We start from the raw sequence: 57,671 nt of genomic DNA, 5'->3' as shown, positions 1-57,671 counted from the left end.
GGACGACCGGCCGACGGCGGGATCGGTGGCGTGACCCGGCTGCAACTGCCGGACAAGGTCCCGGCGGACGCACCCGAGGATCGTTCGCCCACCCAACGATTCCTGAAGTACGCCGACCTGCGGCTCGGCCGTGGCGTGGTCACTCCGGAGCACTTGTTCTACGTGACTCCGAGCGTGAGCCCGTGCCCGGCCACCGAGCCCGAGGAAGTCCCGCCGGGGATCCCGCCGGACCCGGTGCTGCCGACCCCGTTCCTGCCCGCGGGCGCCGCGGACGGTCGCGGCGTGAAGGTCGTCGTACTGGACGTCGGGTGGTCCGACGCGCCGGCGGCGTACTGGCTGAACGGGGTGACGGGCGATCCGGAGAACGCGTTCGACGGGTCCGGGCGGATCCGGCCGTACGCGGGCCACGGGACGTTCATCGCCGGGGTGCTGCGGGCGATCGCGCGGAACGTGGAGGTCGTGGTGAAGAGCTACTTCACGACGGCCGGGGCGATGTGGGAGTTCGACCTCGCGCAGGCGCTCGACGAAGTACTCGACCTGGCGCCGGACATCATCAGCCTGTCGGCCGGGACGCGGACCCGCTTCGACCTGCCGGCGCTCGGCCTGGACGTCTTCATCCGGACCCGGCTGACCCGCGTCAACGGCCTCACGCTGGTCGCCGCCGCGGGCAACGAAGCGAGCCGCGACTACTTCTGGCCGGCCGCGTTCCCGGAGACCGTCGGCGTCGGCGCGCTCGGCGGCAACGGCCGTGACCGCGCGTCGTTCAGCAACTTCGGCGGCTGGGTCGACGTCTACGCACCGGGCGAGAACCTGGTGAACGCGTTCCTCACCGGCGACTACGAATGCACCGAACCGCCGAACACCGGCCAGCTGCGCTCGTTCGCCGGCATGGCCCGCTGGAGCGGTACGTCGTTCGCGACGCCGCTCGTGGCCGGCCTGATCGCCGGCCGGATGTCGGTCACCGGCGAGAACGCGAAGCAGGCCGCCGACGCACTGCTCGCCTTCGCCCTGTCCCAACCAGAACCTGGCACCGGCCCGGTCCTGCGGGCCGGCGACGCGCTCGCATCACTCGGGCAGCCGTAGCCGCACGTTGGCGCGGTGCGGACTCCCGGCCTCATCGGCCAAGCATCCGCACCGCGTCACCCCCCTCTACGCGCCTCCGTGCCGCTCTCCTCCCCGCAACGGCCCGAAGGCTTCCCCCCATTTCTGCGGAGTCGCCCCCGGCGGGCGTTGATACACCCCGTCACGAGGAAACTTTTCAACGCGCCGGGCCCTGCGGATGCTCACAGAGGAACGGCGCCCGGCTCCCGCCGGAGTGATAGCTGTACTGCTTGCCGTCGACCTCGAGGACCGTCCGGTTCCCCGGCACCAAGGCCTGGGTGTAGCGCATGCCGGGCTCGGGGCAGCCGAGGCTGCCGTCCGGCCAGGTGACCTCCTCGGAGCTGACCAACCTCACCTGCGCGGCGTCCACGCCGAGCCGCTGGGCGAGGTCGGCCTTGGCCTGGTCGGCGGGTCCACCTGGCGGCACGCTGCTCGCGGAACTGCCTGTGGGGGTATCGGTCATCGACGGGGTCCCTCCCGGTCCGGGGTCATTGCCGCAAGCAACCAGTAGTCCGGCCACCAGCAGCACGACGCTCACTGTGCGCATCACCATCACCTCCCACAGTAGACGCCGGGGCGTGTGTATTCGTTGCAGATGGATCGCACGAATGTTGTTCAGGTGTTGTTTCCCAGCCGTCAGTCCACGACCGATTTGATCTGGACAACTCGGGAACCGCTTTTTCCAAGGAGTCAACACCATGTCAGTCGATCGTCGTTCCGTCCTCCGCGGCGCCGCCGTCGGCGCCGCCGGAGTCGGGTTCAGCACCGTCGGCGCCGTTCCGACACTCGCCGAGGCCGCGCCCGCGTCGCACGCCGACCGCTCGCCGTTCCCGCAGCACCGGCCCTTCCCGCCGCTGCTCGACGACCCCAAGGGCCTGCTCGCGCTCCCGGCCGGGTTCAAGTACCGGATCGTCACCCAGGCCGGCCAGACCAAGCTCAAGACCGGACAGCCGACGCCGTTCCTGCACGACGGTACGGCGGTCTTCAGCACCGGCCACGGCCGCTACCAGCTGATCCAGAACCACGAGATCGGCAGCGCGTCCGAACTCGGCGTACCGCAGGTCGAGGGCACCGTCTACGACGCGGGCGTCGGTGCGGCCGGCGGCTGCACGGTCATCGACGTCGACAAGGACGGCACGAACCTCGGCGAGTGGGTCGGCATCTCCGGCACGCTGACGAACTGCGCCGGCGGTCCGACCCCGTGGGGCACCTGGATGACCTGCGAGGAGACCGAGAACAAGGCGAACGGCACCACCCGTCTCAAGGACCACGGCTACGTCTTCGAGGTCTGGGGCGACGGCAAGACCGCGCACCCGGTGCCACTGAAGGCGCTCGGCCGGTATGCGCACGAGGCGCTCGCGATCGACGAGGACCGCACGCACGTCTACCTGTCCGAGGACGCCTCCGGCCCGAACGGCACCTTCTACCGCTGGTCGGCGCCGCGCGGCTACAAGCTCGGCCCGCGCAGCTGGCAGGACCTGCAGGACAAGGACTTCGGCACCCTGGAAGCGCTGGCCATCCTCGGTGAGGACGGCAAGCCGATCCCGGACGTCGCGTACCTGACCTCGGCCCAGCTGCTCCGCCCGTTCCGGGTCAAGTGGGTCGCCGTGCCGGACCGCGACGGCGCCACCACGTCGGTCCGCAAGCAGTTCACCGACGGCCAGATCACCCGCGGGAAGAAGTTCGAGGGTGTGTTCGGCACCAAGCAGGGCGTGTACGTCGTGAACTCGTACGCCGAGTCCGGCACCGCCGACCTGCCCGCCGACGCCGTTCCGCACGACGGCATGGTCTGGTTCTACAACTACGCCGAGCAGACCATCCAGCTGGTCACCTACTTCCCGGAGAACGCCGCCGCGAACAAGAGCCGCGCCGACGTGAAGTACGACGACCTCAACTTCGACGGCCCGGACAACGTCACGGTGACGCCGTGGGGCTCGCTGATCCTGGCCGAGGACGGTCAGGCCAGCAGCCACGTGCTGAGCGCGACGCCGGGTGGCCCGACGTACGCCATCGCCCGGAATATGCTGAACGACTCGGAGTTCACCGGCCCGGCGTTCTCCGCGGACGGCAAGGTGCTGTTCGTGAACATCCAGACCCCGGGGATCACGCTGGCCATCACCGGCCCGTGGCGCGACTACCTCGGCTGAGCACGTCCAGCAGGGTGCGGGCGCGCTCGTCCGGCGCCGAGCGCACCTCGTTCATCAGATAGGAGTAGGCGGTCTCGCGGCCCGGCCACGCGCCGTGCCGCGAACCGCCGGCTCCGGCGTGACCGAACGCGTCCGCCGGCCCGTCGCCGGTCTGCAACTCGAACCCGGCTCCGTAGGCCATCGGACTCCCCCACGTCGGCTCGATGCCGCGCCGGATCTCCCGGCGCCCGAGCTCGACGATCTCCGGCGCCAGCACCCGGACGCCGTCCACTTCACCGAGCAGCGACGCGTAGAACCGCGCCATCCCGCGCGCGGTCGCGTACCCACCGACCGCGGCCAGCCCGGCCGACCGGTACTCCTCGCTGTTCCAGATCTTCTCGGCACCCGGCACCCACAACGGATTCGGGCCGTCGAACAGCACACCGTCGGGCGCGACCATCGTCGCTGCCCGCCACTGGAGTTCCGCGGGCAAGCCGATCCAAACCTCGAGCTCCAGCGGTACGGCGAACTCCTCGGCGAAGAACCGTCCCACGGTGCGGCCGTCGACCCGGCGTACCAGCTCGTCGAGCAGCCAGCCCCACGTGATCGCGTGGTACACGAACCCGGCGCGCGGATCGGCCGACGGCGCCTGCGCGGCCAGGTGTGCGGCCATCACGTCGTGATCGAGAAGGTCGGCGTACCCCGCCTCGACGTGTGGGAGCCGCGCCTGGTGGGACAGCACGTCGGCGATCGTGATCCATTCCTTGCCCTCGGCACCGAACTCGGGCCAGTACCGGCTGAGCGGATCAGTCAGTGCGACCTGGCCGCGCTGCACCAGCAGGAGAACGCAGGCAGTCGTGAGCCCTTTGGTGCCCGAGAACATCAGGTGGATGGTGTCGTGGTCCCACGCCCGTCCGGTCTCGGGGTCGGCGGTCCCGCCCCACAGGTCGACCACCAACCGTCCCTGGTGGTACGCCGCGAACGCCGCACCGACCTCGCCGCGCTCGACGAAGTTGCGCTCGAACGCCTCGGCGACGTCCTCGAATCCTGCTGCTGTCCACATGGCACTGATGGTACCGATCGTTCTTATCTACGTCCAGATAACACCGATCGGTATTGTTGGGACCGGAGGTGGTGAGCCGATGCCGGTGAAGGCAGGCGAACGACTGGACCCGGAGGCGACCAGGGCCCGGATCCTGAAGGCGGCGGCGGACGTGTTCGGCCGCCGCGGCATCCACGCGACCGGGATCAACGAGGTGGTCGAGGCGGCCGGCGCGTCCAAGCTGACCATCTACAAGAACTTCGGCTCCAAGGAGGGCCTGATCGAGGCCGTCCTCACCGACCGCACGCACCGGGTCCGCGCCTGGCACCACGAGGCCGTCGCCGCCGCGCCCCCTGGCCGCGACCAGATCCTCGCCGTCTTCGACCTGGTCGCGACCTGGTACGCCGAGTCCGGGTTCCGCGGCTGCGCGATGATGAACGCCGCCACCGAGGACCGCGGGTACGACGGGGCGCCGCGCCGGCTCGCGCAGGAGCATCTCGCCTTCTACCGCGAGCTCTTCGAGCGCCTGCTCACCGACGCCGGCGCCCGCGATCCCGCGACGACGGCGCGGCAGCTGGTCGTCGTACTGGAAGGGGCGACCTTGATCAGTGCGGTCGATCGGGATCCGGGGCTCGGCGCGGAGGCGCGGGTCATCGTGGAGACACTGCTGGACGCGGCATTCTGAGCAGTACAGCAACGCAGGCGACTCCCGCCGCGGCAGCCAGCCCGAACGCTGCCGGATAGCCGGCGCGGTCCGCCGTGAGGCCGCCCAGCGGGCCTGCGACCATCACGCCGAGATCCCAGAACGAGGTCATCACGCCCATCGAGACGCCCGGTCGCAGGCCGCGGACCCGGTCCAGCGTCATCGATACGCACGACGGGTAGATCAGCGCCATGCCTACGCCGGCCAGGGCGGTGAACATCAGCGCGGTGGCGGGGCTGTGCGTTCGCGCGAGGCCCAGTAAGGCGATCACCTCGATCGTGACGGTCGCGGTCGCGACGACGCGGCCGCCGTACCGGTCGACCAACGGGCTGCCGGCGAAGCGGACGAGGAGGAAGGCGAGCGCGAACACGGCGAGGGCGATGTTGTCGGCACCGATCGCGTCGGCCCGCAGCCGCAGGACGAGCAGAGCGGCCACCGTGCCGTAGCAGTAGGCGGCGAGGCCGATGATTGCTCCCGGCAACGGAACGCCGACGGGGACCAGATCCCGGATGGTCCGAACCCGATCCAACGGCTCGTCACGCCCCGACTCTCGACGGGTCGTCAGCACCAGCACCACCGAGGCGAGAGACAACACGACCACCGCCCACCACACAGCACTCCCACCCGCACCACCCACACCACGTGCTCCGCCTCCGGCGGTGGTGATGATTGTCGCGATGACCGGGCCGCCGGCGAGACCGCCCCACATGGAGAGGCCGAACCAGCCGGCCAGCCTTCCCCGATGCGCCATCCGGGTTCCCGCCAGCACCCACGGCAGCGCCGCCGAGAACAGTGCGGCCTCGCCCGCGCCCATCACCAGGCGCGCGACCAGCAGCACCACGAGATTCGGCGCCACCAGTTGCCCCAGGCCCCCAACCGCGGCCAGCACTCCCCCGGCCAGTACGACCGGTCGCGACCGCCCCGCATCCGCCAGCCGCCCCGCGAACGGCCGTCCGAGAGCCGTGGCCAGGAACGCGATCCCGACCGCGGTCCCGCTGGCCAACGCGCCACCGCCGTACCTGCTCGGCACGTACGACGGCAGCGCCTGCAACGCGGCCCCGAAGGCGAGGTATCCACACAGCACCGCCACCCACAACCGCCGAACCGGCACGCTCATGGGTGAGATAGTACCGCTTGTTACTATGTCTGTCGCGGCCGATCCAGGAGCACGACCTCACACGCGTAGTGCTGCGAGGCCGTCATCTCGCCCCGGAACCACAGCAGCGGGACGCGCCCCGGATCGCCCGGCGCGACGATCGGCCGGAGGTTGTCGCCGGTCGAGTTCTCGGTGATCGGCGTCCACGTCCACGTCGCGCCACCGTCCGCCGTACGGGCCTGGAAGATCTCGTGGTGCGTCAGCGCGGAGCCGTCGCGCGGGTCGATCGGCGTGGAGACGTACAGCGAGTCGAGGTCGTACGGGTCGATCGCGACCAGGCCCGTGTAGTCGTTCTCGTGCGGCAGCAGACCGTGGCCGGCCTTGGCCAGTTGGTGGACCTGCCAGGTACCGCCGGGCGCGAGGCGCGCGTAGAAGAAGCGGTGGTCGGGGACCGGGTGCAGACGCTCGAAGGCGTCCTCCGGCTTCTCCGGCGTGTCGTGGCGAGCCGTCAGGACCGCCGCGATCGTGCCGTCGTCGCCGCGGCGGATGTCGGTCGTCCAGCAGTGCGTCATCGGCTCGCTGTCCCAGACCGAGTCGGCGGCGAGGACCGTGGTCAGCTCGACCTGCGAGGGCGCGTCCGCGTCGAGCGCGACCTCGTCCACGACAGTCCCGTCGCTCCGGTGCAGCGCGCCGCCTTCGAGGTACCCGTGGTAGATCGAGTTGTTGTAGTCGCGCGGGTGGTGGTCCGTCGTGATCAGATCGACGCGCTTCGGCGTGGAGACGTAGCGGGTGTAGCCGTTGACGTAGCCGATCTTCGGGCGGGTGAACAGCTTCCCGGCGTACGTCCAACTGTCGCCCTCGTCATCGGACACCAACGCGCACGGGTCGTCGTTCACGGCGCGCGCGAAGCAGTAGAGGCGACCGTCGAGTTCATGCAGATTCGAGTACGTGACGCCGCGGCCGCCGGTGTACGCACTCCAGTCGAACGTCTGCTCCGGGCCCCACTTCCGGGGATCGCCGGGCTCGCTCACCCGCCACCGCGTCAGGTCGTCGGTCTTGTGCTTGGTGTAGACGGCGAGCCACCGCCCGTCGCGCCGCCGCCACAACGCCGGCACGTCGTGGTCGTCGGCCTCGAACCGCTCGTGCAGTACGACGACCTCGGTCGCACCGGACCGCAGATCGACCACAGTCAGCTCGACGTTGCCGGCCCGGCCGTCCCCACCGGGACCTTCCGGCGCGGCGATCGACCCGACGACGAGTACGCCGCCGTCCGGGTCGACCACCGCCCGCTCGTCCTGGAACCAGCACCAAGCACCGTTGTCATTGATCACCAGAGGCGAAGTCATGGACACCCAGTGTGGCAGAGCTCGCCGCTCGTCGGTAAGCGTTTGCCAGCATGTGGTCAGGTTGCATGCCGCGGCTCCGTGAGTGGGAGCCGGAGGGGAACGAGTGCGACGATCGAGGTATGCCGATCGACCAGCATCTTCTGCTCGCGTTCCTGCTGACGACCACGGTCGCGATGATCACGCCGGGGCCGGACATGCTGTTCGTCCTCGGCTGCGGGATGCGCAGCGGGCCGCGCGCCGGTCTGCTCGCGACGGCTGGGGTGGCGACCAGTGAGGCCGTGCATGTCGGGGTCGCGGCGGCTGGGCTGGCGGCGTTGTTCGCGGCGGTGCCGGTCGCGTTCACCGCGGTCCGGATCGCCGGAGCGGCGTACCTGATCTATCTCGGGGTGCAGATGATCCGGCACCGGAACGACCCGGTCGACGACGCGCCGGCGGCTGCGATGCCCGGGCGGAAGGCGTACCTCACCGGGCTGACGACGAACCTGCTGAACCCGAAGATGGTCACGTTCACGATCGCGTTCCTCCCGCAGTTCGTGGTGCCGGAGCGCGGGCAGGTGGGGCTGCAGTTCGCGGTCCTCGGTGCGATCCTGATCGTGCTGGAGTTCCTGGTCGACGGGACGGTCGGCGTACTCGCCGGGCGAATCGGCGGCTGGCTGCGTTCCCGCCGTACCGCCCGCCGCCGCATCGACACCGCCACCGGCGGCATCTTCATCGGCCTCGGCGTACGCCTCGCGTTACTCCGTTAACCACCCACTCGCTCGACCGCTTCGGTTCACCCGGTTCCGCAGCGTCATCCCCGCCGAGTCGCGAAGAACGGCTCCGAAAACCCAGCTTCAATTCACGACTCGCCGATCAGGGCACGAACCAAACGCCACGACTCGGCGGATGAAGCGCGGACGGGCCTGTGTACGTCGCCACGCGGCGCGAACCCGGTCCATCCCAGTCCGACAGCTCCGAGATCTGTCGGTGGGGGCTGACATCCTCTGGCGCATGACGCGGACGGCGGTTCCGAAGTTGCACCAGTGGACGATCGAGGCGCGCGAGTACGCGCGGCAAGAGGCGCGGCGCGGGAGACGGCATGCCTATCAGGAGCTGGTGCCGGAGCGTACTGCGCTGGTGGTGGTCGACATGGTCCCGTTCTTCGTCGAGGACGGCGACTACCAGCTCGGCATTGTGCCGAACATCCAGGAACTCGCCGGCACCCTTCGTTCCCGCGGCGGGACGGTCGCGTGGGTGCTGCCCGGACGCACCGAGGTCACCCCGGTGACAGCTGAGTTCCTCGGGCCCGAGATCGCCAGAATGTTCAGCGCATCGGGAGGTACCGGTCCGCTGCGCGACCGGGTCTGGCGCGAGTTCGACGTACGGGACGAAGACCTCATCGTGGAGAAGACCGCCGCCAGCGCGTTCTTCCCGGGCCGCTGCGATCTCCCGGACCTGCTCACGGAGCGCGGCATCGACACCGTCCTGATCACCGGGACGGTTGCCAACGTCTGCTGCGAGTCGACCGCCCGCGACGCCAGCACGCTCGGCTACCGCGTCGTCATGATCGCCGACGCCAACGCCGCCCGCCGCGACCAGGACCTCAACGCCACCCTCCACACCGTCTACCGAACCTTCGGCGACGTCCGCCCAACCGCCGAGATCCTCCCCCTCCTCCACGCCCACCCAGCCACTCCCTCCACACCCCCACCGACGTAAACCTGCGCCAGCTTCAACCAGCAGTTCCTCGCTAGGGCCGGTCAGGTACGACGCACGCTGGCGCGGCAACCGCCGAACTCCCTCGCCCGCCTCACCCGCCGCCGCGAGTCGGCATCAGCGGTTAAGACCGAGTCACCCTCACCGACACGCCAGCCCAGACACGACAGCCCAGCCACCCCCGGTCCGGCCTCCGAAACGCGCCGTCGACGGGTCGTAGAACAGTCCGCAGCGCCTGACAACAAGCAATAACCTGTCGCCACACACCACAAGTTGCCCCAAGCCCCGCCTACCGGCCGTAGCCAGCCACGACCTGAAACCCAGGCACCCCAGCGCAGACACCACAGCCCACCCACCCCGGTCCGGCCTCGGGAACGCGCCATCGAGGGGGGCGTAGAACAGTCCGCGGTGCCTGACAACAAGCAATAACCTGTCGCCACACACCACAAGTTGCCCCAAGCCCCGCCTACCGGCCGTAGCCAGTCACGACCTGAGACCCAGGCACCCCAGCGCAGGACACCACAGCCCACCCACCCCCAGTCCGGCCTCCGAAACGCGCCGTCGAGGGAGCCATAGAACAGTCCGCAGTGCCTGACAACCAGGAATAACCTGTCGCCACACACCACAAGGTGTCCCAAGCCCCGTGTACCGGCCGTGACCAGCCACGACCTGAGCCCCAGGCACCCCAGCGCAGACCAGCCACCCCCAGTCCGGCCTCCGAAACGCGCCGTCGACGGGTCATAGAACAGTCCGCGGTGCCTGACAACAAGCAATAACCTGTCGCCACACACCACAAGGTGCCCCAAGCCCCGCGTACCGGCCGTAGCCAGCCACGACCTGAAACCCAGGCACCCCAGCGCAGGCACGACAGACGGCCACCCGCGGCTCGGCGCCCGCGAACGCACCGTCGACGGGTCATAGAACAGTCCGCGGTATCTGACAACAAGCAATACCACTAGGTGTCCCAGGCCCCGCGTACCGGCCGTGGCCGGCGACGACCTGAGACTCAGGCACGCCAGCGCAGGCACCACAGGCCGGCCACCCACCCCGGTGCGGCCTCGGGAACGCGACGTCGACGGGGGCATAGAACAGCCCGCAGTGCCTGACAACAAGCAATAACCTGGCGCCACACACCACAAGTTGCCCCAAGCCCCGCCTACCGGCCGTAGCCAGCCACGACCTGACCCAGGCACGCCAGCGCAGGCACGACAGACGGCCACCCGCGGCTCGGCGCCCGCGAACGCACCGTCGACGGGTCATAGAACAGTCCGCGGTATCTGACAACAAGCAATAACCTGTCGCCAGACACCACTAGGTGTCCCAGGCCCCGCGTATCGGCCGTGGCCGGCGACGACCTGAGACTCAGGCACGCCAGCGCAGGCACCACAGGCCGGCCACCCACCCCGGTGCGGCCTCGGGAACGCGACGTCGACGGGGGCATAGAACAGCCCGCGGTGCCTGACAACAAGCAATAACCTGTCGCCACACACCACTAGGTGTCCCAAGCCCCGCCTTCCGCTCGCGGTCAGCGACGACCTGGGGCTCAGGCGCGAGCCGGGCCACGAGTTGATGTCGGTGCGGGGTCGCGCGGCGTCGTGCAGCGTGTTGTGTTGGGTTCGTTCGGCTCAGTGCGTGGCGCGGCTGTCGTTGGAGGCGGGCGGCGAGATGGCCGTCGTGAAGTGGTGGCCGGTTGCGGGCAGCCGGGTTGACGGCTGGTGGGTCAGCGGAAGTCGCGGGATTTGGTTTGGGCGGCTAGTGGGAGGCGTTGGAGGTGGTCGGCGGAGAGGTTGGTGACTTCGCCGGCGCGTTCTACGCGGCCGCGGATGATGAGGGCGGCGGCGTTGCGGGCTACGGCGGCGTGGCGGTGCCAGCAGCCGACGGTGATGACGATGTTGGCCATGCCGGTCTCGTCCTCGAGGTTCATGAACGTGACGCCGGAGGCGGTCGCGGGGCGCTGGCGGTGGGTGACCACGCCGGCGACACGGACCCGGGCACCGTTGGGGGCCGCCTTCAGTTCGGCCGCGGACAGGATGCCGTCGGCGCGGAGCTGCTCGCGGACGCGTTCCATCGGGTGGCTGGTGGTGGTGATCGAGGTCGACCACAGATCCGCCATGTCGGCCTCGATGTCGCTCATCCCGGGCAGCGTCGGCGGCGGCCCGGCGGCGGTGATGCCGGCCAGCTGTCCCGGGCGTTCCTCGGCGGCCCGTCCCGCTTCCCACAATGCCTGCCGGCGCTCGAGCCCGAAGCAGTCGAATGCCCCCGCGGTGGCCAGCGCCTCGACCTGGGCCGCGGTGATCCCGGTACGCCGGACCACGTCCGCCATCTCGGTGAACGGCCCGCCCCGCTCCCGCTCCTCGATGATCAGCTTCGCGCCCTTCTCCCCCACCGTACGAACCTCGGCCAGCCCGAGCCGGACCGCGAACGCCCCGTCCCGCCGATGGCTGGTGGTGTCGAACGGCGCCTTCGGATCGAACGGACCCACCAGCGGCTGCGGGTCTGCCAGGCACTGCGGTGACCCGGTCGGCCCAGTGAGCTCCTGCCCCTCGACCAGCAACTCCAGCCCCGCGTCGACCCCGGACAGATGCAGATGCGGACGCCGTACTTCGACACCGTGGCGGCGCGCGTCGGCGACCAGGGACTGTGGTGAGTAGAACCCCATCGGCTGTGCCCGCAGCAGCGCGGCGAGGAACGCGGCCGGGTAGTGCAGACGCAGCCAGGTGCTGGAGTAGACGAGCAGGGCGAAGCTGATCGAGTGCGACTCGGCGAACCCGAAGTTCGCGAAGGCCTCGATCTTGGCGTAGATCTCGTCGGCCAGGTCGCCGGTGATCCCGTTGCGCGCCATCCCCTCGTACAGCTTGTTCTTCAGGGAGGAGATCTTCTCGATACCGCGTTTGGAACCCATCGCGCGGCGGAGCAGGTCGGCCTCGTCGCCGTCGATCTCGCCGACCGCCATCGCCATCTGCATCAGCTGCTCCTGGAACAGCGGCACGCCCATCGTGCGCTCCAGCACCGGGCGCAGCTTCGGGTGCAGGTACGTGATCGGCTCCTCGCCGGTCCGGCGGCGGATGTACGGGTGCACGGCGCCGCCCTGGATCGGGCCGGGCCGGATCAGCGCGATCTCGGTGACCAGGTCGTAGAACCGGCGCGGTTTCAGCCGCGGCAGCGTCGCCATCTGCGCGCGGGACTCGACCTGGAACACGCCCACCGAGTCCGCCCGGCAGAGCTGGTCGTAGACCCCGGCCTCCTCCCGCGGGATCGTGTGCAGCTCCCACGACTCCCCGATCCGCTCGCGGACCATGTCCAGGCAGTACTGCAGGGCGGCGAGCATGCCGAGCCCGAGCAGGTCGAACTTCACCAGCCCCATCCAGGCGCAGTCGTCCTTGTCCCACTGCAGGACCGTGCGGTCCTCCATCCGGGCGTGCTCGATCGGCACCACCTCGCCGACCGGCCGCTCGGTCAGCACCATCCCGCCGGAGTGGATGCCGAGGTGCCGCGGGAACTTCAGCAGCTCGGTCGCCATCGCCACCACCTGCGGTGGGATGTCGTGCTCGGTCGAGGTGATCTCGGGACTCCAGCCGTCCACCTGTTTCGACCAGGCGTCCTGCTGACCGACGGAGTACCCGAGCGCCTTGGCCATGTCCCGGACGGCGGACTTCGGGCGGTAGGAGATCACGTTCGCCACCTGGGCCGCGTTGCGCCGGCCGTACTTGGCGTAGACGTGCTGGATCACCTCCTCGCGACGCCCCGAGTCGAAGTCGACGTCGATGTCCGGCTCCTCGGCCCGCGTGGTGGCCAGGAACCGCTCGAACGGCAGGTTGTAGAGGATGCTGTCCACCGCGGTGATCCCGAGCGCGTAGCAGACCGCCGAGTTCGCCGCGGATCCCCTGCCCTGGCAGAGGATTCCGTTGTCGTGCGCGAACCGGACGATGTCCTCGACGATCAGGAAGTACCCCGGGAAGCCCTTCTCCTCGATGACGTCGAGCTCCCGAGCCAGCCGCTCGTACGCGTCCGGGCGGTGTTCACGAGTCCCATAACGCTTCAAGGCGCCCCGGAACGTCAGCACCCGCAGCCACGACATCGGCGTCTCCCCCTCCGGTACGTCGCGGAGCGGGAGCTTCGGCTTCGCGCGGGCGAGGTCGAACGCGAGCTGGTCGGCCAGCGTCACCGAGCGCGCGACCGCCCCGTCGAAGCGCCGGAAGCGGGCGGTCATCTCCGCGCCCGACCGGACGAACGCCATCCCGCCCGGCGGCAGCCAGCCGTCCATCGCGTCCAGGTCGCGGCGGGCCCGGACCGCGGCCAGCGCGGCGGCCAGTTTGTGCTGGGCCGGGGTCGCGTAGTGAACGTTGTTCGTGGCAACGACCGGGAGGCCGCGCTCGGCGGCCAGGTCGGCCAGGATCCGGTTCCGGGTGGTGTCGGCCGGGAGATGGTGATCGATCAGCTCGACGACCACACGGTCCTTGCCGAACAAGGCGGTCAGCCGATCCAGCTCGCGCCCCGCCGCGGCCGGACCGTCGGCGCGCCCACCGAGCTCGAGCGCCTGCCGGACCAGCCCCTTGCGGCAGCCGGTCAGGATCACCCAGTGGTCGCGTCCCGCGGCTGCCAGCTCCTCCAACTCATAGACCGGCTTGCCCTTCTCCCCGCCGGCCAGCTGCGCCTCGGTGATCTCACCGGCGAGCCGGTGATACCCCTCCTGTCCCTCGGCCAGCACCAGCAGATGACTGCCCTCGGGGTCGGCCACGCCGTTCTGCGGACCGGTCAGACCGAGCGACAGCTCCGCCCCGAACACGGTGGGCAGCGAGTACGCCGCGGCGGCCTCGGCGAATCGCGCCGCGCCGTAGAACCCGTCGTGATCGGTCAGCGCCAACGCGTGCAGCCCCTGCCGGACGGCGGCCTCGATCAGGTCCTCCGGTTGCGAGGCGCCGTCCAGGAAGGAGAAGTTCGAATGGACGTGGAGCTCGGCGTACGGCACCACGTGGTCGGGGCGGCGGACGGGCTCGGGCACATACGGCCCGCGGTGCTGGGACCAGGCCGGGCTGTCGCCGCCGTCAGCGGTGACCGGACGGCCGCCGTGACTGCCCGGGCGGGAGCGATCGGACAGCTTCCGCTCCAGCTCCGACCACTTGATCGGCGGATTGTTGTATCCCATCGCACACCCCCTTCGAAACCAAGAATAGAACACCTGTTCGAGAGAACCAAAATCGGTGGCCCGTACGGCGGCCCGGTTGGTACCGTGCCGTGGTCCGTGACATCACGCCAGGAGGTGAGGCCCCGATGAACGCTGCAGCGCAGTGGGTGCTCCCCCTCTCGTGGTCACGGGCGGGCGATTGACGTAGGTGTCGTCGGGAGCGCCTCAGAAGCTCCCGAAAGGAACACCGATGAACTCTTCGCCTTTCAGTCCGGGCGTTCACGCCCACCCGGTGACGGTCGCACGCGTCGCCGACAATCAATGGCACGCGATCGAGAACGACCTGGTCGTCGGTCGCGGCCACGCCGCCCGCCGGCTCGACGGCCGGACCTTCCTCAGCATCGACACCTGGCGGGACGCCGTCTTCGACCGGCTCGCCGCCGCGATGCTGGCCGATCAGCCGGGCCTGCGGTACACGGTGGTCGACGAGACCGATCAGAACCTCACGGCGCAGTGGATTCTCGCGGGATTCGCGATCTGGCGCCGCGAGGCGGAGTACGCCGTACCGACCAAACCGACTGCCACGCCGTCCGGGTTGGCCATCGTGAGTGGTGACGACGTGGCCGAGGCTCCGTTGCGGGAGCTGGATCGGGCGATTCGCGCCGAGGTCGAATCCACCGTCGGGTGGCACACGATGCCCGCGGAGGTGCTCCCCTGGCAGGGCGGGACGAGGCCGCTCGACCCTTCGAAGTACACGGTCGCGGTCCGGGACGGCCGGTACGTCGGCCTGGTCCGGCTCGCGACGATGACCCGACTGCCGCGGATCGGACTGGTCGCGGTCCTGGCCGCCGAGCAACGCCGCGGGATCGCCGGAGCCCTGCTCGCTCACGCCCTGGGTGAACTGCACCGCGCCGGCAAGGCCGCGGCGACGGCAGAGGTCGACGAGACCAACACCGCCGCGGCAGCGCTGCTCGAAGGACTCGGCGGCCACCGAACGGGCGGAACCCTCGAACTGATTCACGGAAAGGCCTGACGATGCCCAGAACAGTAGGTCTCGAGATGGAAGGCGTCGTCGTCGAGTGCCTCCGGAACGCCAACTTCCGGGTCGAACTCAGCAACGGCCACCGGGTCCTCGCCCACATCAGCGGGAAGATCCGGAAGAACTACATCAAGATCCTCCCCGAGGACCGCGTCCTGGTGGAGCTCAGCCCCTATGACCTGACGCGGGGCCGGATCATCTTCCGCTACCGCAACTGATCAACCTGGCCAGGACCAGCCCGTGCTAGATTCTTACGAAAGCGCGGGACTGGTCTCCGGTCCGGGGCGCAACGGCGGACGACGCCGAAAGGGCAAGGCCCACCTACTCCAGCTCAACTCTGGGAGGGGCGCCATGCCCACACTCGATACGTACAAGAAGCAGGCCAAGCAACTCCTGCGCTGGCACCGCGACCACAACCACTCGGTCGGTGGCCGCATCCGCCAACTGCCGCGCTACCGCGATGTGACGGATCACGAATCGCTCGCGCTGGACTTCAAGCTCACCGAGGCACAGGAGATCATCGCGCTCGAGGCGGGTTACGACAGCTGGGCCGCGCTGCGGACGGCCGTCGAGGGTGCCTCGCCGCGACCGCCCGAGGCACCGAAGCCCGTCGTACTCGACGCCGCGCGGCCGGTCCTGTTCGTTCGCGACGTACAGGCGGCCGCCGAGTTCTATCGCGAGCGCCTCGGGTTCCGCGTCGACTTCCTGCACGGCAGCCCGCCGTTCTACGGCTCGGTGTCACGCGACGGCGCGACCTTGCACCTGCGATTCGTGCACAGGCCGGTCCTCACCGCGGACGCCGCGCGCGAGGAGGGGCTCGTGATGGCCTTCATCGAAGTCCGGAACGTCAAGGAGTTGTACGCGGAGTACGTCGCGGCCGGCGTGGAGCCGGCCCAGAAGCTCACCAAACAGGCCTGGGGCGGCACGGACTTCATCGTGCGCGACCTGGACGGCAACACCATCGCCTTCGCCGGCTGAGCCAACCGGTTCGGAAGACCGGCATGACACATCGCACACACCTCCCGTCGAACTCAAGACTAGAACATGTGTTCGATCAGGCGGTAATCTGAAAACATGCTTGGTCGGTTCACGGTGCGCCCCTCCGACGACGGAACCAACAGGTTTGGCGTCTGGGACGGTGCGGTCAACGGGTGGCGTGCGACAGGGATCGACGACGAGACGGAGGCCCGGCAGGTGGCCTCCGATCTCGACGTCCAGTACGACGCCCACGGGCCCCGGCCCGCGGACGCGATCCGCAAGGTCGATCCCAGCCAGCCGGTCCAGCGCGCCACCTGGTCGACCGGCGAGCTGGACATCTGGATCCGCGACAACGGCGAGTGGCTCGGCCGTTTCCGCGACAAGGACGGCGGGATCGCCTGGGTCCCCGGGTCGGACCTCAGACCGCTCTAGGCGCGCGTGACCAGCAGCCAGGTCAAATAGCCGACGTACGCCGCGACGAACACCCCCGCAGCCCGCTGGACACGCTTGCTCAGCGAGGACTGTTGGGCGTGGGCTTGCCGGAGGCCGGGGGTTTCGGGTTGCCGATCATCTTCCGCGGCGGGTTGACGAAGCGTTTCACCGGGAGTCCCTGCATCGCGCCCTGCATCGCGGTCTCCCATAGCGGGCCGGCGGTGCCGGAGCCGGTCGGGTCGGCGATGTCCTGGCCGTCCAGCGTGTGGCCGTACATCAGGTTCGTGTACGGCAGGTTCGCGTCGGCGACGACCGCTGCCGCGGCGAGGTTCGGGGTGTAGCCGGCGAACCAGACCGCCAGGTTCTGCTGGATCGTCCCGGTCTTGCCCGCCATGTCGCGAGTACCGAACCGCAGATGGCCACCGGTACCGCCCGGCATCATCACCTGGCTGAGGACCCGGTTGACCCCGTCCGCCACCGCTCGCGGCAGCACCTGCTTGCAGTCGAAGCCAGGGCCCGGGATCGGCTTGCCGGACTTGTCCCGCACCGAGGTGACGACCAGCGGGTTGCAGTACTTCCCGCGCGCCGCGAACGTGGCGTACGCGTTCGACAGCATCAGCGGCGTCACGTACCCGACGCCCAGCGTCATCGACACCACCTGGTCGAGCGGCCCCATCGTCTGCGCGTTGTACATCCCGAGCCGGGAGGCGATCTTGGCGATCGCGCACAGCCCGGTGCGCTGCGACAGTTGCAGGAAGTAGGTGTTGGTCGAGAACCGCGCCGCCTCGACCATCGTCAGATCACCGCTGTGCGTCGAGTTCTTCGGCGTGTACGTCGGGTCGCGGGTCCAGCCGTGACAGGTCCGGAACTTCGTGTTCCGCAGGTCGATCTGCTCCGGCGAGTTGATCCGGTAGTCCATCGGGATGCCCTTCGACAGGGCCGCCGCGATCGTGAACGCCTTCATCGTCGAGCCGTTCTGGAACCCGCCGTACCCACCGGCGTAGGACTTCTCGACGTTGTAGTTGTAGTTCGTCTGGTAGCGCCCGTTGCCGTACGGGCGGCTCTGCACCATCGCCTTGACCAGCCCGGTGCCCGGCTCGACGACGGTGATCGCCGCGATCGCGGTGTCCTTGCGCTCGGTGTGCTTCGCGATCGACGCCTGGGCGGCCGCCTGGACCCGCGGGTCGATCGAGGTCCGGATCAGCAGGCCGCCGGTCTTCAGGTAGTGGTCGCGGTCCTTGACGGTCTGGCCGAGCGCCGGGTTGGCGAGCAGCTTGGAGACCACGTAGTCGCAGTAGAACGGGTACCGCGAGTTCGCGCACCCGTTCGGCACCGGTTCGACCGCGGCCAGGTCGATGACCGGGGTGCGGAGCGCCTGGTTCGCACTCCGCACGGTGATCGCGCCGAGTTCGAGCATCCGCTTGATCACCACGTCCCGGCGGGCCCGGGACCGGGGCAGGTCGTTGGTCGGGTCGTAGCCGCTCGGGTTCTTCACCAGGCCGGCCAGCAGCGCCGCCTGCGGGAGCGTGAGCTTGTCGGCCGTGGTCCGGAAGTAGTGCTGCGCGGCGGTCTGGACGCCGTACGCGCCGTCGCCGAAGTTCGCCAGGTTCAGGTACCGCTCGAGGATCTCGTCCTTCGACAGCTCGCTCTCGACGGCGATCGCGTACCGCAGCTCGGTCAGCTTACGCTCGTACGAGATCTCGGTGGCCTTCTGCCGCTCGGCGGCCGTCCGCGCCTTCTCGACCAGGCTCATCTTCACGTACTGCTGGGTGATGCTCGACCCGCCCTGCTGGACCTCGCCCCCGGTCGAGTTCCGCACCATCGCCCGCAGCGTGCCCTTCAGGTCCAGCGCGCCGTGCTCGTAGAACCGGGAGTCCTCGATCGCCACGATCGCCTTGCGCATGATCGGACTGACGGTGCCCAGCCGCACCGGGACCCGGTTCTGCTCGTAGAGGGTGGCGATCAGCGAGCCGTCCGCGGCCAGGATGCGGCTGCGGACGGCGAGCGGATCGGTCTGGAATTCCTTCGGCAGGTTCTGGACGGTGCCCGCGACCTCAGCCGCGCCACGTCCGGCGAAGCCCGCGAACGGCACCGCCAGCCCGGCCGCGAGCGCACCCGAAAGTACGCTCACGCCGATGAACGTGATCAACGACCGAGCCCAACTGCGACCGCCCCTGTCGGTACGCACCCACCCAGGCTAGACGAGTGATCACTGTCCGGGTACCCCGGAATTGATTGCCTCGATCAACTTCGGCCGCAACTCGGCCGCGCTGATCACCGCGTCGACGGACCCGACCTCGCGGGCCCGCTCGATGCTGTGCACCCGGTCGAACTCGGCCGCCACCTCGCCCAGTTTCTCTGCCCGTACGACGGTTCGCACGTCCGCGAGCTCCGTCGCCAGCGCGGCACGCTCGGCTCCGGACGCCTCACCGACACGCTCGGCGAGCGACGCGACCCGCGGGTCGGCGGCGGTCCGCGCGTCGACCTCGGCCGCGAAAACGACCGCCGCGGCCGGCGCGCCGCCGAGTACGGAGGCGAACGAACCCTCCACCGCGAGCACCGTCATCGACGGGTTCAGCGACTTCGAGAACACCACGAACGCGCCGCCGTGGTACCGCGAGACCACGCAGAAAACGATCGGTCCGGAGAAGTTCACGATCGCGCGCCCGATCTCCGCGCCGTACTCCAGCTGCAGGTTGCGCATCGAGTCCGGCGAGCCGTCGAACCCGGACAGGTTCGCCAGCACCACCAGCGGCCGGTTGCCACTGGCCGAGTTGATCGCCCGCGCGACCTTCTTCGACGATCGCGGGAACAGCGTGCCCGCGGTGTAGGTGTCCGGGCCGTCGGTGGGCGGGAAGCCCCGGCGCGGCACCGACCTGGACTCGATCCCGACCAGACAGACCGGGTACCCACCGAGGCGCGCGTCCTGGACGACGGCGGTGTCGGCGTCGGCCATCCCGGCCCAGCGCTCCAGCACCGGGTGGTCCTGGTCGGTCACCGCCCGCATCAGCGTGCGGATGTCGAACGCCTTCTTCCGGTCCGGGTTCGTCGCCGCCGAGAAGATCTCGCCGATCGTCTTGAAGTCGCTCCCGGCGACGTCGTGCGGGTACGGCGTGACGTCGCGCTCGACCGGGTCCGTCGTGACCGCGCGCCGCGGGCCGCTCTCGCCCGGCAGGACGTACGTGTGGTCGTAGTGCGTCATCAGCACGTCCCGGGCGCCCTTCAGGTCCGGCGCCCAGTACTGCGCCTGGCCGTTCGGGCCCATCACCCGGTCGTACCCGCCGATGCCGAAGTTGTCCTCGGCCGACACGCTGCCGGAGAAGTCGAGCGTTTGCTTCCCGGTCAGCACCATCGCGCTGTCCGGCGTCATCACCAGGATGCCCTTGGTGTGCATCAGCATCGTGGCCTCGGCGTTCCAGTACGGCTGCGCGCCGACGTTGATCCCCGCGACCACGACGTTGATCTCGCCGCCGGCCTGGGTGAACTCGACGATCCGCTTCAGCGCCTTCGCGACCCAGTCCATGTTCTCGGTGCCGGAGTCCATCGAGATCCGGGCACCGGCCGACAGCGAGTACCACTCGACCGGAACCTGCATCCGCTCGGCGAGGTCGAGGGCCGCGATGATCCGCGAGCACTCCGCCTCGGCGACCGCGCCGAGCGCCATCGTCGGGTCGCCGCTCATCGCGACCCGCGTCACCCCTTCCGGGTACCGCTCGGTCGGCGTGGTGACCAGGCCGACGATGATGCCGGCCTTGTTCAGGCCCTTCGGGCGGTCGACCGGGATCAGGTTGCCGGTGTCGTCCAGGTCGTGCTCGACGAACGAGCCGCCCTGGCCGGCGACCATGCCGCTGACCTCGTACGGGTAGATCGTGTTCCGGCGCCGGGACCGCTGCACCTTCTGCGCGTAGTCGTCGAGCGGCAGCAGCCGGCCGGTCGGCGGCTGCTCCACCGAGGTCACGACCCCGGCGCCGTGCTGGTAGTAGAACCGGGCCGCGACCGGGTTGGTGGTGCCGTCCGGAGCCGCGACACGGCCCTGGACCAGGACCTCCTCGATCCCGGCGCCGGCGGTCAGCGGGGCGATGTTGCGCTGCAGCGCGGTCACCTCGTCGACCTGGGCCTCGACCACCGGCCAGATCTGCACCCAGACGTGGTTCATGTCGAGCTTCGCCCCCGCCGCGCCGCGGGCCGTCCGGGCCCGGCGGATCGCCTCCAGACAGTTCGCGATCGCCCGCTCCGCGTGTGGCAGCGACGTGACCTGGCCGTCCTCGTCGCGGACGACCGCGAACTGACGGACCTGGGCCAGCGCGACCAGCCGCCGGTCCGCGTCGTTGTCGCGCGCGACACAGTAGTAGAGGAGTACGTCGTCCGGTGCGTCCAGGCGGGTGATCCGGAAGTCGCGCAGCCGCCACAGGTTCAGCCGGCGGCCGACCATCGGGTGTACGCCGCGGACGTTGTCGTCCTCGATCATCGAGCCGCCCGCTGGGCGGTAGGTGAAGTACGACACCGGCCGGCCCTGTCCCGGGGCGATCGCGACCGAGATCCGGCGTACCCGCTGGGCGATCGGCAGGTCGGCGACCAGCCGGCGGTAGCGGTCCGAGGCCTCCTGCTGGGACTCGGGCAGCTCCGGACCGTGCAGGTAGAGCTCGACGACGGCTTCATGACCCGCCGTACGGGCGTCGATCCGCGCGGTCAGCGCCCGCGACAGCTCGCTGTCCGGATCCGCGAGCTCGGCGACCGTGCCGACCGTGGTGACCAGGTGGCTCGGCTTGTCGTCGATCGAGTAGTCGGCGGTCGCGAACGGCCGCCCGTCGACCGCGAACTCGCGCAGGTCGTGCAGCTCGTACTCCCGGTAGTGCCGCCGGACGAGCACCGCGAGCATCGGCTCGCGCTCGCCCCAGCCGCCCACCAGCCGCTCGGCGAGGAACCGGACGATCGGCTCCGGGATCGCGGCCAGCGCGTCCACCCGCTGCTGCCGGTCCGGCGCGTCCGGGTTCGCGGCCAGGTCGGCCACCTCGTCACCGACGCCGGCGATGATCGACGCCCGCTCGGCGTCCACCTGCGGCTGGTCGAACCAGCGGAACCGGACACTCCGCGCCAGGTCCCCGACCACCGGGAACCGCAGCTGCGTGGCCAACACCAACCGGTCCAGCAGCTCGTGCACCGACTCGTCGAGCGGCGCCGGCGGCAGTGGCTCGGCGATCCACCGCTGCAGCACCGACGTCACCAGCAGTACGTCGGGGTTCGAGCGCAACTGTGCCAGGAAGATCCGGAAGACCGCCTCCTCCAGCTCCGGGCTCCGCTCCAGCGCGGTCACGCCGTAGTGGCTCAACACCCGGGTCAGACGGCTCTGGAACTCGGCCGGCAACCCGCCGCGGTCGGGGTCCAGGCTCTGCAGATACGCGTGGAAGTACTCGCGCGGGCTGTGCACCCGGTTCTCGATGCTGGTGTCGGTGCCGGCGGGCCGGTTCCGGCTCAGCTCGGCGAAGTCCGCGAACACCGTCAGCAGCTCGATCTCGGCGCCGACGGGCGGTCCGGGCTGCTGGTGCGCGAGCTCCGACCGGGCGGCGAGGTAGTCGGCCAGCATGCCGCCCTCGTCCTGCGGGTCGATGTCGAACCCGAGCAGCATGCTGCGCAGGTCGTCCAGTCCGCGCTCGACGCGCTCCAGGGCGGACTTCTCCCCCGTCCCGTTCGGCAGGTCCAGGTCGACGCCGTTCTGCACCGGGGCGGCCGCTTCGTCAGCACCCTCGTCGGCGACCGGCTCCAGCCGCAGCAGCGGCGCACCGGTCTCGACCTGGCTGCCGGTCGAGACCTGCAGCTCCTTCACGGTCGCCTTGAACGGCGCGTACAGCACCGTCTCCATCTTCATGCTCTCCAGCACCAGCACGGGCGCGCCGGCCTCGACCTCGGCGCCGGTCTGCACCGGCGTCGCCACCACGAGTGCCGGCGCGGGCGAACGCAGTACGCCGCCCTCGTCGCGGCTCACGCGGTGGGTCACGCCGTCGACCTCGACCAGGTGCACCGGACCATGGGTCGCGGTGACCAGGCGGAACCGCTGCCCGCCGACCAGCAGCCGGCTCGTGTACTCGTCCAGGCGCTCCAGCTCGGCGTCCACCACCTTGAGGTGGTCGTTGCCGTTGCCGACGCCGACCCGGAAGCGGTCCGGACCGATCCGCGCCACGGTCACCCGGTAACTCGCGCCACGCAGCTTCAGGTCGATGGCCCGGCCGACCTCGTGCTGCACCTGCGGGCGGCCGCCGTGCGCGGTCTCGAACAGACGCGTCCGCTCGACCTGCTCGGCGTCCTCATAGCCCTCGATCGCGGCCGCGACCAGCGCGACGCCGGAGTGCCGGTGCGAGACCAGGCGGCCCTCGCCGCGGACCCGGTCGATCCAGCCGGTGTCCGCGCTGCCGTCGATCACCTCGGGCTGGTCGAGCAGGTCGAGGATGAAGCTCTTGTTGGTCGCACCGCCCTCGATCAGCACGGTGGTCGCCTGCATCGCCCGGCGCAGCCGCGCCAGCGCCTCCTCGCGGGTCCGGCCGTAGCCGATGATCTTCGCGATCATCGAGTCGAAGTCCGCCGGGATGCTGTCGCCGGCGCTGACGCCGGTGTCGACCCGGATTCCCGGACCGGCCGGCAGGTCGAGGACGGCGATCCGCCCCGGCGACGGCGCGAAGTCCCGGTCCGGGTCCTCCGCGTTCAGCCGGGCCTCGACGGCGTGCCCGCTCTCGAGCGGCTTGCTGCCCTCCAGCCGGCCGCCGGACGCCACGTGCAACTGCGCCTTCACCAGGTCGAACCCGGTGGTCAGCTCGGTGATCGGGTGCTCGACCTGGAGGCGGGTGTTCACCTCGAGGAACGCGAACGTCTTCTCGCCCGGGTGATAGAGGAACTCGACCGTCGCGGCGCCCTGGTACCCGACCGCGAGCGCGAGCCGCTCGGCGGACGCCTTCAGGTCCTCGACCTGGGACGCGGCGAGCAGCGGCGACGCCGACTCCTCGATCACCTTCTGGTTGCGGCGCTGCACCGAGCAGTCGCGGACGCCGAGCGCCCACGCCGTACCTTGGCCGTCCGCGATCACCTGGACCTCGACGTGCCGGGCGCCGGTGACGAGACGCTCCAGGAAGACGATGCCGCTACCAAAGGCGCGGGCCGCCTCGTCACTGGTCCGCGCGTACGCGTCGGACAGCTCGTCGGCGGAGCGCACCACCCGGATGCCGCGGCCACCGCCGCCGGCCGTTGCCTTGAGCATCAACGGGTAGCCGATCCGCTCGGCCGCCTCGAGCGCGGCCTCCAGCGACTCGACCGCGCCGCGGCTCCAGGGCGCGACCGGTACGCCGACCTCCTCGGCGATCAGCTTCGAGCCGATCTTGTCGCCGAGCTTGCGCATCGCCTCGGCCGACGGGCCGATGAAGGTCACGCCGATCCGCTCGCACAGCTGCGCGAACGCGGGATCCTCGGCGACGAAGCCCCAGCCGACCCAGGCCGCGTCGGCCCCGGTCTCGCGGAGCGCGCGCTCCAGGACCGCGAGGTCAAGGTACGGCCGGGCCGACGCCGGGCCGAGCGGGTAGGTGATGTCCGCCGCCCGGACGAAGGTCGCGGCACGCTCGCCGTCGGTGAACAAGGCCACGGTCTCGATCGGGTCACCGCCTTCTGCGTTGACTTCCCGGACCGCGTTGATCAGCCGCATCGCGGCTTCTCCCCGGTTCACTATTGCGATACGCTTGAACATCGACCGCCTCCGTGTCTCACCCTGAGCTTCGCGGGCAGACCTCTCCCCTGGATCGCAGAAGACAGCTGCCGCTGGCACAGGTTTTCAGTCGATGGCCGTTACCGTCGAGTCGGCCCCCCTCCCAGGCGTGTTTTCGCGTTCTGCTACGTGACCCCGCCGTGCGAAAAACTGCCCGCCAGGGAGGGAACAACAGATGACTCAGGAAATGATCGACCGGCTACGCGGCGAAGTCGCCGGACCCGTGCTGACCCCGGAGGCCGAGGGGTACGCCGAGGAACTGTCCGGCTTCAACCTCGCGGTGACGCACACCCCCGACGTGGTGGTCGGGCTGACGTCCGAGGACGACGCGGTCGCGGTGGTCCGGGCAGCGGCCGAGAGCGGTACGCCGGTGCGCGTCCTGGCGACTGGCCACGGGATCCCGAACCCGATCCAGGACGGGATCGTGGTCACCACGACGCGCCTGACCGGCCTGACCGTGGATCCCGAGGCCAAGATCGCGCACATCGCCGCCGGCAACCGGTGGGCCGAGGTGATCGCGGCCGCCGCGCCGCACGGCCTCGCCCCGATCGCCGGCGCCTCCGACGCGGTCGGCTGCGTCGGCTACACGCTCGGCGGCGGCCTCGGCCCGCTGGCCCGGACGTACGGTTTCTCGTCGGACTGGGCCCGGGGGTTCCGCGTGGTGACCGCGGCAGGCGAGGTCGTGACCGCCGACCCGACCGAGAACGCCGACCTGTTCTGGGCGTTGCGCGGCGGCAAGGGCGGTTTCGGCATCGTCACTGCGATGGACTTCGCGCTCGCCGAGCTGAGCACGCTGTACGGCGGTTCGGTGTTCTTCGACGCCGAGTCCGTCGCGCCCGTGCTGAGCAGCTGGACCGAGTGGACCAAGACGCTGCCCGAGTCCGCGAACTCGTCGGTCGTGATCCTGCGACTGCCACCGCTCGAGTTCATCCCCGAACCGCTGCGCGGCAAGACGGTGCTCTCCGTCCGGTTCGCGTACGTCGGTGACGCGGCCGAGGGCAAACGCCTGTTCCAGCCGATCCGGGACGCGGGGACGGTGCTGATCGACACGGTCGGTGAGCTGCCGGTGAGCGACATCGCGCTGATCCACAACGATCCCAAGGACCCGACACCGTCGTGGGACCGCGGAGTGCTGCTGACCGGGATCGACGCCGGCTTCGTCGACGCGTTCCTCGACGCCGTCGGACCGGAGCAGCAGGTCCCGCTGATCGCGGTCGAGATCCGGCACCTCGGGGGCGCCACGGAGCGGGACGTTCCCGGGGGCAGTGCCGTCGGCGGCCGGTCCGGGGCGTTCACGCTGACGATCATCGGCGTACCGGATCCGGTATTGTTCGAAAAGGTGCTTCCGGCAACGGTTGACGGGGTGCTGGCGGCGTTGCGGCCGTGGGTGTCCGCCGAGACCACGGTGAACTTCGCCGGCGGGTTCGCGTTGCCGGGCTCGTACGAGGCGTCCTGGCCGGCGGACACGTTCGCGCGGCTGGCCGGGATCCGGGCGGCGTACGACCCGAATCGGCTGTTCCCGTACGGACCTCGCCAGGGGTGAGATTAGGCTGACGTCGTGAAGCTTGCTGCGCGGATGGACCGGCTGGGCACCGAATCGGCGTTCGAGGTGCTAGCGAAGGCGAAGGCCCTGGAGGCCCAGGGTCGCGAGATCGTGCACCTGGAGATCGGTGAACCGGACTTCGACACCCCGGCCCACGTGATCGCCGCCGCGCAGCAGGCACTCGACAAGGGCTTCACCCATTACGTGCCGGCGCCGGGCATTCCCGAGCTGCGGACCGCGGTCGCGGACTTCCTCGAGCGCACCGGCCGGCTGCGGACGACGCCGGACCGGGTGCTGATCACGCCCGGCGCGAAGCCGATCATGTTCTTCACCATCCTCGCGCTCTGCGAGGAAGGTGACGAGGTGCTGTACCCGGACCCCGGCTTCCCGATGTACGCCTCGATCGCGGCGTTCGCCGGGGCGAAGCCGGTGCCGGTGCCGCTGCGTGAGGAGAACGGGTTCGCCATCGACCCGGCCGAGCTGCGGTCGCTGGTCACCGATCGGACCAAGCTGCTGATCCTGAACTCGCCACACAACCCGTGCGGCAGCGTCTCCACCCCCGAGCAGCTCGCCGAGATCGCGGAGATCGCGATCGAGCACGATCTCGTGGTGCTGAGCGACGAGGTCTACTGGGCGCTGCGGTACGACGGTGCGCATCACAGCGTGCTCGACTTCGACGGGATGGCGGCGCGGACCGTCCTGCTCGACGGGTGGTCGAAGACGTTCGCGATGACCGGGTGGCGACTGGGCTTCGGGGTGTTCCCCGAGCCGCTGGTCGAGCCGGTGACCCGGCTGATGATCAACTCGGTGTCGTGTACGTCGGCGTTCAGCCAGCACGCCGCGATCGCCGCACTCGAGGGTCCGTGGGACGACGTCGATCGCATGCTCGACGCCTTCCGTGAACGCCGCGACGTGATCGTGTCCGGCCTGAACGCCGTACCGGGTGTGTCCTGTCTCGAGCCCGAGGGCGCGTTCTACGCGTTCCCGAACATCACCGAGCTCGGCCTGCCCGCGGCCACGCTGTCCGACCGCCTGCTCGCCGAGGCCGGCGTCGCCTGCCTCCCCGGCACCTCCTTCGGCGCGTACGGCGAGAACCACCTGCGGTTCTCGTACGCGAACTCGGTCGAGAACATCCGTAAGGCTCTAGACGCCTTCCGGGTCCTGGTCAGCTGACACGACCATCAGCCAGTCGGCGTCGACGACCCGGTACCCGAGCTTGTAGAGGCCACGGAGAATCCCCGGGACGTGATCGGCGCCGTACACGACCGCGACCTGGAGATCCTCGTCCGGCCGCTCCCGCACGACCTCGGCCAACGCGGCGATGACGCGGTCGTCGCGGCGGTCGACGAACAGCTCGTCGATGTGTTCCAGCAGGTCGCCGTGCAGCTCCTGCTCGGCGGTGGGGAGGTCGTTGACCTCGACGGAGCGCGACAGGAGTGAACGGCGGCCCGCGAAGAAGTTCCCGATCGTCGCCACCGGTACGACGGCCCAGGCGACCGCCCGGTGCTGCCACGGGAGCTTGCGCCAGCCGTCCTCGATCTCGGCACCCGACAGGTCCGGGGCGACGAACGGTACGCCGAGGTCGGCGTACGGGATGTCGTCCACGACCAGGCCGGACGCCTCGTTGGCGGGCATCATGCGGTAGGTCAGCGTCAGACCGTCGACGACCGGCGAGGGACCGTGGATTCCTTCGACGACGAGCAGGTCGCACTCGCGCAGCCGTGCTTCGACGCTGCGGAAGAACCGCGGTTCCGCGACATGCAGCATCGGGAAGATCACGACCCGCGGCCCACCGGCGCGTCTGGTCAGCCGCAGTACGGCGGACCTCGTCCCCACGATGCTGTTCTCGATGATCTGCACGATCACCACCCCCTTGCCCCTTCCGACAGTGTCGGGTTCGACCGGGTCAACGTGTGGCACAGTGAAGTGATCATGAGCGACACGGGCAGCCGGCACGGGCACACGCATCGCCTGGACCTCGACGACGCGTCGGTCCGGGAGTGGGACGCGACGGTCGTCGGCGTGGATCCGGAACGCGGGATCGTGCTCGATCGGTCCGCGTTCTACCCGGGCGGGGGCGGCCAGCCGCCGGACGAAGGCGTGCTGCTGTGGGGTGGCGTGCGCACGCGGATCGTGGGGACGGTCAAGGGCGACGACCTGTACCTCGTCCCGCACGACGGCGATCCGGTGCCCCCGGTCGGGACCGCGGTGCGGGGTGCGCTGGACGACGAGCGACGTACCCAGTTGATGCGGACGCACTCCGGACTGCACGTCCTCACCGGAGTGGTGTTCCGCGACTTCGGGGCGCTGGTCACCGGCGGGAACATGGAGCCGTTGTCCGCGCGGATGGACTTCGACCTGGCCGAAGTACCGCCGGACTTCAAGGACCGGGTGGCCGAGGCCGTCAACGCCGAGATCCGCACCGACCGCCGGATCACGGTCAGCAACCTGCCCCGCGAGGAGGCCTTCGCGATCCCGGACATCATCCGGACGGCGACCAATCTGCTGCCGCCGGACATCGAGATCGTCCGGATCGTCGACATCGCCGGCCTCGACACACAGGCCGACGGCGGCACCCACGTCGCCTCCACCGCTCTGATCGGCCGGATGGACGTCGTCAAGATGGAGAGCAAGGGCCGCGGCTTCCGCCGCCTCCGGGTCCGGATCGGTTAGTCGCGGGCCTTCTGTTCGGCGGCTTGGCGACGGACTTCGGCCTGGGTGGCGCGTTCGTGCTGCAGCCAGTCGGGGTTGTCCGACTTGATGTCCTCGATCTCCGCGGTGGTGAGCGCCGCGGTGACGCCGGCCCGGGCCAGCCCGCTGATCGAGACACCCAGCTTCGCGGCCACCACCGAGCGCGGGTGCGGCCCGTCCCGGCGCAGGTCGCGCAGCCACTCCGGTGGGTCCGCCTGCAGCGCGTTCAGCTCGTCGCGCGACACGACCCCGTCCTGGAACTCCGCGGGCGTCGCCTCGAGATACACCCCGAGTTTCTTCGCCGCCGTCGCGGGCTTCATGGTCTGCGTCTTACGGGCCGTCATGGGAGCAGCGTAACGCCCGGTAACCTGACCAGCGTGACCGGATTCCGGCTGGGCTACGTCCCCGGCGTGACCCCCGCCAAATGGGTGCGGATCTGGGCCGAGCGCCTCCCTCGCGTCCCACTCGAACTCGTCCAGGTCACCGCCGCCGAGGCCCCCGGTCTGATCCGCCGGGCCGAGGCCGACGCGGTCCTGCTCCGGCTCCCGATCGACCGCACCGGCCTGCACGCCATCCCGCTGTACGTCGAGCAGACGGTCGTCGTGGTTCCGAAGGATCACGTGATCACGGCCGCCGACGAGGTCACCGTGGACGATCTCGCCGACGAACTCGTGCTGTACCCGCAAGACGACGTACTCGACTGGCAGCGGCCGCCGGGCCGGCTGATCGAGGAGCGTCCGGCGCGGACCGGCGACGCGGTCGAGCTGGTTGCCATGGGCACCGGTGTGCTGGTGGTGCCGCAGTCGCTCGCCCGGTTGCATCACCGCAAGGACCTGACCTACCGCCCGCTGACCGGCGTACCGGAGTCGCAGGTCGCGCTCAGCTGGCCCGAGGACGAGACCAGCGAACTCGTCGAGCACCTGATCGGCATCGTCCGCGGACGGACCGTGAACAGCACCCGCGGCCCCGCGAAGGCGGCCAAGGAACCGAAGCGGACCGGCAAGGCACCGGCCCAGCGGAAACCGCCGCAGAAGAAGCCGCGCCGTCGCCGCTAGAATTCGGTTGAGTCTTCAACTACCATGGTGGACATGGCGATCTTCCGGTTGAACCACGCAGTTCTGTACGTGCGCGACGTCGCGGCGAGCGTCGCGTTCTACCGAGACGTCCTCGGCTTCGGTTACACCGAGACCGGTGACGCGATCCCGGGCGCCGCGTTCCTGCGGGCGCCCGGTTCCAGCAACGACCATGATCTCGGCCTGTTCCAGATCGGCTCCCAGGCCGGCCCGTCGGGCGCCGGGCGGACCTCGGTCGGGCTCTACCACCTCGCGTGGGAGGTCGACACCCTCGGTGACCTCGAGGATTTGGCCGGCAAGCTGAGCGAGCACGGCGCCCTGGTCGGCGCGTCCGACCACGGCACCACGAAGTCGCTCTACGGCAAGGACCCGGACGGCCTCGAGTTCGAGATCGTCTGGATCATCCCGGCCGACCTGCTCACCGACGAGGACCGCGACAAGACGGGGATCGCCCGTCTGGACCTCGCCGCCGAGATCACGAAGTACGGCCGCGAAGCCCGCAGCGGCGTCGGCATCTCCCGCGTCGGCTGAGGCGCCACGGCTGGCGGGTTATGTCACCGGTGACGGGTTGCAGCACGTCAGCCGTCCAACAACCCGCCAGCGGCAGGGCTCAGGTGGGCCTCAGGTGGGCCTCAGGTGCGGGTGATCCCCGTGGCGACGCGGAGGGCGTTGGCGAGGACGGTGAGGACGGGGTTCACGCCGCCGTTGGTGACATGCAGGGACGCGTCGGCGATCCAGACATTGTCGTGGCCCCAGAGGCGGCCGTTCGGATCGGTGACCGAACGCGCCGGGTCATCGCCCATCCGGCAGGTACCCGCCTGGTGCTGACCGGTGCTCGCCTGCCCCAACGTCCCTGGACGGTTGACGGCCGTGCGGGTGGCGCCGGCCTCCTCGAGCCAGGTGCGGGCCTTGGTGCTCATGAAGGCCTGGGCCCGGGCGTCCTCGGGATGGATCGAGCCGCTGGTGACGACGACCGGGTTGCCGAAGCGGTCGACCACCGACGGGTCGACGCGGACCCGGGACTCCGCGGAGGAGACCTCCTGGATCGGACCGACCACCCGCAGCATCCGGCGGAGCTCGCGCCCCATCGCCTGTTTGCTCGCCGCCCCGGCGACCGGGATCAGCCCGGCACCGGTCAGATAGTCGTACGTCGACGCAGGGGTCGGCACGAACTCGTTCGCGAGCATCCCGCCGCCGACGATCCCGTCGTTCCCGTGCCGGAAGTCGCACGTGGCGACCGAGACCCCGGGCCCGACGAGATCCATCACCTCGTCCTCGAACAGTCCGACCGCACCGGCGTACACATGGGCCTGCAAGTGGCGGCCGACCTGATCCTGGTTGTTGCCGAGGCCGTGCGGCTCGCCGTCGTGCGCGCTGTTCAGCAGCAGCCGCGGTGTCTCCGAGGCGCCCGCCGCGACGACGACCTCCGTGCACGCGACGGTACGGCGCCAGATCCCGCCGTACCCGTCACTCGCGGCGAGCGCGACGCCGACGACCCGGCCGGTCGCATCCGTCACCAAGCGCTCGGCAGTCGTCTCGGTGACCAACGTGCAGTTGCCTGTCGCCAGCGCCGCCGGGAGCGCGGTGTTGTGCGTCCCGCTCTTCGCCTCCACCGGACACGCGAACCCGACGCACTGCGCGCATCGCACGCACCCGGACCGCCCTTGATAGTCGACCGAGTTGATCAGCAGCGGCACGTCGAGAGTCCCCCATCCCAAGCGCTCCGCCGCAGCCACCAGCCGCTGCGCCGATCCGGTCCGCGGCAGAGGCGGCATCGGCAACGGAACCGATCGCGGGTCATGCCACGGGTCCGCCCCGCCGCCGCTCACGCCGAACCGCTGTTCCGCCAACGAGTAGTAGGGCTCGAGGTCGTCGTACGAGATCGGCCAGTCGGCGAGTGCGCTTCCTTCCGGTACGCCGTACGTCGTCGCCATCCGGAAGTCGCGCGGGACGAACCGCCAGGCCTGCGCGCCGTACACCCGCGTTCCGCCGCCGACCGTGAACGCGTTGTTCCCCCACCCGCCGTCGGGTGGCAGCACCTCGCGTCGGACCCCGTCCACCACCGACACCCGTGGTCGCCCGGCCGGGTCCGGATCCGTTGCCGCGGGCAACCCCACGACCGAGCGCGGATTCCGCAGGTGGTCGTGGGAGAGCGATTCGGTCGACGGGTAGCTCCCGAGCTCCACCACCAGCACGGACCGCCCCGACTCGGCGAGCACCTGCGCCGTCGTACCCCCACCGGCGCCCGAGCCGACCACCACGCAGTCGTACCGCTCCGCCAGGTCCGCGCGCGCCGTCACGTCGAGCGACGTGTGCACCGGCGCGTACTCCGGCGTACGCCAGCCGACCGTCTCCCAGGCGGACGGCTGCGCGTAGTAGCCCTGCGCGATCAACCGCACCAGCCAGGCGCCGTCCGGGTCGTCCAGCACCCGATCGAACTCGACCGCCAGCGCACGCTCCACCCGCGCCTGCCAGTCCGGCCGATCCACCGTCAACACCTGCTCGACGAACCCGACCGCCCCACCACCAGTCCCACCGCCAGACCCAGGCACAGCAAACTCCGCCAACCGCCCGAGCACACCCCGCTGCTGTTCAGACAAGCGCATCGTCAAATCCTTTCACGCACTACCGGTCGCCGCATGGCGCCCGCGGCAGGTACCGCGCGGCCCGTTGGCTTTGTACTTGCCGGTCCATTTTTCGCGAGCAACTCTGTGGGCATGGCACTTGACGACTATTACCTGCTCGGGCGGTCCGGACTGCGCGTCAGCCGGCTCGCGCTGGGCACGATGAACTTCGGACAGGCGGGCTTCCACGCGCCGTACGGGAAGACCGAGGACGAGGCCCGGGCGATCTTCCGGACCTATGTCGAAGCCGGCGGCAACTTCATCGACACCGCCGACTTCTACACCGCGGGTGAGAGCGAACGGATCCTCGGCCGGCTGATCGCCGAGGCGGGCGTCCGGGAGCGGATGGTGCTCACCACCAAGGCGACCAACAGCGTCGACTCCGGCGACCCGAACGCGGGCGGCAACAGCCGCAAGCACCTGATCCGCGCCCTCGACGAATCGCTGCGCCGGCTCGGCACCGACTATGTCGACCTCTTCCTGCTGCACACCTGGGACCGCATCACCGGAGTCGACGAGGTACTGCGAACCCTCGACGACCTCGCCCGCGCAGGCAAGATCCGGTACGCCGGACTCTCCGACGTACCGGCCTGGTACGCCGCTCGCGCGCAGACCCTCGCCGACGCGCATTCGCTGACGCCGATGGTCAGCCTGCAACTGCCGTACTCGCTGATCGAGCGGACGGTCGAGACCGAGCACGTCCCGGTGGCGCAGCAACTCGGGTTGGGGATCACCGCGTGGAGCCCGCTCGGCGGCGGCTTCCTGACCGGGAAGTACCAGCGTGACGCCGCGCAGCAGATGGCGGGCGAGGGCCGGCTCACCGGTGACGGGGCGGCCGGGCAGTCCTGGACCGACCGGCAGTGGGACCTGCTGACGACCGTGCGGGAGGTGGCCGACAAGCTCGGCGTGACGATGGCGCAGGTGGCGGTCAACTGGGCGGCGACCCAGCCAGGCGTGGCGTCGGCGATCGTCGGCGCGAGCCGCCCGGAGCAGCTCGAATCGAGTATCGCGTCGCTCGACTTCGAGCTGCCTGCCGAACTGCGGGCAGCGCTCGACGACGCGAGCGCCGTGCCGCCGTCATCGGTGTACCGGATGTTCACGCCGGAGTACCAGGGCTGGTTGGTGAACCCCGGCGCGAGGGTCGCCGACAAGCCGACCGGCTACCAGCCGCCGGTGCTCAACTGGTCTCAACCTGCACGGAGGTAGTCCAGGCACAGGTCGAGCGCGTACTCCAGATGGGTCGAGGAACCGGACGCCATCAGGATCGCGACGCCGCCCTGGATCGCGGCGATCAGCGCGGCCGAGGCGCGGGCGGGATCCACGTCGGAACGGATCTCGCCCGCGGCCTTCATCTCCTCGATGCCGGTCGCGAGGCGCTCCTGCCACTGCGCGAGCAGCGTGGCGGTGACCGCCTGCGCGGCGGGCGTGTGCCGCCCGATCTCGGTGATGAGGACGCCGAGCGGGCAGTTCACGCCCTGCCGCCGGTACTTCTCGACGACGATGTCCCGCCACTCGCGCCAGGCGTCCCAGCTGGTCAGCTGACCGAGCTGTGGCTCCTGGTCCTCGAGCACCTGCTCGGCCTCGCGCTCCGCGACCGCGAGCAGCAGTTGTTCCTTGCCCTCGGGGAAGTAGTGGAAGAGCTGGCTCTTCCCGGTGCGGCTGCGCTGCCCGATGTCGTCGAGCTTCACCGCATTGATCCCCCGCTCGCGGATCTCGGCCGCGGCCGCCGCGACGATCCGCTCCCGCGTCGCCGCACCCTTCGCTGTCAACACATCGGCAAATGTACCGGTCGGTCTAAGACCGCTTGCCGTTCAGCTCCGCCAGCTTCCCGAACACCAGCTTCGGTGTCCGCTCCCCGTCGTCCCCGACCGCGACCAGCCCGTACGACGAGAGGTCGAGGTCGTGCGCCGGATCGTCGGGGCGGTGCGGCAGGCCGAAGCCCGCGTAGCTGAACCAGAACGCCGCCGCCAGCTCGATCCGGTCGAACTCCTCGACGAGTGCGTAGAGGTACTCCACTTGTTCCTCCTCCCGTCGCTCGAAGGCACCGTTGAGCGCCGGCGGGTCGACACTGCGGTTCACGATCATCCAGCCGGTCCCGCCGCGGTCAGCCGCACCGCGGTACGCGCAGCAGCCGAACTCGGTCGCGACGACCGGCTTCCCCCACTTCGACCGCGCCCGGAGCTCGTCGGCGTACGTCGCCCGGTTGGCCGCGTCGCGGTACGCGTCGACGCTGACGATGTCGAAGAGGTCCCAGTTCACGTCCTCCCACATCCCGGCCGCGTAGGTGATGCGGCCCCCGAACGCCCCGCGCCCCGCCGACACCAACTGCTGCTGTACGTCGCCCCAGCGCGCGAGCCCTGCCTGCAACTCGGTGACCTTGGCCGGATCGGTCCAGGTCGCCGGGTCCGCCATCACCGCGAGCCGCTCCCCCGACGTCCCGCCGGGAATGAAGCCCTTGCAGAACACCGACAGCTCGCACCCGAGCACCAGCACGACCTCACCACGACCGGACTGCCGCAGCTTCTCCGCCCGACCGGCACAGTCGGCAAGGAAGGCGATGAACGCGTCCGGCTCCAGATCCATCGGCACCGGCGAGAACCACAGGTCGAGCCCGGCCGCGAGCGCCGCCTCCCCCGCGGCCTCCAGCCGGTCCGGATCGTTGCCCGAGACCCGGACCGCGGGAGCACGCAACTCGTTCGCGATCACCGCCAGGTCCTGGCGCGCGACGTCGGCGTCGAAGCGCTCGTGTGTGTCCCGGCCGTCGTACCGCAGGCCGGTGTCGTAGTTCACCCCGATGGCGTGCATGCTCGGCAGCGTAGCAAGCAAACTCATACTCAGTACATCTTTTTATCCGGTATGGTTCAACCGTGAACCAGAACGGCCGCCGGGAGCGGAAGAAGGCCGAGCTCCGCAGCCGGATCTCCGAGGTGGCGACCGCGCTCTTCCTCGAGCGCGGGTTCGATGCGGTGTCGGTGTCCGAGATCGCCGAGGCGGCCGACGTCGCGCGGCCGACGGTGTTCGCGCACTTCGCCCGCAAGGAAGACCTGCTGTTCGACCGCTATCCCGAGGCGGAGGCGCTGGTCGTTGGCGCGGTCAACGACCGGCCGGCGGGTACGTCGGCGGTACTGGCACTGTCCGACCTGCTCGTCAGGCTCGCCGACGAAGGACACCCGCTCGCCACGATCCGCGGTCACTTCCGCCGGTTCTGGGAGGTCGTCGCCGAGTCCCGCGCGCTACAGTCCCGGGCCCGCGAGCTCACCGATCACCTCGAGCAGGCCATCGCGGCCGCCATGGCGAACACCGCCGTACCCGATCCCGAGCTGACCGCGGCCCTGACCGTTGCTGCCTACCGCACCGTTCACCTCCGAGCGGTACGCCGGATCCTCGCCGGCGAGGACGCGGCGGCCGTCGCAACCGAGCACCGCGAGCACACCATCCACGCCCTCGCAGTCGTCGACGGTCACTTAACGAACATGGCTCGCGATGGTGTGGGCGCAGGTGAGGGACTCGGTATGTGAGGTGTCGACCTCGATGTCGTACGTGATGCCCTCGTGGACGACGGAGGCCTGCTTCTCGGCCATGCCGCCGGCTCGGTTGCCGCGGGCGATCTCGCGGCCGGCGGCGATCTCGGGTGCGCAGTGGACGCCGACCCAGAGCGTCTCGACGTCGCCGATCGCGTCGCGCCAGCGCTGCTGGGAGCTGGTGCCGCCGAGGAACACGTCGTCGACGATCACCCGGCCACCGGCACGGCACATCGCGACGACCCCCGCGGTCCAGGCCGCTTCGAGCTCCCGGAACGCCGGGCCGACGGACACTTCGCCACCCGGCCCGATCACGATGCCCTCCGGCGAGCCCTCCAGATCGGCGGGCAGCGCGTCCACGAAGTCGTCCACGCTGAGCGCGAGCCACGGCTCCGCCAGGACCGCCTGCAGGCACCGCACGATCCCGGTCTTCCCGGAGCTGGACCCACCGTTGATGATGATCAGTCGAGCCGTCACGCCCGCAAGGCTAGGGCCTCGCGCTGCGCGCTCTCGACCGGTTTACGCCGCGCCAGCGCCAGGAACGGCACCGCGAGCACCTGGATCACCGCCGACACCAGGTACGCCGTCCCGTACCCCCACACGTCCGCGGTCCGGCCGAGCGCCGGCTGGATCACCACGCCACCCGCCGACCCGAGCAGGTTGTCGAACGACAGCACGGTCGCCCGCTGCTCCGACGGGATGTGACTGTTCAGGTACGCCTGCCGCACCGGCGACATCGCGGCGAACATCGTCCCCCAGCCCATCAGCAGCACCAGTGCGAGCCCGAACGACGTGACCAGCCCGATCGACGCGATCAGAACGCCGGACACCACGATCGCCGCGATCAACGTCCGGATCCGGTCCCGGAACACGCGTGCCAGGTACGACGCCGACGCCCCGCCCGCGATCTGCGCCCCCGCGACGATCCCGGCCGACAGACCCGCGACGGCGTACGAGCCGGTGTGCCCGTACAGCTGCAGGAGATAGGGCTGCGCGGCGTAGAACCCGTACACGCTGACTCCGGCCGTGAACGGGCCGGCCAGCATCACCCAGCGCACCCGCCGGTTCAGCAGGCCGTGCCGCAGCGAGGCGCGCACGATCCCGCTCATCTCGCCGCGCACCGAGACCCGCTGCTTCGGCGTGAACCCGATGTCCCGCATCGAGCGCCACGCGACCGCGAACGTGGCCGTCAGCAACAGTGCGCGGGCGACGTACGGCATCCCGAGGTTTGTGATCTGGGCCAGTACGCCACCGCCGATCGAGCCGGCCAGCATCGCGATCCCGTTCGCCACCTGACCTTTCGCGAACGCGTCGTCCAGCGACCCGCGGTACCCGGTCGCGTGCAGCCCGTCGACCAGCCACGCCTCGGTCGCGCCGCTGAAGAACGTGAACCCGAGACCGAGCAGCGCCGACACCACGGCCCACCACCCGAACGCGGCGTGGGTCCGCCACAGCAGCAGGTAGAGCAGCGTCGTACCGATCAGCGTGGCCGTCCCCAGCAGGTACGACGCCCGCCGGCCGACCGTGTCCGCGACCACGCCGGTCGGGACCTCGAACAGGACCATCCCGGCGGTGAAGAACGCGTTCGCGGCGAACGCCTTCCCGACGCTCAGTCCGGCGTCCAGCAGGAACAACGTGTTGATCCCCCAGATCATCGACGATGCGCCCGTCGACACCACGACCAGGGTGAGGTAGGTCCGCAGTACTCGCTCGGCTGTCATACCCGGTACGTCGGAACCGTCCGCGGCTGCTCGACATGCGCGCCGTGAGCTCTCCAGGCGGGTAGTGTCCCGGGACGTGACGGATCAGCAGGCGCACAGCGCCACGCCGCGCGACCCAGCGCCCAACGCGCCGCACCCCTCGGTGCACGACACGGTGAAGCTCGCCGTGGTGGTCGGCGCGCTCGGTGTCGTCTTCGGCGACATCGGCACCAGCCCCATCTACACCCTGCAGACGGTCTTCAACCCCGAGGACCCGCACCCGGTGCCGCTCAACGACAACAACGTGTACGGCGTGGTGTCGCTGATCTTCTGGTCGGTGATGATCATCGTCACCGTCACGTACATCCTGCTGACGATGCGTGCGGACAACAACGGCGAGGGCGGCGTGGTGGCGCTCATCACGCTGCTCCGCAAGTGGACCCGTACGCACCCCGGCCGCAAGGCCTCCGCGGCACTGGCGACGGTGGGTCTGTTCGGCGCCTCACTGTTCTTCGGCGACGGTATGATCACGCCGGCGATCTCGGTCCTGTCCGCGGTCGAGGGCGTCAAGACCGTCCAGCCATCACTCGGCGAGTACGTGATCCCGATCACCGCGGTGATCATCATCGGGCTGTTCATGGTCCAGCGCCGCGGCACCGAGACGATCGGCCGGGCGTTCGGTCCGGTGATGATCCTGTGGTTCGTGGTGATCGGCGCGGCCGGGGTGGGCGGCATCCTCGAACACGTCCAGATCCTCAAGGCGCTCTCCCCGACGTACGCGATCGGGTTCCTGGCCGGGCACTTCCACATCGCGTTCTTCGCGCTCGCGGCGGTCGTGCTGTCGATCACCGGCGCCGAGGCGCTGTACGCCGACATGGGGCACTTCGGCCGGAAGGCGATCAGCCGCGGCTGGCTGTTCCTGGTGCTGCCGGCCCTCACGCTCAGCTACCTGGGCCAGGGCGCGCTGCTGCTGAAGAACCACGAGAACATCAGCAGCCCGTTCTTCCTGCTGGTCCCGAGTTGGGGGCGGCTGCCGCTGGTCCTGCTCGCGACCGCTGCGACCGTGATCGCGTCACAGGCCGTCATCACCGGTGCCTACTCGGTGATGGCCCAGGCCGCCCAGCTCGGGTACCTGCCGCGGCTCCGGGTGACGCACACGTCGGCGACGACGATCGGCCAGATCTACGTCCCGTTCGTGAACTGGCTGCTGTTCGTGTCGGTGCTGACGCTGATCTTCGCGTTCCGCAGTTCGGCCGCGCTCGCGTACGCGTACGGCATGACGGTGACCGGGACCATCACGATCACCACACTGCTGTTCTTCTACGTCGCGCACTACCGCTGGAACATCCCAAGGTGGCTGATCCTGCTCGGCGCGGTCCCGCTGCTGCTCATCGACGGCCTGTTCATCGCGGCGAACCTGACCAAGCTGCTGCACGGCGCGTGGCTGCCGCTGCTGATCGCGCTCTCCGCGTTCACCGTGATGACGACCTGGCAGCGCGGCCGCGAGGTCGTCACCCAGGAGCGGGAACGGGCGGAGGGCTCGCTGCAGGAGTTCATCGACGAGCTGAGCTCCGGCAAGCTGGCGGCCCGCACGGTTCCCGGGACGGCGATCTTCCTGAACCGCGGCGGGACCAGCGCGCCGCTCGCCTTGCGGGCGAACGTCGAACACAACCAGGTCCGGCACGAGCACGTGGTGATCGTCGCGATCGAGACCGAGCCGGTCCCGCGGGTTCCGGACGACAAACGGGTGATGGTGAACGACCTCGGCTACGGCGACGACGGGATCACCCACGTCACGATCAAGTTCGGGTACATGGAGTCCCCCGATGTACCGACCGCGCTCGCGCGGCTCGCCCCGGACGAGTCCGAGGGACCGCTCGACCTCGACAAGGCGTCGTACTTCCTGTCGAAGATCGAGCTCCGGCGCGGGAAGGCGCGGACGATGGCGGGCTGGCGTAAGCAACTGTTCCTGGCCACGTCGCACATCACCGCGGACGCGGCCGAACACTTCGGTCTCCCCCGCGACCGCACGGTCATCATCGGTTCGCACATCGAGGTCTAGCCTGCGAGGTTTGGACATGGACCAGACGTACGACGAGAGTCCGCCGGTGCCGGCACTGGCCGGCCTCGTCCGCACGGTCTGGATCCAGCGCACGGGAACACAGCCGTACCCGCAACGGGATCTTCCGACCGGTGGGGTCGAGCTGCACTGCCCGGTCGGGGGCGTGCCGCGGTTGATCGGGCCGCTGACCCGGGCCCATCTGCAGACGATCCCGGCCCGGACCACGATCGTCGGCGTGCGGTTCATGCCGGGCGCCGGTACGCCGTTGCTCGGCGTACCGGCGGATGAGCTCGTCGACTGCGCGGTGGATCTGTGGGGTCCGGCGGCGGAGGCGATCGGGTGGGCGGTGGCCGGCGCCGCGACACCACAGGCGGCGTTGCTCGACGTCCAGCGGTATCTGGCCGGGCAGCAGCTACGGCCTGATCCGGTGGTGGCCGAGATGGTACGCCGGTTGATGCCGTGGGAGCCGACCGGGATCGCGACCCTCGCGGACGATCTCGCGTTGTCGGAGAGCCAGCTGCGGCGGCGGTGCCTGACCGCGATCGGGACCGGACCGAAGGCGTTGCAGCGGACGCTGCGGTTCCAGGGGTACCTCGCGCTCGCGCAGGCCGGGTTCGGGAGCGGGCTCGCCGGCCTCGCGGCCGAGACCGGGTACGCCGATCACGCGCACCTGACCCGCGAGTGCGTACGACTGACCGGAGTGACACCGCGAGACCTGCTCGGCGACAAGGCCGACCGGTGCGACTGCGGTCACGACCACTCGGCGTCGTACCGGCCGTTCCTCGCCGGGTGGTACGACCGTTTCGTTCAAGCGCAGCGCGGGCGTCCGCTTCTAGCGTCGGCTCATGGAACTGATCGGTCCTGACCACGAGCGGTACGACGAGCTGCGGCGGCCGGCGCATCCGCAGTACGCCGGGATCCGCCCACACGTCATCGCACGGTGTGAGTCGACCGGCGATGTGGTCGAGGCGCTGTCGTACGCCCGCTCGAACAACCTCCCGCTGACTCCACGAGGCGGGGGCCACTGCTTCGCGGGCCGCTCCTCCACCACCGGCGTGATGCTCGACCTGTCGACGCTGAGTGCGATCTCAGTTCGGGACACGGTTACGACGATCGGGGCCGGGGCCCGGTTGGCGGGGGTTTATCGAGAGCTGCATCGGCACGGGCTGACGATTCCCGGCGGGTGTGGGCCGACGGTAGGAATCGCGGGGCTGACGCTCGGGGGTGGACTCGGGCTGCTTGGGCGGCGCTACGGTCTCACGTGCGACCGGCTTCTTGCCGCGACCGTGGTGCTTGCTGACGGCACCATCGTGACCTGTGACGCGGAGCGTGATTCCGATCTGTTCTGGGCCTTGCGTGGTGCGGGTGGCGGTCAGTTCGGCGTCGTCACGTCGCTCACCTTCGCCGCCGTACCCTCGCCGCAGGCAACCCTGTTCGTCATCACCTGGCCGCGGGCGCGAGCTGCCGAGGTGATCGCTGCGTGGCAGGGCTGGGCTCCGGATGCTCCGGACGACATCACCGCCTCGCTCGAGGTGACCGCGGACGGTGTGAAGGTGTTCGGCGCCGCGCTCGGTCGCTTCGATCCGGGCCCGCTCGGCGACGGCGAGATCGCGTTGCGGGACGATCTCAGCTGGCCCGATCTCAAACGCACTCTGTCCGAAGGCGAGCCGGACGATCGTGTCATCCACAGCAGGTCCGAGTTCTTCCGAGCACCGCTGCCGCGGGACGCGGTCGCCGATCTCGTGCGGGGCGACTGCGAGTTGCACTTCACCCCGATGGGTGGCGCGTACAACCGGGTTCCTGGCGACGCGACGGCGTTCGCGCATCGCGGCGAGCGGTTCCTGCTCGAACACGTGGGTCCTGAGCGGGACGCCGTACGAAGGTCGTGGGCACTCGCCCATCGGTTCGCGTCCGGGCGGGTCTACCAGAACTTCCCCGATCCCGAGCTGACCGATTGGGCAACGGCGTACCACGGGGAGAACTTCGACCGGTTGAGCGGCATCAAGCAGAAGTACGACCCCGACGGCGTGTTCCACTTCCCGCAAGCACTTGGAGGTGCCCGATGATCGTGCTGTACATGAGTATGTCGCTCGACGGCTTCGTGGTCGGCCCGGACGACAGCTTCGACGAGCCGATGGGGCGCGGCGGTTTCCGGCTGTTCAACTGGCTCGACGACCGCAACGGCGACGGCCCGAGCGCACAGGTGTACGCCGAGGGTCAGGCGACCGGTGCGTTGATCGCGGGACGGCGTACGTACGAGCATGCTCGCCGGTGGCAGGGTGACCACCACGACGGCGTACCGATGTTCATCCTCACGCGTCACGTGGACCCCGACGACGTGCCGCCCGGAACGGCGCAGTACGTCACCGATCCCGCCGAGGCCGCGGCCCTGGCCAAGGCCGCGGCCGGCGACCGCAACGTGATGGTCCACGGCGCCGGCGCCGCTCAGGCACTGCTCCGCGAGGGCCTCATCGACGAACTCGAGCTAAGCGTCGTCAACGTCCTGCTAGGCCGGGGCCGCCGCCTCTTCGACAACCTCCCCGCCGAATACATCGAACTCGAACAGGTCCGCCAACTCCCCGCGCGCGACGTCACCCATCTCCGCTACAAGGTCGTGAAGTGACTCCGCGAAGACCCGCCTGAACCGCTCGGCAGCGACCCCGGACGAGTCGCCGGGGATCTCTTAACTGCAGGTGGGAAAAATGTTCGGCCTGGGGTCTTGAGGGCGTTGGGAATTGGCCTCAGGATGTGGTGCGACTGATCCACGCCCCTGGGGAGGTTGTCCGCATGTGGAAAGCTCTGCTGCTGGCTGTCGCCGGCGCACTGGTGATCGTGTCACCCGCCGAAGCGGCCGCACCCGAGCCCGTGTACGCACCCGACAACTCGGTCGCCGATCCCGGCATCCTGCGCTCCGGCGGTGACTTCTATGCGTTCACCACCGGGCCGAACGGCCGCGTCAGCCGCGGCGACACCGCGAGCGGACCGTGGTCGAGCGTGGGTACGGCGCTCGAAACCGCGCCGGCGTGGATGGACACCACCGCGGACGTGTGGGCACCGGATGCCTGGCAGACGTCGGCCGGCTACGTCCTCTATTACTCGGCCGTCGCGAAGAGCTTCGGCGGGCAGCGGTGCATCGGCGTCGCCACGTCGTCGCAAGCCGGCGGCCCGTACCAACCGATCGGCGACGCTCCACTCGTCTGCCCCGACGGGCGGCACGGCGGCGAGGACGCCGTACCCGGGCGGCCCATCGCGGCGGCGGGTGTGATCGACCCCTCCCCCTTCCAGGACAGCGACGGGAACCGTTTCCTGCTCTACAAGACCCAGCAGATCCCGTCGTCGCTGCGGATGGTCGCGCTCGACGACGCCGGCCTGCATGCGGCGGGCTCCGACAGCCGCGAGTTGCTGCGACGCGACGGCATCATCGAGAACCCGACGATGGTTCAGCGCGGATCGCAGTACATCTTGTTCGCGTCGCGCTACGGCTACGACAACTGCAGCTACGCGACCGTCTGGCTGCGCTCCACCGATCGCTGGAACTTCACCGGTGCCACCGAGAACTCGCTGATGACGTCGGCCGGCACCGGCCTCTGCGGTCCCGGCGGCGCCGACGTCACCCCGTCCCTCGACGGCGGCTGGCGGATCTTCCTGCACGCCTGGGTCTGCGGCACCGGCACAACCCCCTGTACCGACGCGCAGATCACCAACGGCGACCCGCACCGCCGAGTCCTGTACGCCGCCATCCTCAACTGGTCCGCCGGCAACACCCCGTCCGTCGGCGCCTTCCTCTGACCCTCAGAGCCAGGGCGGGAGCGGCTCGGCCGGAGCACCGTCCGCGGTGGTGAGGTTGGAGTAGGCGCGGCCGGACAGATACGCGGCCTGGTCCGGAAGCGGGCCTTCGATCGCCGGTACGTCGCCGCGCTGCGTGCGGATGTCTTCGCAGAGGGCCACCAGGAAGTCCCGCGGAAGGTCGGCGAAGGTGAGCCCGGTGCCGAGGTCGACGGCGTGGATCAGCACCTCGCGGGACCGCATCCACGGGATCCGGGTCGCCGGGATCGGCTCGCCCTGCGACGTGCGGACCTGCGTCTGCCACTGATCATCGGTCAGCTCGGCGAAGGCGTCCGACAACGTCCGCGCCGACGTGTCGAACCACGAGCGCAGTACGTCGTCCGGCCGGTTCGCGCTCGCTTCGATGTCGGCGTTGCGGGCCTCCCGCGACGGGTACATCGGGCGCTCCTCGCCGGTGCGCGCCCAGTACACCAGGTTGCCCAGCGCCTCGGCGTTCAGGGACAGATGCGCCGCGACGTGCCGGCGCGACCACCCCGGTAACAGCGACGGTGCGTCCAGATCGGCGAGTGCCTCGCGGCACAGCGCCGTACCGTCGTCGATCCACTGCTGCACGCGGTCCATGGTGCGAACCTAGCCGACCGACGGCGCGGGTTCTTGCTCCGGTGGGGTCTTGTGGTGAGACTGAGCCGATGAAGGAGGGGACCCTCGGATGGTGACGACGATCGGAGTGGTGGGACCGTCGGACCTGGTCACCTCCACGAGCCGGATCGTCAAAGGGCTGCGTGGAGTAGAGGTCGTCCCACTGCGGTACCGGCGCGAGACGGACACACCCAAGGTGATGGCCGAGGCGCCCGGCAGCGTCGACGCGTGGTTGTTCACCGGCGTCGTGCCGTACCAGATCGCGGCAGCGCAGGACCTGCTCGACCGTCCGGCCGCGCACGTCGAGTACACGGGCGCGACGCTGATGCGCGCATTGGTCCAACTGCTCCGCGAGGGGCGGGACGTGACCTCGCTGAGTATCGACGTACTCGACGAGGCGGAGGTCCGCGAGACGTTCGACGAGGTCGGGCTGCCGACCCGCGGCGTGCGCGTGCTGCCGTACCGGCCGGGGCTCAGCCTCGACGACATCCTCGCCTTCCACCACGAGGCCCGCGCGACCGTGGCGATCACCTGTCTGCGGTCGGCGTACGAGAAGCTCCGGACCGAGCAGACGACCTTGCGGCTGGCACCGTCGGTGCACTCCGTCCGGAGCGCGGTGAACAGCCTGCTGCTCGTCCATGACGCTTTGCGCAGTGACGATGCGCAGATCGCGCTCGGTCTGGTCGAGATCTCCCCCGACGCCGAGAGCGCGCTGCGGCGCGAGGCCGGCTCCCTCGGCGGCAGCGTGATCCGGTACGACGACAAGCGCTGGCTGGTGATCGCGACTCGTGGACCGCTGGAGCAGGCGACCGCCGCGTTCACCGAACTCGGCATGCTGACTCGCCTGAAGGAGCAATTCGGACCCGTCCGGATCGGGTTCGGCATCGGCGGTTCCGGGACCGAGACCGAGGCGCTGGCCCGTCGCGCGCTCGGCCGGGCGAAGACCGCGGGGCGGACCGCTGCGGTGGTGTCGCTGCGCAACGACATCGACCTCGTGCTGGTCGGCGGTGCGGCGCCGCGGGCCCAGCAGCGGTCGAAGTTGCAGCTCCTCGCGCAGCGCGCGGGGCTCTCCAAGGCGACTCTCGAGCGGTTGCAGGAGCTCGTGCACAGCACCGAGGAGGACGGTCTGACCACGCGGTCGGTGGCCGACCACCTCGGGATCCAGCCACGCACAGCGCGCCGGGTCCTGAACCGGCTCGAGCGGGCCGGCCTCGCGGATGCGACCGGAACCCAGCTCGGCACCGGCAGCGGCCGCCCGCTGGTCGTCTACCGCGTTCATCTCTGATTGTTTCCCGAACGGTTGACGCACCGACGCACGTCCGGCTAATTTCAGCCATGACCGTAATTCAGTGCGTTCCGTCCCGGGAGGCCTTGTGGACAAGCGATTCGCACGGGGATTGATCACTACTCTGGTCGTCTGCGCAGGTTTGGTGAGCGTTTCTGCTCCGGCCCGCGCCTCCATTCCGGTCGTGACCGAAAGTCCAATGGTCACCAGTCTCGGTCCGGCCTCCGCCGTGACCTCGACGAGTGTCGCCGAGCAGGTCGGCGACCGGATCTGGACCATCACGTCCGGCGTCTCGCCCGTCCAGGTCGGCGCCTTCGATCCGGTCAGCCGGACCGTCGACCGCAAGCTCTCGCTGCCCACCGGCGCCGGCGCCTGGGCGATGACACATGTCGGCACCGACCTGTACGTCGGCCTGTACACACCCGGCGACGTCTACAAGATCGACACCACGAGCGGGACCGCCACCAAGGTCGCCCAGTTCGGATCGTTCATCTGGTCGATCGCGGCCACGCCCGACGGCAAGATCGTTGCCGGCACCTACCCGGACGGCGCGGTCCACGAGTACGACCCCGCCACCGGCGCCACCAGGTCGTACGGCGCCGCCGTACCCGGGCAGCAGTACGTCCGGAGCATCGCGGCCGACGCGACCACGATCTACGCCGGCGTCGGCACCCAGGCGCACCTGATCGCCATCGACCGCGCCACCGGCACCCGCCGCGACGTCCTGCCCGCCGCGTACGCCGACCGTACGTTCGTCGCGACACTCGCCCTGAACGGCACCAAACTCGCCGCGAGCTTGTCCCCCACCGGCACGATGCTCGTCTTCGACACCGCCGACCTGAGTCGCCCGGTCGAGGTGCAGACCCCCGGCGGCGACCAGTACGTCACCGCGATCACGCTGGATGGGGCCGACATCTACCTCGGCACCCGCCCGTCCGGCACGCTCTACCGCTACCGCGACAACACGCTCACGCGACTCGGTTCGCCGTACGACGGTGCGTACTTCAACCGCATCTTCGTCGAGGGCTCGACAATCCGCGCGGAGCTGACCAGCCAGGTCGTCGACTTCGACGAGGCGACCGGGACGTTCACCGGCACCGACCTCGGGCAGGCCGGGCTGCCGCCCGCGCCGGAGCAGGCGATGGCGATCGCCGCGACGCCGACGTCGGTCCTGGTCAGCGGCAAGGCCGGCGTCCAGGTCCACGACCTCGCGAGCGGCACCAGCACGCGCACGTTCCTCCCGGGCGAGGCGAAGACGCTCACGCCGGTCGGCCAGAGCGTGTACCTCGGCGTTTACACACTGGCCCGCCTGTGGCAGATGAAACCCGACGGCTCCGATCTCCACGAGCTCGGGCAGATCGGCAACGAGCAGACCCGCCCGACCGACGACGCGTACGACGCCCGCTCGGGCACCTGGCTGATCTCCACCGAACCCGACTACGGCAAGTACGACGGAACGCTCGTCGAGCAGCACCTGGACTCGGGGCAACGCGAGGTCCACCGCGGCGTCGTACCGCACCAGTCGATCCGGTCGGTCACCACCGCGGACGGGATCGCGTACCTCGGCGGCGCGACCCGGAACAGTCTCGGAACGGAACCGATCTTGCCCGAGGCAACCGTCGTCGCGTTCGATCTGAAGCGCAATCGGGTGCTGTGGGAGACCGCTGCGTTGCCCAAGGCACAGAGCTACAGCGACGTCGTCGGCTATCGCGGCCGCCTCTACGCGACCACGGACGACGGACGGCTCGCCGTACTCGATCCGCACACCGGAAAGGTGCAGGACACGGCGTCGATCGGCACCGGACAAAGCAGGCTCACGATCGCCCGCTCCGGTCTCTACGGCACCGACAACCAGCGGGTCTTCAAGGTCGACGGCGCCAAGGTCACCACCGTCGTCGACGGCCTGTCCGCGCAGATCTACAGCTATCCGCTGATCACCACGTCCCACAACGGCGACGCGCTCTACACGATCAAGGGCCGCGACCTGGTCCGGATCGACGGTCTGCGATGAGACTCCCCCGCCGTACCGTCCTCGCCGCCGCTGTCGCCGCCGGCACGCTCGCCCAACTACCCGCCTACGCGGAGGACAGTCCCATCGACGGCTCTACGCTGCCCACGTTCGGACCGGCCTGTCTGACCGCCGCCGTCGTCGCGAGCGCCGTCCACGACGGCCGCGTGTACGTGATCAGTCGCGGCATCGTCCCACCCCGGCTGACCGAGCTCGACCTCACCACCCGGAAGGTCACGCGAACCGTCGAACTCCCGGTCGGCGAAGGCGGCTGGGCAATCACCGTTGCGGCCGGCAAGATCTACGTCGGCCTGTACCCGGTCCCCGACGTGTACTGCTTCGACCCCGCCGACGGCTCGCTCATCCGCGTCGGCAGTCTCGCGGGCGCCGACGGCTTCGTCTGGGACCTGACCACCGCACCGGACGGCCAGGTCTTCGCCGTCAGCTACCCGAACGGGACGGTCTGGCAGATCGATCCCGCCACCAACGCCCTCACCAAGCTGGGCGCGCCGGTCGCGGGCGCGCAGTACGCCCGGTACGTCGGTGCGGCCGGCGACCACGTCTACGCGGGGATCTACACACCCTCGCAACTCGTGGATTACGACCGCACCACCTCGACGTTCCGCGACCTGACGCCGGAGTCGATCCGCGGCCAGAAGTTCGGCCCGTTCGCGGCGACCGCGGACCGCCTGTACGTCGGGAGCGACGGTGCGCTCACCACGATGGCGCTCGACGGCACGGACGTCCGGACCCTCCCGCTACCGGCCGGCGAGACCGGCATCGACACGCTGACGGTCGGGCCCGACGGGACGGCGTACGTCACGACTCGTGGATCGGGGACCGTCTGGTCCTCGGACGGCACCAAGTTCACCGCGATCGCGACGCCGGCGCCGCAGGACGAGCACCGCAAGATCGAGTTCCTCGACGAGAAGACGCTCCTCGGTTCGACCGGCTCCGGCGTTCTGTGGTGGCTGGATGTCACCACCGGATCCTTCGAGTTGCTCGATCTCCTCGACGCCGGGTTCACCGCGGCGGCCGACAAACCGCAGTCCATCGTGCTCGGCGATCCGAACCTCTACGTCGGCGGCCATTGGGTGATCACCGAGCACGCCGGCGACGAGACCCGCCGGTTCCGGGTCGCGGGGGAAGCGAAGACCCTCACCTGGATCCGCGGCGAGCTGTACTCCGCCCTGTACCCGAGCACCGAGATCGTCCGGGTCAACCCGCGCAGCGGCGATGTCCACTCCTTCGGCGTGATCGGTCATTCCCAGCTCCGCCCGTGGCAGGCGGCGTACGACGAGGCGACCAAGCTGCTCGCCGTCGCCACCGCACCCGGTACCGGCAAACTCACCGGCGCCCTGACGCTCCTCGACGTCCGGACCGGCGAGCTCGACGTCCACTACGGCGTACTCCCGGACCAGAGCGTCATGACCGTCGCGATCGCGGACGGCGTCGCGTATCTCGGCGGCGACGTGGTCGGCGGTGGCGGCGTCACCGCGACCCGCGCGTCGGCAGCGATCGCAGCATTCGACCTGCGTCGCCGCGAGCTGCTCTGGACCGTCGAACCGTTCGCCGGCGAGCGCTCGATCCAGAGCGTCGCCGTCCACAACGGCATCCTGTACGGCGTCCTGAAACGGACCAGCGGCGGGTGGTTCACCTACGACCCGCGCACCGGGACCGCGATTCGGGGCGCGAACAAGCTCTCCGGCTACGGCCAGATCCACACTGACCGGACCGGGGTCTACTGTGAAACGAACTTCGGCGGGAACCTGTACCAGCTCGGGCCGGACCTCACCGAGGCGAAACTCCTGGTCGGCAAGCTCGGTGACGGCTGGTTCACGGTGCCGCAACTGACGCCCGTACGCGGTGCGCGGCAGACCGTCTGGGGTCTGGCGGACCGTGATCTCGTTCAGCTCCCGTTGCCCTAAGCAAATATCGGAGGGATGGCCGCAATGCAGAACAGCCAACTCGCGCGCGACGGTGGTACGCCGGTCCGCACCGAGCCGCTGCCGTCGGTGATGAACGCCAGCGGCCGCCGGTTCGGCGACGACGAGGTCAAGGCGGTCGAGCGGGTGCTCCGCAGCGGCATGCTCTCGGCCACGTGGGGCGCCGAGGTACCGGCGCTGGAACTGGAGTTCGCGTCCCTGCTCGGCGCCGGGCACGCGGTCGCGTGCAGCTCGGGTACGGCGGCGCTGCACCTCGCCGTCGCCGCGGTGAACCCGGACCCGGGCGACGAGATCATCACGACCCCGATCAGCGACATGGGCACCGTGTTCCCGATCATGATGCAGAACGCCGTACCGGTGTTCGCGGACGTGGACCCGATCACCGGGAACCTGACGCCCGAGTCGGTCGCCGCCGCGATCACGCCGCGGACCAAGGCGGTGATCGTCGTTCACCTGTTCGGCAAGCCGGCCAGGGTGCGGGAGTTGCGGGAGCTGTGCGACCGGCACGGGATCCTGCTCATCGAGGACTGCGCGCAGGCGTACCTCGCACCGGTCGGCGACACGTTCGTCGGCCGGATCGGGCACATCGGCTGCTTCAGCCTGCAGCAGACCAAGCACATCAGCGCCGGCGACGGCGGGCTCACCGTGACCGACGACGCCCAGCACGCGCGCCGGATGCGCCTGTTCGCCGACAAGGGCTGGCCGCGCGACACCGACGAGCGGACCTACCTCTTCCTCGCGCTCAACTACCGGATGACCGAGCTGGTCGCGTCCGTCACCAGGGCCCAGCTGAACCGGCTGCGAGGCGTCGTCGAGGACCGTCGTACGGCGGCACTCCGGGCGACTGCCGCGATCGCGGACCTGGCGGGCGTCACCGCGCCACCCGACGGGCACGACCACGTGTACTGGCAGTACCCGCTGATCATCGACGAGGCCGCCGGTGACATGCGCGAGTGGGCCGCGGCACTGACCGCCGAGGGCATTCCGGCGAACGGCGGCTACCTGACCAGCCCGCTGTACGCCGCGCCGGCCGTCCGCGAGCGGATCACGTACGGCCGGTCCGGCTTCCCGCTGCAGGACGTCGAGTATCCGGTGGGTCTGTGCCCGAACGCGGAGAGCCTGATCAACAGCCGGCTGCTCGTGCTGCCCTGGAACGAGAACTACACCGAGTCCGACGTGGACGACATCGTCGCGGCGATCCGCAAGGTCCACAGTGCTTTCGGCCGGGCCTCCGGCGCCGGCAGGGTCATGGGGCCTTGACTCCCGGCCTTCTCTCGTCGCTCCAGTCGCTACGCTCCCTACGCTCCTCAGTCCAGGCCGGGAGGGCCCCATGACCACCGATCCACTGTTACTCGACTGCGACATCCTGGTCGGGCACGAGGTGACCACCGGCCGCTGGGGCCGGGCCGACGAGATCAAGGGTGTGCTCGCCGCGAGCGGGATCTCCGGTGGTGTGGTGTCCGGGTTGCGGGCGGTGCACTTCGACGTACCGTCGGGGAACGACGAGGCCCGGCAGGTTGCTGACGGCAACGGGTGGACGGCGTGCCCGGTGCTGGACCTGCGCGATCCGCTCGGTGCCGAGAAGGAGCTCGAGCGGCAGCTGGCCGGTGACACGCCGCCGCGGGCGGTCCGGCTGGCGCCGACCGCGCAGAGCGTCGAGCCGGGGTACCCCGCGTTCGGGCACGTCGTGCAGTTGCTGGTGAACGCCGGACTGACGATCTTCACCGAGGGCGACGTACGGAAGGTCGGACCGGCGCTGCGCGGGCTCGGCGCGCGGGTGGTGTTCCTCGACACGCACTTCTACTACCTCGGCGACTTCGTGATCATGGCGCGGTCGGAGCCCGGCTTCCACACCTCGACGCGGATGCTGACCGGGCCGGACTCGCTGGAGATCGTGGCCGCGGAGGTCGGCGCCGAGCGGCTGGTGCTCGGCTGCCGGACGCCGTTCCACGAGACCCGGTCGGTGGTCCGCCGGCTGCTCACGTCGAAACTCGGCCCGGACGAGATCGCACAGGCCGGCAGCCGCACCCTCGAGACCCTCTTGGAGCCCGCATGCTGATCGACGTGCACGCGCACTGGGGCCCGTGGTTCTTCTCGATGGAGACCACGAGCATCGACGTCAACATCGACCTGATCGACCGGTTCGGCATCGACCTCCAGCTGGTCTCCGCGATCGAGGGCATCGTGTACGACGCGCCGCTCGGCAACCGTTCGCTCGCCGAGCAACTGCCGGCCGACCCGCGGTTGCGCGGGATGATCGTCGTCGACCCGCGCCGCCTGGACGAGGCCCGCACCGATCTCGACGAGCTGCTCGCCGGCGACGGGCGGCAGCAGTGGGTCGGCGCCAAGATCCACAGCGAGTACAGCCGGACGCCGATCAGCTCGCCCCGGATGCGGGCGGCGATCGAGCTCACCACGGAGTACGGCCTGCCGACGCTCGTGCACACCTGGGGCGACACCGTCGTCGATCTCGCCGACGTCGCGGCCCGGGTCCCGGACGCGCGAGTGCTCGCGGGTCACATGGGCGCCAACGGCTGGCCGCGGGTCCCCGAGGCCGCCGAGCGGTCGGACCGGATCTGGTTCGAGCCGTGCTGGTCGGCGCCGGAGGCGAACCGGATCCGCTGGATCCTCGACCAGATCGGCCCGGGCCGGATGATGTTCGGGACTGACGCCACCCTGATCGACCCGTCGGTCGCCCTCGGCGCTCTGGAGGCCGCCGACCTCACGCCTGACGAGCACAAGGCGATCACCCACGAGAACGCGATCGACCTGTTCAACCTGTGAGCCCGCCTTTCCGGAAGGAATTCGTCACTAGGTGACGAATTCCTTCCGGAAAGCGGGTCAGGGGGCGACGAAGACGAGGATGTCGTGTTCGGGGCCGCGGACCTCGGGCTCCTTCCAGCCGAGGTGGCGGTAGAGCGCGATCGCGGCGTGGTTCTGGTTCCACGCCAGCAGCCACGCGCGCGGGTGGTCCCGGGTGGCCGCCTCGAGCAGGCGGCGCGCCAGCCCGGTGCCGCGGGCGTGCGGCAGCACTCCCAGCTCGTCGACTTCGAACGCCCCGACCAGCAGCTCCTCGACCTGCTCCGCGCCGAGCCGGTCGAGGACACTGCCGTACGAGCGGTCCGTCCGGAACGGCGCCGGCGTCGTCCAGCCGGTCAGGAACCCCGCGATCCGGCCGTCCTCGGACCGCTCGATCCACGCCTGGAACCCGGGCCGCTGCGCGTCTGTCTCGAGCCGTTCGCGGAACGCGATCCGCGTCTGTTCAGGATCCCGGTGCTCGAACGGCGGTGCCGTGAACACCTCGACGTACGCCGTTGTGAGTTCGTCCGCTCTGTCCAGAATGTCCCGCCCATGCGTCAGCACCGCTCCAACCTAGCGATGGAGCGGTGCACCCGGCGCGCTGGACGCCGCTCAGCTGGTCGGCACGCTGGCGTGCTCCAGGTCCGCGGGCGCATCCTTCGGCGCCACGGCCGGCGCGGTGATCGCGGCGTCCGGCGTGGCCGCGATCGTCTCGAGTTCGGCGCGGAACTGCGGCAGCATCCAGCGCAGCGGCTGGTCCAGGACCCGGGCGATGGTCGCCCCGTCGACCTTCAGCAGGTCGCCGATCCGGGCGAGCGCATCGGGCTCGTCGGTGGCGGCGTACAGCAGGTGGACGACCTCGTGCCGGTGGGCGAACACGGCGAGTGCCGCGGCCGCGAGTCCGGCATCGATTTCTGGCGGACTGGTGATTTCCCCGTTGACTGTCACAGCAGTGTCAACCCGCCGGGTCCCCGATCGGTTACGCGTCAGTCTTTACACCTGACTAAATCGCTCGGCTGCGCTCCTCAACTGGGCAGCCAGGACACCTTCCCCAGCAGGTACGTCGCACCGACCAGCGCGCCCGTGTCGATCAGCGTGTGCGCGACCACCATCGGCATCACGCGGCCCCACCGCCGGTACAGGTAGCCGAAGATCACGCCCATGATCACGTTCCCGGCGAACCCGCCGAGCCCCTGGTACAGGTGGTACGACCCGCGCAGCAGCGCACTCGCGGCCGTCGCGCCGCGCGGCGACCAGCCGAGCTGGTCCAGCCGGTGGTTGAGGTACCCGAGCACGATGACTTCCTCGAGTACGGCGTTCTGCGCGGACACCAGGACCAGGATCGGGATCCGCCACCAGTAGTCCGGCAGTTGCGACGGGTCGACGGTCAGGTTCACGCCGGCCGCGTGGGCGCCGATGTAGAACAGCAGCCCCGCGCCCCCGATCACGGCGGCGATCGCCGTACCGCGGCCGAGATCGCGCCAGCGGTCCCGCAGGTCGAAACCGATCGCGCGGAACGACTCGTGCCCGCGGGCGAGCAGGTGGCCGACCAGCGCGACCGGCACCAGCGCGGTCACGATCGCGAACAGCTGCCAGGACAGGTCCAGCCAGGGCCGGCCCGGAGCCCGGGAACCGACGATCACCGCGGTCTGCCCGCTGATCGGCTTGGCCGACGTCAGGACGCCGGCGAAGGAGATGACCGCCGAGACCGCGGACGCCCCGAGGGACAGCGCGAGCACCAACCAGATCTCCTTGGTCAGCACCCGCCGGTCCACGCCTGCCGCGGTCGCCGGCCGGTCAGCAGGCTTCGTCATGGTTCAACTATCCCGCGTAGGCCCACCCAACAGGTCGAGCAGGTGGCCGAACAGGTCGGCCGGGTCGGCGTCCAGCTCGTACTGCGTCTGGACCTGGAGGCCGTCGGACAGCGCGATCAGTAGGGTCGCAATCGTCTCCGGGTCGGCTGCCGGGTCGAGGGTGCCGGCCGCCTGGCGGGCGCGGACGGCAGTGGCGAGCGCTTCCCGAAGTCCGGCGTACCGCTCGACGAAGAACTGATGGGCTGGGTGCTCAGGGTCGCCGGCTTCGGCGGAGAACGTCGAGTAGAGCTGGACGAGGCCCGGCACCGACCGGTTGTGGCCGGCGATCGCGGTCAGGCCGTCGATCGGGTCGGCGGCGTCGAACCGCTCCCGGTCGGCGTCGTCGCGGGCCCGCAGGACGGCCTCGAAGAGCTTCTCCTTGGAGCCGAAGTAGTGCAGCATCCCGGCCTCGCTGAGCCCGGCCGCGGCGGCCAGTTCGCGGGTCGAGGTCTTGCGGTAGCCGTGCCGGGCGATCACCGCGAGCGCGGCCCGCAGGATCTCCGCGCGCTTCGCGACCCCCTTCGCGTACGGACCGCGGGAAGTAGCCATGTCCAAAACCTAGCATCACTCGGTTTTCGGTCGTAGCATCGTCGCCATGAACGTCGACGACCTGCTCGGCCGGCTCTCCCTGGAGGAGAAGGTCCGGATCCTCACCGGCCGGGACTTCTGGTCCACGCATCCACTGCCCGCCATCGGACTGCGCTCGATGGTGCTGTCCGACGGCCCGAGCGGCGTCCGCGGCCCGGTCTGGGACGAGCGGGACCCGTCGCTCAACCTGCCGTCGGCCACCGCGCTCTCGTCGTCGTGGGACCTCGGCATCGCCCACCGGTACGGCGTGGTGTCAGCGCTCGAGGCGCGCCGTAAGAACGTCGACGTCGTGCTCGGCCCGACGATCAACCTGCACCGCTCGCCGCTCGGCGGCCGGCACTTCGAGGCGTTCAGCGAGGACCCGGTGCTGACCGCGGAACTCGCCGCGGCGTACGTCGCCGGCGTCCAGGAGCTCGGCGTCGGCGCCACCCCGAAGCACTACGTGGCCAACGACTTCGAGACCGACCGCTTCACCGCGAACGTCGTGGTCGACGAGCGGACGCTGCGCGAGGTGTACCTGCTCGCCTTCGAGAAGGCCATCACCGACTCCGAGGCGTGGCTGGTGATGAGCGCCTACAACTCGATCAACGGCGCCACGGCGTCCGAGAACGACCTGCTCGAGACCCCGCTGAACACCGACTGGGGTTTCGACGGCGTCGTGGTCAGCGACTGGACCGCGGTGCGCAGTGTCGAGAGCGCCAAGCACTCGCAGGACCTGGCGATGCCCGGCCCGACCGGCGCCTGGGGTGACGCACTGGTCGAGGCCGTGCGCGCGGGCGAGGTCAAGGAGGACGCGATCGACCGCAAGGTCCGCCGGATCCTCGCGCTCGCGGCCCGTGTCGGCGCCCTCGAAGGGTTCGCGAAGCCGGCGGATCCGCCGCAGGTCGACGGTGTCGCCTTCGCCCGTACGGCCGCTGCCGAGGGCACGGTCCTGCTCCGCAACGAGGGAGCCCTGCCGTGGAAGACGGACGAGCTCACCAAGGTCGCCGTCATCGGGCACAACGCCCGCGACGCCCGGACGCAGGGCGGCGGTAGCGCGACCGTGATTCCGAAGCAGGTCGTCTCGCCGCTCGACGGACTTCGCGCGGCGCTCCCGAACGCCGAGGTCAGCTACTCGATCGGAGCCGTCGTCCAGGAAGGCGTCGCCGAGCTGCCGCTCGCGACGATGACCAACCCGGAGTCCGGTGAGCGTGGCGCCCGCGTGCGGTTCCTCGGCGCGGACGGCTCCGAGCTGTTCACCGAGGACCGGTTCTCGAGCGCGCTCGTGTACCTCGGCGGCGACGCGCCGGTCGCGGACACGACGGTCTTCGAGTTCCGGACCACGTGGACGCCGGCCGAGTCCGGCCCGGTCCGGCTCGGGTTCGCCTCGGTCGGCCGCGGCCGGATCTTTGCCGACGGCAAGCTGCTCCGCGAGGACACCGCGGTCCCGGTCGGCAACGACCTCGGCGCGGCGATCCTCTCGCCGCCGTCCATCTCCACACCGCTCGACGTCACCGCCGGTCAGCCGATCGACGTGCGGGTCGAGCTGGAGATCCCCAAGGCTGACGGCAGCCTGGGCGGGGCGCTCAGCATCACGGTCGGCGTCGAGCCGGGTGACGCCGACCCGCAGGCGCTGATCGACGAGGCGGTCGCCGCCGCGCGGGCTGCCGACGTCGCGGTCGTGGTGGTCGGCACGAACTCCAAGGTCGAGTCCGAGGGCTACGACCGCACCTCGCTCGCGCTGCCCGGCCGCCAGGACGATCTGGTCCGCGCGGTCGCGGCCGCGAACCCACGCACCGTCGTGGTCGTCAACGCCGGCTCCCCGGTGCTGCTCCCCTGGCGCAACGAGGTCGCGGCCGTGCTCGCGACGTACTTCGGTGGCCAGGAGTACGGCGACGCGCTCGCCGACGTGCTGCTCGGGCGGAGCGAGCCGGGCGGTCGCCTCCCGACCACCTGGCCGCGCGAGCAGGACGACGTACCGGTGATCGATGTGACGCCGCGGGACGGGATCGTGCGGTACGACGAGGGCATCCACATCGGGTACCGCGCGTGGCTGAAGGCGGGCCTCGAGGACGGCAGGGAGCCGGCGTACGAGTTCGGGCACGGGCTCGGCTACACCACCTGGGAGCTGTCCGACCTGCGCGCGAACGACCCGACGTCGGTCGCGCTGACGGTCCGCAACACCGGCGGGCGCGCCGGCAAGCACGTCGTCCAGGTGTACGTCGAGCGGCCCGGCAGCAGCGTGGACCGCCCGGTCCGGTGGCTGGCCGGATTCGCTGTCGTCCAGCTGGATGCGGGGCAAGCGCGCGAGATCACGGTGCACCTGCACAAGCACGCCTTCGAGCACTGGGCGGACGGTTGGACGACCGAGCCAGGTGTCTTCGCGATCCGAGCCGGCTCGTCGGTTTCGGATCTGCCACTCTCCACCGAGCTGCAGATCCGTTAGCTGCCCGGCTGCACGAGCTTCATCGGGGCTCGGAAGGGTTCGACGCCGGCCGCCGTACGACGCGGCGGCCGGTGTCGGACTGCCAGTACAGAACCGATCGTCCGGACCGCCGACGCTCCAGCAACCCCGCGTCGGTCAGGACCCGCAGGTGGTCCGAGATCGTCGCGAGTGAGAGTCCGGTGGATGCCACCAGGAACGTCGTACTCACCGGCGCCGCCGCCTCGGCCAGGATGCGGGCGCGGTTGCGGCCGAGGAGCTGCACCAAGGACTCGTCGGGCGCCGTGGCGATCGCGAAGATCCCGGTCACCGGATAGGTCAGCGCGAACCGGTCCGGGAGCCGCCAGCTGACGTTCACCCGCTGCGTGTGCGCCGCGAGGAACATCAGGTCGCGACCGCGGACGTCGGTCACCGGGTAGTCCCAGCGGTTGACCTGGATCCGCCCGTCCCCGAGCCACCGCACGTCCGGTCCGAGGCCGCGCAGGACGCCGGACCAGCCCTGCTCGCTGAGCCGCGCGGTCCGGGACACGATGTCGGCCTGCAGCACTCGCAGCCGCCGCGCCCAGTCCGGCTCCACCGTCGCCGTCCACACCCACCGCAACAAGTCCGCCGCCTCCGCGGCCAGCCCGGTCGACGTCAGCAGGATCTCCGGCAACGGCGTCCGTACGACGCTCAGGTCCGCGCGGATGTGGTCGTCGTCCAGC

The 57,671-nt window shown here is 70.1% G+C and carries 48 protein-coding genes (2 of these 48 running past the window's edge); 28 read left to right on the top strand and 20 right to left on the bottom strand.

Translation table 11 applies throughout. From position 1 onward, the window contains the following. On the top strand, positions 1–1,083 hold the 3' portion of the coding sequence (locus ACFYRH_RS22880; RefSeq protein ID WP_387778627.1) for a S8 family serine peptidase. 192 nt of this gene lie to the left of the window's left edge; 1,083 of the gene's 1,275 nt are visible here — the last part of the coding sequence; the start codon falls outside the window, past its left edge; its stop codon occupies positions 1,081–1,083. Positions 1,084–1,258: 175 nt separating this feature from the next. Here ACFYRH_RS22880 and ACFYRH_RS22875 read toward each other — a convergent pair whose 3' ends face one another. Further along, positions 1,259–1,648 (bottom strand): hypothetical protein, encoded by a 390-nt coding sequence (locus tag ACFYRH_RS22875; protein ID WP_387778625.1) that lies wholly within the window; start codon positions 1,646–1,648, stop codon positions 1,259–1,261. 151 nt (positions 1,649–1,799) lie between these two features. Between ACFYRH_RS22875 and ACFYRH_RS22870 the strand changes: the two genes are divergently transcribed. Continuing rightward, entirely contained in the window at positions 1,800–3,248 is a 1,449-nt protein-coding gene (locus ACFYRH_RS22870; RefSeq protein WP_387778623.1) for an alkaline phosphatase PhoX, read from the top strand. Here the strand turns inward: ACFYRH_RS22870 and ACFYRH_RS22865 are convergent. Beyond that, on the bottom strand, positions 3,217–4,290 hold the full coding sequence (locus tag ACFYRH_RS22865; protein WP_387778622.1) for a serine hydrolase domain-containing protein: 1,074 nt from the start codon (positions 4,288–4,290) through the stop codon (positions 3,217–3,219). The genes ACFYRH_RS22870 and ACFYRH_RS22865 overlap by 32 nt on opposite strands. 79 nt (positions 4,291–4,369) lie before the next feature. Here ACFYRH_RS22865 and ACFYRH_RS22860 point away from each other — a divergent pair, with 79 nt between their 5' ends. Next, positions 4,370–4,954 (top strand): TetR/AcrR family transcriptional regulator, encoded by a 585-nt coding sequence (locus ACFYRH_RS22860; protein ID WP_387778620.1) that lies wholly within the window; start codon positions 4,370–4,372, stop codon positions 4,952–4,954. On the opposite strand, the gene ACFYRH_RS22855 is transcribed toward ACFYRH_RS22860, so the two are convergent. Both ACFYRH_RS22855 and ACFYRH_RS22850 read right to left on the bottom strand, forming a co-directional pair. Further along, entirely contained in the window at positions 4,920–6,089 is a 1,170-nt protein-coding gene (locus tag ACFYRH_RS22855) for an MFS transporter (RefSeq protein ID WP_387778617.1), read from the bottom strand. The genes ACFYRH_RS22860 and ACFYRH_RS22855 overlap by 35 nt on opposite strands. A gap of 23 nt (positions 6,090–6,112) precedes the next feature. Next, on the bottom strand, positions 6,113–7,414 hold the full coding sequence (locus ACFYRH_RS22850) for a BNR-4 repeat-containing protein (RefSeq protein ID WP_387778614.1): 1,302 nt from the start codon (positions 7,412–7,414) through the stop codon (positions 6,113–6,115). 119 nt (positions 7,415–7,533) lie between these two features. Here ACFYRH_RS22850 and ACFYRH_RS22845 point away from each other — a divergent pair, with 119 nt between their 5' ends. Together ACFYRH_RS22845 and ACFYRH_RS22840 are read left to right on the top strand one after the other, a co-directional pair. Continuing rightward, positions 7,534–8,160, top strand: coding sequence for a LysE family translocator (locus ACFYRH_RS22845; protein ID WP_387778611.1), 627 nt, complete (start codon positions 7,534–7,536; stop codon positions 8,158–8,160). A gap of 244 nt (positions 8,161–8,404) precedes the next feature. Further along, the gene (locus tag ACFYRH_RS22840) at positions 8,405–9,112 is read left to right on the top strand and encodes an isochorismatase family protein (RefSeq protein WP_387778608.1); all 708 of its coding nucleotides are present in this window, start codon (positions 8,405–8,407) and stop codon (positions 9,110–9,112) included. Positions 9,113–10,829: 1,717 nt separating this feature from the next. On the opposite strand, the gene ACFYRH_RS22835 is transcribed toward ACFYRH_RS22840, so the two are convergent. Beyond that, positions 10,830–14,255, bottom strand: a complete 3,426-nt coding sequence (locus ACFYRH_RS22835) for an error-prone DNA polymerase (RefSeq protein ID WP_387778605.1) — start codon at positions 14,253–14,255, stop codon at positions 10,830–10,832. 229 nt (positions 14,256–14,484) lie between these two features. Between ACFYRH_RS22835 and ACFYRH_RS22830 the strand changes: the two genes are divergently transcribed. The 4 genes from ACFYRH_RS22830 (at position 14,485) to ACFYRH_RS22815 (ending at position 16,683) form a co-directional block, all read left to right on the top strand. Beyond that, the gene (locus ACFYRH_RS22830; protein ID WP_387778602.1) at positions 14,485–15,267 is read left to right on the top strand and encodes a GNAT family N-acetyltransferase; all 783 of its coding nucleotides are present in this window, start codon (positions 14,485–14,487) and stop codon (positions 15,265–15,267) included. A gap of 2 nt (positions 15,268–15,269) precedes the next feature. Beyond that, positions 15,270–15,491, top strand: a complete 222-nt coding sequence (infA, locus tag ACFYRH_RS22825) for a translation initiation factor IF-1 (RefSeq protein ID WP_387778599.1) — start codon at positions 15,270–15,272, stop codon at positions 15,489–15,491. Positions 15,492–15,624: 133 nt separating this feature from the next. Then, positions 15,625–16,251 (top strand): glyoxalase superfamily protein, encoded by a 627-nt coding sequence (locus ACFYRH_RS22820; RefSeq protein ID WP_387778596.1) that lies wholly within the window; start codon positions 15,625–15,627, stop codon positions 16,249–16,251. A gap of 96 nt (positions 16,252–16,347) precedes the next feature. Beyond that, positions 16,348–16,683, top strand: a complete 336-nt coding sequence (locus tag ACFYRH_RS22815) for a hypothetical protein (RefSeq protein WP_387778594.1) — start codon at positions 16,348–16,350, stop codon at positions 16,681–16,683. Between the two features lie 79 nt (positions 16,684–16,762). Here the strand turns inward: ACFYRH_RS22815 and ACFYRH_RS22810 are convergent, their stop codons facing one another. Together ACFYRH_RS22810 and ACFYRH_RS22805 are read right to left on the bottom strand one after the other, a co-directional pair. Next, positions 16,763–18,814, bottom strand: coding sequence for a transglycosylase domain-containing protein (locus ACFYRH_RS22810; protein WP_387778591.1), 2,052 nt, complete (start codon positions 18,812–18,814; stop codon positions 16,763–16,765). Positions 18,815–18,892: 78 nt separating this feature from the next. Continuing rightward, positions 18,893–24,409 carry a carboxyl transferase domain-containing protein gene (locus tag ACFYRH_RS22805; RefSeq protein ID WP_387778588.1) on the bottom strand — a complete coding sequence of 1,839 codons (5,517 nt, stop codon included), beginning with the start codon at positions 24,407–24,409 and terminating at the stop codon, positions 18,893–18,895. A 193-nt stretch (positions 24,410–24,602) separates the two neighbouring features. On the opposite strand from ACFYRH_RS22805, the gene ACFYRH_RS22800 reads away from it, so the two are divergent. Continuing rightward, positions 24,603–25,970 (top strand): FAD-binding oxidoreductase, encoded by a 1,368-nt coding sequence (locus tag ACFYRH_RS22800; RefSeq protein ID WP_387778585.1) that lies wholly within the window; start codon positions 24,603–24,605, stop codon positions 25,968–25,970. Positions 25,971–25,985: 15 nt separating this feature from the next. Further along, entirely contained in the window at positions 25,986–27,143 is a 1,158-nt protein-coding gene (locus tag ACFYRH_RS22795; RefSeq protein WP_387778582.1) for a pyridoxal phosphate-dependent aminotransferase, read from the top strand. Here the strand turns inward: ACFYRH_RS22795 and ACFYRH_RS22790 are convergent. Further along, positions 27,114–27,830: a hypothetical protein gene (locus tag ACFYRH_RS22790; protein WP_387778579.1), complete on the bottom strand. Its 717-nt coding sequence runs from the start codon at positions 27,828–27,830 to the stop codon at positions 27,114–27,116. The two genes, ACFYRH_RS22795 and ACFYRH_RS22790, sit on opposite strands and share 30 nt — an antisense overlap. Before the next feature lie 72 nt (positions 27,831–27,902). On the opposite strand from ACFYRH_RS22790, the gene ACFYRH_RS22785 reads away from it, so the two are divergent. Beyond that, complete coding sequence (locus tag ACFYRH_RS22785) at positions 27,903–28,643, top strand: alanyl-tRNA editing protein (protein WP_387778577.1); 741 nt, start codon at positions 27,903–27,905, stop codon at positions 28,641–28,643. On the opposite strand, the gene ACFYRH_RS22780 is transcribed toward ACFYRH_RS22785, so the two are convergent. After that, positions 28,640–29,005 (bottom strand): DUF5997 family protein, encoded by a 366-nt coding sequence (locus tag ACFYRH_RS22780; RefSeq protein WP_387778574.1) that lies wholly within the window; start codon positions 29,003–29,005, stop codon positions 28,640–28,642. The genes ACFYRH_RS22785 and ACFYRH_RS22780 overlap by 4 nt on opposite strands. 33 nt (positions 29,006–29,038) lie before the next feature. Between ACFYRH_RS22780 and ACFYRH_RS22775 the strand changes: the two genes are divergently transcribed. Further along, a complete protein-coding gene (locus ACFYRH_RS22775) occupies positions 29,039–29,716 on the top strand; it encodes a LysR family substrate-binding domain-containing protein (RefSeq protein WP_387778571.1) in 678 nt (225 codons plus the stop codon). 33 nt (positions 29,717–29,749) lie between these two features. After that, positions 29,750–30,265, top strand: a complete 516-nt coding sequence (locus tag ACFYRH_RS22770) for a VOC family protein (protein ID WP_387778569.1) — start codon at positions 29,750–29,752, stop codon at positions 30,263–30,265. Positions 30,266–30,366: 101 nt separating this feature from the next. Here ACFYRH_RS22770 and ACFYRH_RS22765 read toward each other — a convergent pair whose 3' ends face one another. Further along, positions 30,367–32,340, bottom strand: coding sequence for a GMC family oxidoreductase (locus ACFYRH_RS22765; RefSeq protein ID WP_387778566.1), 1,974 nt, complete (start codon positions 32,338–32,340; stop codon positions 30,367–30,369). A 111-nt stretch (positions 32,341–32,451) separates the two neighbouring features. On the opposite strand from ACFYRH_RS22765, the gene ACFYRH_RS22760 reads away from it, so the two are divergent. After that, a complete protein-coding gene (locus ACFYRH_RS22760; protein ID WP_387778563.1) occupies positions 32,452–33,564 on the top strand; it encodes an aldo/keto reductase in 1,113 nt (370 codons plus the stop codon). On the opposite strand, the gene ACFYRH_RS22755 is transcribed toward ACFYRH_RS22760, so the two are convergent. Beyond that, positions 33,546–34,130, bottom strand: a complete 585-nt coding sequence (locus ACFYRH_RS22755) for a TetR/AcrR family transcriptional regulator (protein WP_387778560.1) — start codon at positions 34,128–34,130, stop codon at positions 33,546–33,548. The genes ACFYRH_RS22760 and ACFYRH_RS22755 overlap by 19 nt on opposite strands. A 22-nt stretch (positions 34,131–34,152) precedes the next feature. Then, positions 34,153–35,190, bottom strand: a complete 1,038-nt coding sequence (locus tag ACFYRH_RS22750) for a hypothetical protein (RefSeq protein WP_387778557.1) — start codon at positions 35,188–35,190, stop codon at positions 34,153–34,155. A gap of 35 nt (positions 35,191–35,225) precedes the next feature. Between ACFYRH_RS22750 and ACFYRH_RS22745 the strand changes: the two genes are divergently transcribed. Further along, positions 35,226–35,876 carry a TetR/AcrR family transcriptional regulator gene (locus ACFYRH_RS22745; RefSeq protein WP_387778554.1) on the top strand — a complete coding sequence of 217 codons (651 nt, stop codon included), beginning with the start codon at positions 35,226–35,228 and terminating at the stop codon, positions 35,874–35,876. Here ACFYRH_RS22745 and cpt read toward each other — a convergent pair. Together cpt and ACFYRH_RS22735 are read right to left on the bottom strand one after the other, a co-directional pair. Then, positions 35,823–36,356: a chloramphenicol phosphotransferase CPT gene (cpt, locus tag ACFYRH_RS22740; RefSeq protein WP_387778551.1), complete on the bottom strand. Its 534-nt coding sequence runs from the start codon at positions 36,354–36,356 to the stop codon at positions 35,823–35,825. The two genes, ACFYRH_RS22745 and cpt, sit on opposite strands and share 54 nt — an antisense overlap. Then, a complete protein-coding gene (locus tag ACFYRH_RS22735) occupies positions 36,353–37,600 on the bottom strand; it encodes an MFS transporter (protein ID WP_387778548.1) in 1,248 nt (415 codons plus the stop codon). Before ACFYRH_RS22735 ends, cpt begins: the two co-directional genes overlap by 4 nt. Before the next feature lie 76 nt (positions 37,601–37,676). On the opposite strand from ACFYRH_RS22735, the gene ACFYRH_RS22730 reads away from it, so the two are divergent. The 5 genes from ACFYRH_RS22730 (at position 37,677) to ACFYRH_RS22710 (ending at position 43,430) form a co-directional block, all read left to right on the top strand. Further along, positions 37,677–39,641: a potassium transporter Kup gene (locus ACFYRH_RS22730; protein ID WP_387778545.1), complete on the top strand. Its 1,965-nt coding sequence runs from the start codon at positions 37,677–37,679 to the stop codon at positions 39,639–39,641. Positions 39,642–39,657: 16 nt separating this feature from the next. Then, positions 39,658–40,506, top strand: a complete 849-nt coding sequence (locus tag ACFYRH_RS22725) for a DUF6597 domain-containing transcriptional factor (RefSeq protein WP_387778542.1) — start codon at positions 39,658–39,660, stop codon at positions 40,504–40,506. Next, positions 40,487–41,707: an FAD-binding oxidoreductase gene (locus ACFYRH_RS22720; protein ID WP_387778539.1), complete on the top strand. Its 1,221-nt coding sequence runs from the start codon at positions 40,487–40,489 to the stop codon at positions 41,705–41,707. Before ACFYRH_RS22725 ends, ACFYRH_RS22720 begins: the two co-directional genes overlap by 20 nt. Further along, positions 41,704–42,264, top strand: coding sequence for a dihydrofolate reductase family protein (locus ACFYRH_RS22715; protein ID WP_387778536.1), 561 nt, complete (start codon positions 41,704–41,706; stop codon positions 42,262–42,264). The genes ACFYRH_RS22720 and ACFYRH_RS22715 overlap by 4 nt, the downstream gene beginning before the upstream one ends. Before the next feature lie 164 nt (positions 42,265–42,428). Further along, on the top strand, positions 42,429–43,430 hold the full coding sequence (locus ACFYRH_RS22710) for a glycoside hydrolase family 43 protein (protein WP_387778533.1): 1,002 nt from the start codon (positions 42,429–42,431) through the stop codon (positions 43,428–43,430). Positions 43,431–43,433: 3 nt separating this feature from the next. Here ACFYRH_RS22710 and ACFYRH_RS22705 read toward each other — a convergent pair whose 3' ends face one another. Further along, positions 43,434–44,048, bottom strand: a complete 615-nt coding sequence (locus ACFYRH_RS22705; protein WP_387778530.1) for a maleylpyruvate isomerase family mycothiol-dependent enzyme — start codon at positions 44,046–44,048, stop codon at positions 43,434–43,436. A gap of 88 nt (positions 44,049–44,136) precedes the next feature. On the opposite strand from ACFYRH_RS22705, the gene ACFYRH_RS22700 reads away from it, so the two are divergent. The 6 genes from ACFYRH_RS22700 to ACFYRH_RS22675 all read left to right on the top strand — a co-directional run bounded on the left by ACFYRH_RS22700 (position 44,137) and on the right by ACFYRH_RS22675 (position 52,089). Continuing rightward, entirely contained in the window at positions 44,137–45,351 is a 1,215-nt protein-coding gene (locus tag ACFYRH_RS22700; protein WP_387778527.1) for a helix-turn-helix domain-containing protein, read from the top strand. A 184-nt stretch (positions 45,352–45,535) separates the two neighbouring features. Next, on the top strand, positions 45,536–47,362 hold the full coding sequence (locus tag ACFYRH_RS22695; RefSeq protein ID WP_387778524.1) for a PQQ-binding-like beta-propeller repeat protein: 1,827 nt from the start codon (positions 45,536–45,538) through the stop codon (positions 47,360–47,362). Further along, complete coding sequence (locus tag ACFYRH_RS22690) at positions 47,359–49,287, top strand: PQQ-binding-like beta-propeller repeat protein (protein ID WP_387778521.1); 1,929 nt, start codon at positions 47,359–47,361, stop codon at positions 49,285–49,287. The genes ACFYRH_RS22695 and ACFYRH_RS22690 overlap by 4 nt, the downstream gene beginning before the upstream one ends. A gap of 24 nt (positions 49,288–49,311) precedes the next feature. After that, the gene (locus ACFYRH_RS22685; RefSeq protein WP_387778518.1) at positions 49,312–50,565 is read left to right on the top strand and encodes a DegT/DnrJ/EryC1/StrS family aminotransferase; all 1,254 of its coding nucleotides are present in this window, start codon (positions 49,312–49,314) and stop codon (positions 50,563–50,565) included. Between the two features lie 70 nt (positions 50,566–50,635). After that, on the top strand, positions 50,636–51,364 hold the full coding sequence (locus tag ACFYRH_RS22680) for a hypothetical protein (protein WP_387778516.1): 729 nt from the start codon (positions 50,636–50,638) through the stop codon (positions 51,362–51,364). Further along, complete coding sequence (locus tag ACFYRH_RS22675; protein WP_387778513.1) at positions 51,358–52,089, top strand: amidohydrolase family protein; 732 nt, start codon at positions 51,358–51,360, stop codon at positions 52,087–52,089. Before ACFYRH_RS22680 ends, ACFYRH_RS22675 begins: the two co-directional genes overlap by 7 nt. A gap of 57 nt (positions 52,090–52,146) precedes the next feature. On the opposite strand, the gene ACFYRH_RS22670 is transcribed toward ACFYRH_RS22675, so the two are convergent. The 4 genes from ACFYRH_RS22670 to ACFYRH_RS22655 form a co-directional block, all read right to left on the bottom strand. Then, complete coding sequence (locus tag ACFYRH_RS22670; RefSeq protein ID WP_387778510.1) at positions 52,147–52,668, bottom strand: GNAT family N-acetyltransferase; 522 nt, start codon at positions 52,666–52,668, stop codon at positions 52,147–52,149. A 48-nt stretch (positions 52,669–52,716) separates the two neighbouring features. After that, positions 52,717–53,052, bottom strand: coding sequence for a hypothetical protein (locus tag ACFYRH_RS22665; protein WP_387778507.1), 336 nt, complete (start codon positions 53,050–53,052; stop codon positions 52,717–52,719). Between the two features lie 77 nt (positions 53,053–53,129). Continuing rightward, positions 53,130–53,918, bottom strand: a complete 789-nt coding sequence (locus ACFYRH_RS22660; RefSeq protein WP_387778504.1) for a CPBP family intramembrane glutamic endopeptidase — start codon at positions 53,916–53,918, stop codon at positions 53,130–53,132. Between the two features lie 3 nt (positions 53,919–53,921). After that, positions 53,922–54,506: a TetR/AcrR family transcriptional regulator gene (locus ACFYRH_RS22655; RefSeq protein WP_387778501.1), complete on the bottom strand. Its 585-nt coding sequence runs from the start codon at positions 54,504–54,506 to the stop codon at positions 53,922–53,924. 46 nt (positions 54,507–54,552) lie between these two features. Between ACFYRH_RS22655 and ACFYRH_RS22650 the strand changes: the two genes are divergently transcribed. Continuing rightward, positions 54,553–56,970 (top strand): beta-glucosidase, encoded by a 2,418-nt coding sequence (locus ACFYRH_RS22650; RefSeq protein ID WP_387778498.1) that lies wholly within the window; start codon positions 54,553–54,555, stop codon positions 56,968–56,970. A 19-nt stretch (positions 56,971–56,989) separates the two neighbouring features. Here ACFYRH_RS22650 and ACFYRH_RS22645 read toward each other — a convergent pair whose 3' ends face one another. Next, a protein-coding gene (locus ACFYRH_RS22645; RefSeq protein ID WP_387778495.1) for an ArsR/SmtB family transcription factor crosses the window boundary here: on the bottom strand, positions 56,990–57,671 show its 3' portion. Its footprint extends 290 nt past the window's final position; only the last 682 of its 972 coding nucleotides appear in the window; the start codon falls outside the window, past its right edge; the stop codon is at positions 56,990–56,992.

This window comes from Kribbella sp. NPDC004875 (genome assembly GCF_042873375.1).
GTDB lineage: Bacteria > Actinomycetota > Actinomycetes > Propionibacteriales > Kribbellaceae > Kribbella.
The sequence above is the reverse complement of the archived record's forward strand: the minus strand, read 5'-3'. Positions and strand labels throughout refer to the sequence as shown.

Coding starts and splice junctions, on each gene's coding strand:
- ACFYRH_RS22875 (WP_387778625.1), bottom strand. CDS start 1,648: ATGCGCACAGTGAGCGTCGTGCTGCTGGTGGCCGGACTACTGGTTGCT.
- ACFYRH_RS22870 (WP_387778623.1), top strand. CDS start 1,800: ATGTCAGTCGATCGTCGTTCCGTCCTCCGCGGCGCCGCCGTCGGCGCC.
- ACFYRH_RS22865 (WP_387778622.1), bottom strand. CDS start 4,290: ATGTGGACAGCAGCAGGATTCGAGGACGTCGCCGAGGCGTTCGAGCGC.
- ACFYRH_RS22860 (WP_387778620.1), top strand. CDS start 4,370: ATGCCGGTGAAGGCAGGCGAACGACTGGACCCGGAGGCGACCAGGGCC.
- ACFYRH_RS22855 (WP_387778617.1), bottom strand. CDS start 6,089: ATGAGCGTGCCGGTTCGGCGGTTGTGGGTGGCGGTGCTGTGTGGATAC.
- ACFYRH_RS22850 (WP_387778614.1), bottom strand. CDS start 7,414: ATGACTTCGCCTCTGGTGATCAATGACAACGGTGCTTGGTGCTGGTTC.
- ACFYRH_RS22845 (WP_387778611.1), top strand. CDS start 7,534: ATGCCGATCGACCAGCATCTTCTGCTCGCGTTCCTGCTGACGACCACG.
- ACFYRH_RS22840 (WP_387778608.1), top strand. CDS start 8,405: ATGACGCGGACGGCGGTTCCGAAGTTGCACCAGTGGACGATCGAGGCG.
- ACFYRH_RS22835 (WP_387778605.1), bottom strand. CDS start 14,255: ATGGGATACAACAATCCGCCGATCAAGTGGTCGGAGCTGGAGCGGAAG.
- ACFYRH_RS22830 (WP_387778602.1), top strand. CDS start 14,485: ATGAACTCTTCGCCTTTCAGTCCGGGCGTTCACGCCCACCCGGTGACG.
- infA (WP_387778599.1), top strand. CDS start 15,270: ATGCCCAGAACAGTAGGTCTCGAGATGGAAGGCGTCGTCGTCGAGTGC.
- ACFYRH_RS22820 (WP_387778596.1), top strand. CDS start 15,625: ATGCCCACACTCGATACGTACAAGAAGCAGGCCAAGCAACTCCTGCGC.
- ACFYRH_RS22815 (WP_387778594.1), top strand. CDS start 16,348: ATGCTTGGTCGGTTCACGGTGCGCCCCTCCGACGACGGAACCAACAGG.
- ACFYRH_RS22805 (WP_387778588.1), bottom strand. CDS start 24,409: ATGTTCAAGCGTATCGCAATAGTGAACCGGGGAGAAGCCGCGATGCGG.
- ACFYRH_RS22800 (WP_387778585.1), top strand. CDS start 24,603: ATGACTCAGGAAATGATCGACCGGCTACGCGGCGAAGTCGCCGGACCC.
- ACFYRH_RS22785 (WP_387778577.1), top strand. CDS start 27,903: ATGAGCGACACGGGCAGCCGGCACGGGCACACGCATCGCCTGGACCTC.
- ACFYRH_RS22780 (WP_387778574.1), bottom strand. CDS start 29,005: ATGACGGCCCGTAAGACGCAGACCATGAAGCCCGCGACGGCGGCGAAG.
- ACFYRH_RS22770 (WP_387778569.1), top strand. CDS start 29,750: ATGGCGATCTTCCGGTTGAACCACGCAGTTCTGTACGTGCGCGACGTC.
- ACFYRH_RS22765 (WP_387778566.1), bottom strand. CDS start 32,340: ATGCGCTTGTCTGAACAGCAGCGGGGTGTGCTCGGGCGGTTGGCGGAG.
- ACFYRH_RS22760 (WP_387778563.1), top strand. CDS start 32,452: ATGGCACTTGACGACTATTACCTGCTCGGGCGGTCCGGACTGCGCGTC.
- ACFYRH_RS22750 (WP_387778557.1), bottom strand. CDS start 35,190: ATGAGTTTGCTTGCTACGCTGCCGAGCATGCACGCCATCGGGGTGAAC.
- ACFYRH_RS22735 (WP_387778548.1), bottom strand. CDS start 37,600: ATGACAGCCGAGCGAGTACTGCGGACCTACCTCACCCTGGTCGTGGTG.
- ACFYRH_RS22725 (WP_387778542.1), top strand. CDS start 39,658: ATGGACCAGACGTACGACGAGAGTCCGCCGGTGCCGGCACTGGCCGGC.
- ACFYRH_RS22720 (WP_387778539.1), top strand. CDS start 40,487: ATGGAACTGATCGGTCCTGACCACGAGCGGTACGACGAGCTGCGGCGG.
- ACFYRH_RS22715 (WP_387778536.1), top strand. CDS start 41,704: ATGATCGTGCTGTACATGAGTATGTCGCTCGACGGCTTCGTGGTCGGC.
- ACFYRH_RS22710 (WP_387778533.1), top strand. CDS start 42,429: ATGTGGAAAGCTCTGCTGCTGGCTGTCGCCGGCGCACTGGTGATCGTG.
- ACFYRH_RS22705 (WP_387778530.1), bottom strand. CDS start 44,048: ATGGACCGCGTGCAGCAGTGGATCGACGACGGTACGGCGCTGTGCCGC.
- ACFYRH_RS22700 (WP_387778527.1), top strand. CDS start 44,137: ATGGTGACGACGATCGGAGTGGTGGGACCGTCGGACCTGGTCACCTCC.
- ACFYRH_RS22690 (WP_387778521.1), top strand. CDS start 47,359: ATGAGACTCCCCCGCCGTACCGTCCTCGCCGCCGCTGTCGCCGCCGGC.
- ACFYRH_RS22685 (WP_387778518.1), top strand. CDS start 49,312: ATGCAGAACAGCCAACTCGCGCGCGACGGTGGTACGCCGGTCCGCACC.
- ACFYRH_RS22680 (WP_387778516.1), top strand. CDS start 50,636: ATGACCACCGATCCACTGTTACTCGACTGCGACATCCTGGTCGGGCAC.
- ACFYRH_RS22675 (WP_387778513.1), top strand. CDS start 51,358: ATGCTGATCGACGTGCACGCGCACTGGGGCCCGTGGTTCTTCTCGATG.
- ACFYRH_RS22660 (WP_387778504.1), bottom strand. CDS start 53,918: ATGACGAAGCCTGCTGACCGGCCGGCGACCGCGGCAGGCGTGGACCGG.
- ACFYRH_RS22655 (WP_387778501.1), bottom strand. CDS start 54,506: ATGGCTACTTCCCGCGGTCCGTACGCGAAGGGGGTCGCGAAGCGCGCG.
- ACFYRH_RS22650 (WP_387778498.1), top strand. CDS start 54,553: ATGAACGTCGACGACCTGCTCGGCCGGCTCTCCCTGGAGGAGAAGGTC.